Origin of the sequence: Tenacibaculum ovolyticum DSM 18103 (genome assembly GCF_000430545.1) — a bacterium.
In the GTDB taxonomy this organism is placed as follows: domain Bacteria; phylum Bacteroidota; class Bacteroidia; order Flavobacteriales; family Flavobacteriaceae; genus Polaribacter; species Polaribacter ovolyticus.
On record NZ_KE387163.1, the window covers coordinates 57,672 to 115,342 of the forward strand.

A 57,671-nucleotide genomic window follows, 5' to 3' on the forward strand; every position below is an offset into this window, starting at 1 on the left:
AGGTTCATTAAAGAAATGTTGTATCGCTGTATTATATAAAAACTTGTTTTTTATTTCTTCTGAAGAGATATTTGAATTTATATTATTTAATAAGTTAATCGTAAAATTATCCTTATTATCTTTTTTAAGATATACGTCATTATATAACTTATTAACTATGTAATTATAATATGGTCCGAAGAAAATTAAAGAATCTTTAGTGGAGTTAATATCTTTTCGATAATCGAAATAAGTATCAATTAATATTTCAGGTTTTTTACTTGAAAAATTTTTAATCGCGTATTTTTCTGAGTTTGTATATATTGGATATAATAAAGCTACTTTTAGGATATTTATATATTCTTTAGAAATATTGTTTGTACTATTTTTATAATCACTAATAATCGTTTCTTTTACTCTTTTAATAGAATCAATCTTTTTTGAAAAATCACGTTGGTTAAGATTATGAAATTTCGAAAAATTCTTTTCATCTAGTTCATTTTGTAAAAAAGCTTCTATTAATAAGTTATTTACTTCAGCTTTTTTACCACTAAAAACTAAAGACTCATCAAAATTCCATGTATTTAATCTAAAAAGTAAGCTGTCATTAGGTTCTAAATATACATATTGATGTTCAGGACCGTGTTTAAATATATATAATCCTTTTTTAAACTCTTTATATGATCCTAAAAAGCTGTTGTCTTTTTTTAAATAAATTGTATCGTTAAAATCATAGTTATTTGATAAGGTAACATAACTACATTTTGGGTTTATAATTTTACCTCCAAAAGAAGTTTTTTTGGAAGTTTCGTTTTCATTACAACCAATGAATAGAATTAATATAATGAAGGGTACTATATATTTAGTCATGATTATACCTGTTATTTAATATCAAAGATATTGCCCTCAAAAGTAAACATCTTTATAGAATTTAGCTGTTAATTCGTTGTTAAAACAAATTAGAAAAACGCCAAAAGTAAGATGTTAAAAATTTCCTTGCAAATTCTTTTTAACCCAGTATATTTTATATTTTTGCACTCGAATTAAAAAAAGCCTATAAATGTTATCAGTTTCTAATTTATCAGTTCAGTTTGGTAAGCGTATTTTGTTTGATGAAGTAAATACTAAGTTTACACAAGGAAATTGCTACGGTATTATCGGAGCAAATGGAGCTGGGAAATCTACTTTTTTAAAGATTATTTCAGGAATACAAGAGGCAACATCTGGTCATGTTCATTTAGAACCAGGTAAAAGAATGTCTGTTTTAACGCAAGATCACTATGCTTTTGATGAGTATACGACTTTAGAAGCCGTTTTAATGGGGAATAAAGAGTTGCATAAAATTAAAACGGAAATAGATGCTTTATATGCAGATTATACCGATGAAAATGCTGAAAAAATAGGAGAGCTTCAAGTTAGGTTTGAAGAAATGGATGGTTGGAATGCCGATTCTGCTGCAGCAACGCTATTATCTAATTTAGGTATTAAAGAAGAGGATCATTACACATTATTAGCAGATTTAGATTCTAAGAAAAAGGTACGTATATTATTAGCACAAGCATTATTTGGTAATCCTGATGTGTTAATTATGGATGAGCCTACCAATGATTTAGATTTTGAAACAATTGCTTGGCTAGAAAACTTTTTAGCTAATTTTGATAATACGGTAATTGTTGTATCGCATGACCGTCACTTTTTAGATGCTGTTTGTACACATATTTCTGATATTGATTTTGCTAAAATTAACCACTTTTCTGGAAACTATACATTCTGGTATGAGTCTAGTCAATTAGCAGCAAAACAAAGAGCGCAACAGAATAAAAAAGCAGAAGATAAAAAGAAGGAATTAGAAGAGTTTATCCGTCGTTTTTCTGCAAACATGGCAAAGTCTAAACAAGCTACTTCTCGTAAGAAGATGATCGACAAGTTAAATGTTGATGAAATTAAACCTTCTAGTCGTCGTTATCCTGCAATTATTTTTGATAGAGATAGAGAAGCTGGAGACCAGATTTTAAATATAGAAGGCTTATCAAAAAACTTTGAAGGAAAGCCATTATTTGCTAATGTTGATATTAATTTAAATAAAGGAGATAAAGTAGCTATTATTTCGAAAAGTTCTAAAGCTGTATCTACTTTTTACCAAATCATTTCTGGAAATGAAGAAGCTGATTCTGGAAAATATAATTGGGGAGTAACAACAACGCAATCGTATTTACCTTCTGATAATTCATCATTTTTTCAGAATGGGGAATTAGATTTAGTAGATTGGTTACGCCAATATGCACAAACAGAAGAAGAAAGAGAAGAGGTGTTCTTAAGAGGTTTCTTAGGTAAGATGATTTTTTCTGGTGAAGAAGCTTTAAAAAAGAGTAATGTATTATCTGGGGGAGAAAAAGTACGTTGTATGTTATCTCGTATGATGATGACTAGAGCTAATATTGTAATGTTAGACGAGCCAACCAATCACTTAGATTTAGAATCTATTCAAGCATTAAATAACTCTTTAATTAATTTTAAAGGAACTGTATTATTTTCTACTCATGATCATGAGTTTGCACAAACAGTAGCAAATAGAGTTATTGAGATAACACCTAAAGGAGTTATTGATAAGTATGCGACTTTTGATGAGTATTTAGCAGACCCTAAAGTAAAAGAATTAAGAAAAAAGATGTATTCTTAATAAACAATAAAAGCATAAAAAAAAGGCAGTTACTTAGTAACTGCCTTTTTTTTATGCTTTTATAAAACTAAAGTTTTTAACCTTTAATCTTATTTTTAAATTTATCAAATTTAGTTGTTGTCTTTTTAGGCCAGCTATTATTTGAAGTATCTACATCAGCAGTTTCTAAATCTGGATCGATAGCTATGCTCTGTATTTCTTTATCAGATGAAAAAACTTTACTAATTTCTTTATCATTAAGTCTCCAAATTTGAGCTGGATATGTTTTTCTTTCTTTAGTTCCGTCTTTATAAGTAAACTGAACAATTATAGGCATTACTAAACCACCTGGTTTGTTATAGGTAATTTCATAATGATACTTATTATGTTTCTTAGCATATCCTAAGCCATTGGCAGTATCTTCATTAAAATTAACTGAACCATCAGTATTCTTATTAGCATAAAATTTCTTAACACCTTTTATACCAATATCAGTTACATCTGTAGTATAAAACCAACCTCTCCAAAACCAATCTAAATCCATTGCAGATGCATCTTCCATAGATCTAAAGAAATCAGCAGGGGTAGGGTGTTTAAATTTCCATCGTTTAGCATATGTTTTAAAAGCATGATCAAATAACTCTTTACCCATAATGGTTTCTCTTAAAATCCATAAAGCAGTAGCTGGTTTACCGTAAGCATTGTTACCAAAGCTATATACATTATCACCTTTAGACATAATAGGAGCAATTTTAGATTGATCACCACTCATATATTTTACAATATTTTTAGGCAATCCTCTACTTAATGGATATCCTTCTTCGTATTCCATCATAGCTAACATTTGTAAGTACGAATTTAAACCTTCATCCATCCAAGTCCATTGTCTCTCATCAGAATTTACAATCATAGGAAAAAAGTTATGACCTACTTCATGAATAGTAACTCCAATTGTTCTATATTTTTGTCTATCTGAATATTTACCATCTGCAAGATCAGGTCTTCCTGGATTGAAACAAATTTGTGGGTATTCCATTCCCATTTGTCCATCTACAGAAATTGCTTTATGATAAGGATAATCAAATGTGTATTCTGAGTATGTTTTTAATGTTTGTACTACTGATTTTGTAGAATGATCTCCGTATAGAGGGTTTGCTTCTTTAGAATAGAAAGAATACGCCATAACAGTTCTACCATTTATGTCTACAGCCATACCATCCCAAATAAATTTTCTAGAAGTAGCAAAAGCATAATCTCTTACGTTTGTAGCTTTAAATTTCCAGGTATTGGTGTTTTTAGCACGCTTTTTTTCTACCTTTTCTGCATCTTCTTGCGGGTGAATTAAAACAATTCTATCAAAAGATTTTTTTGCTTTAGCTAACTTTTTCAGTTGTTTTTTAGTTAAAACTTCTTTTTCATTTAATAAAACCCCTGTTGCGCCTAACATATGATCTGTAGGAACTGTAATATTTACATTAAAATCACCAAATTCTAATGCAAATTCACTTCTTCCCCAAAACTGATCATTTTGCCAACCTTCTACATTATCATATACACATAACCTTGGGTAAAATTGTGCAATTACATAGTTTTTATTTCCATCAGGAAATAGTTCGTAACCAGATCTACCACCTTGTGTTCTGTGGTTATTTATATTATACCACCAAGCTATATTAAATTTAAAAGTTTTACCAGAAGCTAAAGGTTCTGATAAATTAATACGCATCATTGTTTGATTAATAGTGTGTGATAATTTGCTGCCATCACTGTTGGTAACACTCGTTATTTTAAAACCACCATCAAATGATTTTTCAGGAAAAACTCTATCATACCATCTCTTACTTAATTTCTTAGGAATTTTACTAGTACTTACATCTGGTGTTTTAGAATCAGATGCACGAACGTTCTGGTCTAATTGTACCCATAAATAAGTTAATTCATCATCAGAATTATTGTGGTATGTTATTGTTTCTTTACCTGTAATTTTTGCGTTATCATCATCTAAAATGATATCCATCGAGTAATCAACTTTTTGTTGAGAGTACCCTTTACCAGGAGCACCTGAAGCTGTATGTTGATTATTTGGTGTTGCTAAGACGTCTTTTAACTGTCTAAATTTGTTTTGGTTTACATGCCCTTTCTTTGTTATTTGTTGAGTACTCTGAGAAAAACCAGTCGTAGCAGCAAATAAAAGAGAAAAAACGAATAGAATGTTTTTTTTCATTTATAAAGTTGTTGTTAGTAATTTTTAAAAGTAAGAATAAGTAGGAAGGATAATAATATAATGTTAAAATTTTAACAAACCTTTATCATTTTTTTTATCTAAGAATAAACTCTTTCGCTGATCTTTTAGAGATACCTTAACTAGATTTTGTTGTTCTGGGAAATGTTCTATAAGTACATCATTTTCAATTTCAATAGACTTTGGATTAAGCACATTTTCAATTTCTAAATAAAAATAGACAATATCACCATCGTATTCTTTACCTATAAAACGATAGTTTACTTCCTTAGAATTAATTTTAACTTTAAAGTGTTTATTTAAATAATTTAAGAAAAGACTATCTGTTTTTTTTAACTCGTCTTTAGTTGTGAGTTGTAGGTTTACTTTATAATCTTTATTAATAGCTGTTTCTATATCATCCATAAAAACATTCATAATCATTTGAACTGATTTTGTTTTTTCTTTATAAGCGATTTCTGTTAACGAAATATAGTATTTGTGAATACCGAAAGATAATAACGGAAGGATAAAAAATAATATTAAAGCTTTTTTCATATTTTGATAATACCAATTATCCGACCAAATTACTCTTTTGCTATCATTTTAAGATAATTTAAATGTTCTTTTCTTAAAATTTTAACAATTTTAAGTGCGTTTTTTTGATAATATTTTTCACTTTATAAAAGGGTACAATATTTTATAAAGTGGTAATGTTTTATCTGATTCGGTAAAAAAATGTAGGTAAGTAATTCTTTATAATGTCAATTATTTGGTGACTTCTGTACCTTTTTAGAGTCTTTAAAAGGGATAAGTATTGTAGTTCCTACTCCCTCAAATGCTGTTGTAGGATCTGCGCTTACAATATTGGGTTTTACCTTTGTATTGATATAATCATTTGTGAATTTTTTTTTAAGATCTATTTCAGTAAAATCAGTAGCTTTAGCTATTGGTTCTTGTTTTAAATTGGTTTTTACTTTCTTTAAGTCTTTGGCAAGTTCACCAGAAAGTTCGTTGTTTTTTATTAAAACTTCATCTAATTTATAATCTTGTTTTTCTAGGGTTACTAGTTTTATATAAGTATTAAAATCTTGTTTTGTAAGTGTTTCAGAAATTGTTTTATAACCTATTGAAGTAAATTTTATAGAGTCGTTAGGTTTAGCAAAAATTCGATACTCACCTTTTTTATTTGAAAAAGTGGCTTGATGTGTATAGGAATTAACAATATGTGCGTTTTCTAGTACGCCGTTAGGGCCATAAATAATTCCGAATATAGTTTTTCGTTCTTGTTGCGAAAAAACAACCTGTGATAATAAAACAAGTATTAGTAAAAAGTTTTTCATGACTGTATTTTATTTAGAATGATGCTCTACTAATTTATGCATTTTTCTAGATAAATACTAGTTATCAGTTAATTATAATTTTCAGGATTTAGTTTTTTAAAGGTTTCGGCTTTGTTTTTTAAAAAACGAATCATATTTATATCACTTGAGTTGTAGGCCTTAATAAAATTTTTATCAGACTCACAATAATAAATAAAACGATAAATATCTGTTTCATTTATATCTAATTCTTTTATAATCTGTAAATGATAAGTGTTTTTGATTTGATTAATTTTAAGTTCTAAATCTTCAATAATTTTGAGTTTTTTTAATCTCTTTGTTCTTCCAGAAATCCAATTTAATAAAGGATGAATTCCAAAACCACCAGATGCTGTACGTAACCTTCTTTCAGCAGGAGTCATTATCCTAGAGCCTGCATACGGTAATTTTAATGTTTGTGCATTTATTTTCTTTTCAGTTTTAATATTTTTACTATCAGCAGATAAATAACCTAACAGATTATTCTGCTTTATAGTAACTTCATCTAATTCGTAGTTAGTTTTAAGTAATTCAAAAATTGTTTTTTGTATTCCAAAATGTTTAATCTCTATATTAAAAATACTTGTTTCATAACCCACAAACGATATTTGTAAACGATCGTTACTTTTTGCTAAAATTCTAAATTCTCCATTTTCATTAGTAAAAGTACCTTGTTTTGTGTTTTTATTTAAAATATGTGCATTAATTACAGGGCCAATTTTATCTTTTACAGTGGCATATAAAAAAGATCTATTTTCTTGCGATTGGGTTTTAAAAAAAGAAACAAGGAAAATAAAAAAGAATAGATATTTGTTCATTCTTGTAAATTTATAATTTTTAGATAGCTTTTACTTTCTTGTTGCAATATTTTTATGACTTGTAATACTTTACCATTTTTATATAATTTTTCTATTTGTAAAGGATTACAATATTCTAAAAAGTGAAGATACTTTTCTTCAGGAATTTTTAAATCTTTAAAAAAGAAACTTTTACCAAATTCTGAAATCAACATTTTTGGGAATTTTTCTTTGAATTTAATTTCTCTTCTAAGTCTTCTTTTTTCTTCGGCATATCCATCAATTCCAGCACCAAAACTACCACCTACACCTGCAAATTTAGCTGTAGGGTCAGTTTCTTTTCGCATGTTTGGAGCTTTTGATCTATCAATTGCATCAGTTTTTGAAATAACTTTTTTTTCAAAATCAATCATAGAAAAATCGAAAGCACTTTTTGATTTAACAATAGCAACATCATCTGGAGTTTGCTTCATATCTCTTGATAAAAAACCAAATAAATTATGTTTTTTTAAAACAACTTCATCTAATTCATAGGTTTCCTTTTCTAAAATAAAGGTGTTTTTTAACATTCCAAAATGGTTGTTTTTTATAATAATGATGGCTGTTTTATAACCAATAAATGATATTCGTAATGAATCATTATTTTTTGCTAAAATTCTAAATTCTCCAAACTCATTGGTAAAAGTCCCTTGTTTTGTATTTAGGTTAATTATGTGTGCATTGCAAACCTTATCTATTTTATCGTGAACTTTAGCATATAAAAACTGCCTTTTTTGCTGCGCTTTTATAGTGATAGGAATGATAAAAAGAAATATTAGTGAGATTTTATTCATTTTTAATAGCTTTTAAAAACTTTGGACTTTCCTCTTTAAATATGGTGATTATTGTAATTATTTTTTTTTGATAAAATAAATGTTCTAAATTTCTATTATTACAATAATCTATAAACTCATGAATTTTATCTTCAGGAATTTTAAATTCGTTAGTAAATGTTTGTTTACCTAATAGACTAATAATTTCTAAAGGTAATTGAGTTCTTTTTTCTAGGTTATCTGTTTTTTTAGGGGGAATGTTTTTTTTGCTTTTGTTTAACCAATTTGAATTAAATAACGTAACTCCTTGGTAAAAATTTGGTGGTTTTATATTTATTACTGGAGCTTTCATTCTGTCAATATCATCAATATCTGTATTAACTTTCGACATATTAATATCCTTTATTCCATCTAAAATTTTATCCGTCATATAAGAAACCTTATCATCAGGAGTTTGCTTAATATCAAGTGCTATGTTCCCTAATAAATTATGCTTTTTTAAAACAACTTCATCTAATTCATAGGTTTCTTTTTTTAAGATAAAACTGTTTTGTACCATTCCAAAATGATTGTCTTTTACCATGAAAGATGTTGTTTTATAACCTATAAAAGATATATGTAATGAATCATTTTTTTTGACTAAAATCCTGAATTCTCCAAGCTCATTGGTAAACGTTCCTTTATTTGTATTTAGGTTTATTATGTGTGCATTGGTAACAACCCCAATTTTATCTTTTACAACTCCGTATAAGAATTTTTGATGTTTTTGGGACACAGATTTTAAGATACTTCCAAAAAGTATAAGAAGAAAAAGTAATTTTTGTCTCATACAATTATTTTTGAGTTACTCTTGTGTTATCTCTATTAATAAGGTAAGGGGAGTTTTTACTATTATCTAGTAAAACAGTAGTAAGTTCTAGTAATTTATTTTTATGGTATAAATTAATAATTCCTTTAGAAATACAATGCTCTAAAAATGAATTAATATTTTCTTTTTTTATTTTTAATTGATAAACAAAAAAACCATCAGTAAAGTGTTTTCTAATCTGTAATAGGTTTTTATCTTCTATTTTAATTTTTCGAAGTATTTTTTTCTGTTTTGTTTTTCCATTTAAAGCATTAATTAATCCTGATATACTTACAGAAACTCCTGATTCAAGTTTTAAGGTTCCTTCTTTTTTCGGTTTTTTGCTATTAGCATATGGTAAGTTTAATGTTTTAGCATTCACAGTAGGAGCATTGTATAATAATATATCCTTATCAACATCAAAAATGCCTCTCTTTTTTTTAAGAACTATTTCATCTAGCATATAATTTTTGCTATTTAAATGAATGTTAACATTTGTTGATTTTAAATCATCATTTGTAATTATATGCTCTTTATATTCAAAATTTAAATGTGAAATAATTAAAATATCTCCTTTTGAAGCTAGTATTTCAAAAGATCCATCTTTATTAGAAACTGCTCCAATATCTAGTTTTTTATTAATAATATGAACATCTTCTATAGCTAAGCTATCTAAAAATATATGTCCCGTAACAATTTTAGTGTTGTTTTGAGATATAGCAATTAAAGTTGTTAAATAAAGGAATAAAAGTAATAGTTTCTTCATATTACAAAGAAACTACCTAATGGTCTTAAAAATGTTTTAAGGGTTTTGTAAAATTTTGTTAAATGATATCATTTGTAACTTCCAAACAATAATTAGGTATAAAAAAGCTTCACAAATAGTGAAGCTTTCATATAGTAATATTCTAATTACTATCTTTCTAATGTTATAATGAGCTCACGAGATGTTTTAATAGTTGTATTTGAGAATTTTTGAGTTTCATCAAACTTAACTCTTAACTTTAATGTAGCACCAGTAAAACCGATTACTTGTACAGGTATAGATTTATTATCTCTACTGAGTAATGATATATTACCTCCATTTAAGCTCCAGTTAATAGAATCGAAACCATCAATTGTATTTAAATGAGTCTCTTGAGTGATACCAGATTGATCTTGTGTTGTATTTGATTGACCAAATGTAGTATTTGTTTCTCCTAGGGTATTAAATGATTGACTAGGGATAACATTTGTTGATACGAGCGTATATACTCCTTGAGTTGTTGACGTGTTTGGATTTTCTATAAAAGTAATTGTAAAGTTAAAATCTTTACCTAAGCCGTTTATATATGAGGTTGTAGATACACTTTGTTTAACAATGGTTTGTTTAGTTTTTGATGTTTGAGCTACAAGTTTCCATTTACCTACTAAATCAGATTTTTGTATGTTTACAGTATCATAATCATCTGAATCTGAACAAGAAATAAACGCAATAGATAAAACAAATAATAAGATTAATTTTTTCATGTTTTTATTGATAAAATTTCATGCAAATCTATCTTTTTAATATGTTTGTTCAATATAAAATTTTGTTAAATGAAAAAACTAATAATAGCGAGTACATCAACAGTTCACAGAAGTGATTATCTAGAATATATATTACCAACATTGTCTACTTTTTTCAATAAAGTGAACACTATTTTATTTATTCCGTTTGCAAGACCTGGTGGAATTAGTTATGACGAATACACAGCCATAGCACGAAACTCTTTTATAAAAATAGATAAAAAAGTAAAGGGAATTCATGAATTTGAAAACCCTATAAAAGCATTAGAAGAAGCTGAAGCTATTTTTACAGGTGGTGGAAATACTTTTGAGTTAGTTAACCAATTATATAAAAATAATATAATTGAGACTTTAAAAGAAGTTGTTGAAAACGGAACACCATATTTTGGTACAAGTGCAGGGAGTAATATTTGCGGTGTTACTATGATGAATACGAATGATATGCCAATAGTATATCCACCAAGTTTTAAAACATTGGAGTTTATTACTTTTAACATTAATGCTCATTATTTAGATCCGATTGAAGGTTCTACTCACATGGGAGAAACACGTGAAACGAGAATAAAGGAGTATCACGTATTTAATACAACTTCGGTTTTAGGTTTGAGAGAAGGAAGTTGGTTAGCGGTTAATGGAACTTCAATAACTTTAAAAGGAAACTTAACTGCTAGATTATTTCAAAAAGATAAAATAGCTGTTGAATTGGAAACAGAAACTGAGATAAATTCTTTCTTTTAATCTTTTAGAAGGTAAGCTAAGATTATATCTCTGAATTATTAGTATTGTAGTATATAGGTTGTTTTAAGTGAAAGCATATCTAGTAGGTAAAAAGTATTTTTTACAATGCTGTTAAAGTTCATTTTAAAAAGATGAGTTCTATTTATAAATAATGAACATATTTAAATTTTGTTTAATATGGTAAAGAAAATATTTTATGTTTTTCTAGTATTTATAGTTTTTTTGCTTTTAATAAAATATTTTGATTATAGTCTTACCTATAAAAAAATAAATAAAGAGTCAGTTGAAATTAAAAAGAATGTTTTTGATTTTTTTTATTACACAGCAGAAGAAGACTTGACAAAAAAGACTCATTTAGAAAGATTAAATTCATATTTTAAAGAAAATATGAAAGAAGAAGTATTTGGAAATGGATATAGAGTTGTTAAATCAAAAGACAATACTAAATATATTTTTTACACTTTTGGAAAAGATAAAAAAGATAATCATTTAAAATATTTACCTTATAATTCAATAGATGAATCGGGTTCATATATATTTAATAAACAGTCTTTTTTTGATTACCTTATCGGAAGTTTTAAACAATATGATTTAGTATTATTTGAATATAAAAATACAAATAATAATTTTTTGTATAATGGAAGTTATTTTAGAAGGAAAAAATTATTCTTAAATTTAGATGGTAAAAAAATTAAGAAACCATTTGAAAACAAAATACTTAATTGTGTTAAGGATGTTGAATCTAATTATATAAATAAAGATAGAAAAAAAATAGTTTTTCACGAGTTGGGTTTGGACAAAGAATATAGGCAAATCTTTTTTAAAATAGATAATCAAAAAATTAAAAATTTAAACTTTCGTAATTTATCTAAAGAAAAAATAAAGAAATTAGAGCTTAATTTGACGAAAAGTATTTTTAAATTAAAAGGAATTGAAAATGTTAGCTATGGTTATTTCTCTATGTTAGTCGATCCAAATAAATTTCCCTGATGTCTACAACTCCTGGTATTTAAGCGTCTGGTCATTTACCAGAAAATCATATCCTCTTTGTCCTTATGCCTTGGGATTATTTAAAATAAAATTTAAATGATAAGAAACGTATTAAATAAATATAGAGAATTTTCTGATTCATTACTTGTAAATATATTATATAATTATAATATCGATAACTCAAAGTCATATATTGAATTAACATTATCATGTATTAATGTGGAGAATAATTTCTCCTATGAAAAAGTTAAATTAATTATGAAAGAAATTGAGGAGTTTATTTTGATAGAGCCTTATAATGCAGACAATAAAATGGTGATTAAAGATGCTCTACTAAAAGAAGAAAATGGATTAATTATATTTGATTTTGATCCAATTGATCATTTTGATTACCTCGAAGAAAATCCAAATTCTACTTTTAAAATAAAGAGTAAGCAAATAAAAATACCCGTCCACACACTTTGACATTTGAGCGTTAGCGTTAATGACAAGTATTTAAGTAAAACTAGTAAGAAACGAAAAATATAAAAGCGACTTGTAATGGTAAATGAGAATTTAATAGAATTAATTTATAAGATAATTTTAACTGGTAATAATAATTTAAAGTTAAGGAAGGGGGGAGTTGCTATTGCAAATTATTACCTGCATGGTGTATAAACAAAGGAATGGTTCCAGACCTATGAGAAAAAGGTTGGGAAAGTCCATTTTAAAAAGAACAAATGAAGAGTTTTATAGAAAAAGAAAAAGGGAGTATTTTTTTAGTTATAATTGTTATGGTTTTTATAACTTCTTTAAGTTATAGTTTTTATAAAACTTCAATACTTTCTAGTAAAGGAAAGTTAAAACAAGGAAAAATTATTCGTATTGAAAGTAAACCAAGGTCACGTAATTCTTTATATTATGTATTTTATGTTAAAGGAAAAAAGTATACAGGTAATAAAACTGTAACTCTTTCTGAAGAAGGTAAGAAAAGGTATGGGAAAAAAAATAACACAATTAGTATTCTTTATTTACCTTCTAATCCTAACATTAATGAATTAGGTGCAATCAATAATTGATGCTGTTATTTTATCTCTTTTGGTAAAATTAGTAAAGGTCATTGATAATAAATTATCTTATTATAAAGTAATCGATAGTATCTAATTTGTAACTAGTACCGTTTTCGAGTAATTGCTAACATAGTTAAATGAAGAGTATATAAACTACCTTAATGTAAAAATTAAGATAGTTTTTTTTTATGATTATTATGACGAATTATTGGGTGTTGGTGCTGATAAATAATCATCTTAATGGTGTTGCTTTTGGTGTTAATTTATTTTTTTTTGATTTTATTGATGTTTTTAGTGGAAATTTAAGGAATATGATGTTGAATTACTAATTGGTTTGGTGCGAAATAGTTGTTGAAAGGAGTTTTTCTGCCCGTTTATTTCATGAAAATAGCAAATTTAAAAGAGGAGGTTTTCTATATTACATAGTTTTTTAAGTGGAAATTGTATTTAATGAATTGATTACAAGTGTTTATGGTTTTTATTGTAATTTATAATGATTATAGATAGTTTATTAGTGATGAAAGTGTAAATTGCTACAACAAGTAATTTAACCTTAAATATGATATACTAGTCATTTATAATTATGGTTTTTATTACTAGAAAATAAGAGATAGCATATCCCCTGAGTGCAATCGAACTGCATAATGAATCATATAATTTTGTAATATGTCATTTAGCTGTTTAAACACCCTATATTATTTATATTTCGTTACTAAGAGATATGATAAAAAGGTGTGATTTTCTTTGGTGTAATACTGTTTAAAACAATCGGTTAACCTGACTTGTTCCTTATTTTTATTTCAAATAAATTTTAATTAACGCATATAAATATATTTTCAATATGAAGAGATATACAGGTTTTAAAATACTTGCATTATGTTTAACAATGCTAGTATCGTGTAATGAAGAAGAGGCTTTTGATAATAAAAGTTTAAAAGCATCTAAAAGTCAATTTTTAAATGAGGATATTCCTGACGGAATTAGTAATCTAATAATTAAAGAGATTACCCAACAAAATGGAAGTCTAAGGTCTGAGGTTGAAACAAACTGTGTAGAGAAAGAGGTAAGCTTTGATAAAACGGACTCAGATTTTTTTCTGATTAATCCAAACGGAAGCTTATTATGGCCAGGTAATGTAGTAGGAGCAAGGTCTATTCAAGATGGAGCACCAACGTCTGTTCCGTTTTATGGTGAAGATAGAAACTCAATAGAGATAGGTTTAGATGTTATATCAGGTACATCTGCATCAACATCTACAGTTGTTCCAAATCCAACACCAGGCTCTGTAAGAAACGAGTTGAATAGAATTTTAGGAAACTACTATGATTCAGGAGCACGTTTTCCGGCAGCATTTGAAGTTTCTATAGAAAGAGTTCATAACTCAAGTGATTTACAATTTGCTTTAAAAGCTGGTTATTCAGGATCAGGAGTTGATGTTGCTGGTCAATTAGGAATTAATTTTAGTGATAAAAAAACACGTTATGTAGTTTCGTTAAAACAACGTTTTTTTACTGCTACAGTAACACCTAAGGCTGAATTAATAGGAGATAGAGGTTGGTTTAATACTAGTGTAACTCCAGAGGATCTTACTAATTATGTAACAGACTATAAGGATAATGTTTCAAATGTAAATATGAATCCAGCTTCTTATATCGAGTCTATAACGTATGGTAGATTATTTTCTTTAATTTATGAATCATCAGAAAGTGCTAGAGATGTGTCAGCGGCATTAAATTTTGCATACAAAGGAGCTATAGGTTCTGTTAATGCTGATGTTTCTACAAAGTATAATCAAACATTACAAAACACTACAGTAAAAGTAAAACAAATAGGTGGTGATGCACAACCTGGAATAACTGCAGGCTTAAGTGCAATGGCAGGTGATTTAAAAGCTATTAATACTTTCTTAAAAGAAGGAGCGAATGTATCTAGAACAAACCCAGGATACCCTATTTCTTATAAAGTAAATTATGTATCTAATAACTCTCCTTTTAAGGTTGTAAGTAATGTTAAGTATATACAAAGAGATTGTGAACTTGTTAGTAGAAAAAAAGTACGATTTAATCCACTAACAGTTTCTACTAATTATTGGGGGTACGATCATGGTACTTCTGGTTTAGAATTATTTGGAACATTAAGTGTACAAAAGTTTAATAAAGCTACAAATAGTTGGTACAGTATAGGTTCTTCTATTAATTGGGGCTTTAGTAATGAGCATTGGGTAAGAGATTTTTATAAATTTAATACCACAAAAAATATTTGGAATCGTAGTAAGTCTATCGATTTTGATGTAGATCAGGTAAATGGTGAACGCTTTAGAGTTGTATCAGTTGCTGGTGAAGCAGATGATAGTTATGTAGTTCAAAAAGATGGTGGTACTGCTGCTATTATATATGAATATAATGCAGAAAAGAAAGAGTGGACAGGTTATGATAGTCGTAATAAGTTAATTTCTGTACCAAAAAATAACGATGGTAGTTCATTTGAATTTTTAAATGCTATTGATGGGTATTATGGTGGAGAGTATGATAGAATATCTTTGAAATATAATATCTATTTCTTAGATTAAGAATACAATAGTTAAATGTAATAAAAAAAGGAGGTCTAGTAAATAGACCTCCTTTTTATTTATATAATACTCTTATAATTGAGTGTTTTTTATGAATCGTTTCTTTTACAAGCGAGTAATGTATTTTGTAATAACATTGCTATTGTCATTGGTCCTACACCACCAGGAACTGGAGTAATAAAGGCTGATTTTTCAGAAACCTCTTTAAAAGCAACATCACCAACTAAGCGGAAACCTCTCTTTTTAGAAGCATCAGCAACGCGAGTAATTCCTACATCAATAACAGTAACGTCATCTTTAACCATATCAGCTTTTAAAAATTCAGGAATCCCGATTGCAGCAATAATTATGTCTGCTTGTAAAGTAATTTCTTTTAAATTTTTAGTTCTACTATGTGTTAATGTTACAGTAGCATTACCAACTTTTCTTTTTTGGGCTAGTAAAATACTCATAGGACTACCAACAATATGACTACGACCAATAACAACTACGTGTTTACCACTAGTTTCAACATTATAACGATCTAACAGTTCTAAGATACCAAACGGTGTTGCAGAAATAAATGTAGGTAAGTTTAAAGCCATTTTACCAACATTAGTAGGGTGAAACCCATCAACATCTTTATCAGGATTTATAGCCATTAAAATTTTTTGCTCATTTATATGGTCGGGTAGTGGTAATTGTACTATAAAACCATCGATATCATTATCAATATTTAAAATAGCAATTTCATTTAACAATTCCTCTTCAGTTGTTTCTTCAGGAAGTCTTATTAGAGAAGATTCAAAACCTACACGATCACATGCTTTTACCTTTGCATTAACGTAAGTTAAACTAGCACCATCACTACCAACAATTACAGCAGCTAAATGTGGTGTTTTTTTATCTTGAGCTTTTAATTCTGATACAGCCTGAGCAATTTCTTCTTTAATGTCAGCTGATGTTTTTTTACCGTCTAGTAAAATCATTTGTTGTTATGTTGTTGGTTCTTGTTTATAGTTGTGTATATCTAAAAAGAGAAGCTTTCGCTTCTCTTTTATATTATTTCATTCCTTGCATCATTTGCATCATTTTTTTTCCGCCACCACCTTGCATCATCTTCATCATTTTGCTCATTTGGTTAAATTGCTTCATTAATTGATTTATTTCTTGTACCGATGTACCAGAACCTTTAGCAATTCTTTTTTTACGACTTGCGTTAATTGTAGTAGGAGTACTTCTTTCTAATGGAGTCATAGATTGTATAATTGCTTCAATACCTATAAAGGCATTATCGTCAATATCAACATCTTTTAAAGCTTTACCAGCTCCAGGAATCATTCCAACTAAATCTTTCATGCTACCCATCTTTTTGATTTGTTGAATTTGACTTAAAAAGTCATCAAAACCAAATTGATCTTTCGCTATTTTCTTTTGTAATTTTCTTGCTTCATCTTCATCGTATTGTTCTTGGGCACGTTCTACTAAAGAGATAACGTCTCCCATACCTAAAATACGATCAGCCATACGATCTGGGTGAAATACATCAATAGCATCCATCTTCTCACCAGTACCAATAAACTTAATAGGTTTATTAACTACAGATTTAATAGATAATGCAGCTCCACCACGAGTATCACCATCTAATTTGGTAAGTACTACACCGTCAAAATTTAAGATATCATTAAAAGCCTTTGCTGTATTTACAGCATCTTGCCCTGTCATAGAATCTACAACAAATAATGTTTCTTGTGGATTTACAGCTTTGTGAATGTTAGAAATTTCGGTCATCATTTCTTCATCAACAGCTAAACGACCTGCAGTATCAATAATAACTACATTTTTACCATTTGCTTTTGCATGCTTAATAGCATTTAAAGAAATTTCAACTGGATTTTTATTTTCTACTTCAGCATAAACTTCAACACCAATTTGTTCTCCAACAACTTGTAATTGATTAATAGCGGCAGGACGATAAACATCACAACCAACTAATAATACTTCTTTAGATTTTTTAGCTTTTAAGTAGCTAGCCAGTTTACCAGAAAAAGTAGTTTTACCAGATCCTTGTAAACCAGACATTAAAATTACACTAAGTGAACCACCTAAATTAATACCAACAGTGTCACCACCCATTAATTCAGTTAATTCATCTTTAACTAATTTTACCATCAATTGGCCAGGGTTTAACGTAGTTAAAACGTCTTGTCCTATGGCTTTTTGTTGTACTGTTTTAGTAAAGTTTTTAGCAATTTTAAAGTTAACATCGGCATCTAATAAGGCTCTACGAACTTCTTTTAGAGTTTCTGCAACATTAACTTCAGTAATTTTTCCGTGTCCTTTAAGCGTATGTAACGCTTTATCTAACTTTTCACTTAAATTATTAAACATGTATCGGCTTCATTTTTAGAGTGACAAATATAATAATTTTGTTGTTAGATGCAGTATTTTTTTAGGTACAGTTTATTTGAATTCTTATTTTAAAAGTAGAAAATTTAAATTAATGATTCTCTTTTAAAATATTTGTGTGATGTTCGGTGTGGTAAGCTGTCCACATAATAATTTCTCGAATGGGCATTTTTCCCATTAATGGATGTGGAAGAATTAATGTATCTAAATCTTTATTCTTAAAGTGTTGCGTTTTATATTGTAGTTTTTTGTTTTGTATTTTAAGTGTTGATATTAATTGAAAAAGATTCTTTTCTGAAGGCATTTTAACATTAATATTAAACATTTTAGCTTTCTCTTTATTTTTTAAAAGTTTGTCTTGATATCGTTTAACAATTTCGTTGTAAGAGCGAACTTCACGATTTGCTTTACCAAATTTATATCGTAATAAAAACTTAGGATAGTTTAATGCGCTATTTACTTTTTTTATAGAATCTACTAAATGAACTATGTGTTGTCCTGCGGTCCATTTATTATCAGGGCCATTAGTAAAAAAAACTTCCGGTTGATCTTTTATCCAATTAAACAATTGTTGATGTTTTTCTTCTAATACAGAAATTATAGCCTCTTTATCCATTCGTAAATCTTTTAATTATTATAAATCTTCCGTAAAATGTTTACGTGACTTTTCTATACTAAATTTTTTAGCATTGTATTCTTTAGAAGTTCCTTTAGCTACAGAAAGTGTTTGCCAATTCTTAGTTAACAATAACTTAGCTAAGAATACTATTTGACCAATATGATATGAATAATGGCACAATTGCCTATTTATAGCTTCGGTAATCGTATGTCCTTGGTTTCTGATATAAACAACTGTCTCAAAATTAGTGTTATTTATACTATTTAAGGCTTCAAATAAACATTTCCATCCGATCTCCCAATAGCCAATAACTTCTTCTTTGGTTGTAAATGAATTTACAAATTCATCATCTCTATTACGCCACTCTTTTTCACCATCTTCAGTTAAGAAATTTGTCCAACGAGAAAGCATATTACCTGAAATATGTTTTATGATAATTGCTATAGAATTACCTTCATTATTTAAAAGTCTAAAAAAATGATCATTATCTAGTTGATTAAAAGTTTTATTACCTAAAAGTTTATAGTATTCAAATTGTTTTTTTACACTTGATAAGTATGAAGTATCCATAAAAAAAAGCTGATTTTAGTCAGCTCTAAGTTACGTTATTTTAAATAAATTATTTTTTAGGTATAAACTTTAATGCAGCTCCATTAATACAATGACGTTTACCAGTAGTAGCTCTTGGACCATCATTAAAAGAATGCCCTAAATGACCACCACAAGTATTACACTTTAATTCGGTACGAGCATAGCCAATTTTATAATCTACATCTAATTCAACATTCTTTTTTATAGCCCTATCAAAAGCCGGCCAACCAGAACCTGAATTATATTTATGTTTAGATTCGTACAGAGGAGTCTTACAGGCTGCACAAACATAAATTCCTTTGCTATAATTTTTATTTAATGGACTTGAGTTTTGGTGTTCGGTACCAGCTTCTCTAAGAACATAGTATTGTTTTTTTGTTAAAAGAGTTTTCCATTCTTTATTTGTTTTTGAAACTTTGTACTTTTTTTTGCTTTGTGCGTTTCCTAAATGATTAGCAAGTATCGTTAAAACAACTACAAATAAAATTTTTTTCATGTTTATTGAGTAATAAAGGTTACAATTTCTGAGGTAACTTTTTTATTACGAAGTATTTTAGTGTGTCCTAAACCCTTTGTGATTATAAGTTTGCCCTCTTGTAAGTTTTGACGAATATTTATAGCACAACTTACAGGAACATCACCATCATTAGAATCATGAACAATTAAAGTAGGTATTTTTATTTTTTTAGCAACAATACTTGATGAATGAGAATCAATATCTTGTTGCCACCTTTTATCGAATCTTTTTTTAATTTTTTTCGCAACAATTGGTTTTGTTTTTAAATTCTTTGTAAAATTTAAAATAACATCAGAAATTTTATCAGCAGCACCAACAGTAACTAATTTTTTAATATTAAAATTAGTAGCAACACTATTATATAAGGTCATTCCGCCAAAAGAATGTCCTACAGCAGCTTCAAAAGGACCAAATTGTTTATCAATTTCACTAATTGTATCTATAAATTCGGGCATTGCAGTTGTTTTTCCTGAAGATTCTCCATGCGCAGGGCCATCAAAAGAAATAACCATATACCCTTTTTCTAATAGTTTGTCTGCAATCATGTATAATTGAGTACTTCTACCAGCCCAACCATGAACTAGTAAAACTTTCTTTTTTGAATAACCATAAGATAAAACTTTAATTTCTTTTGAAATAGAAGGTATATTAATTATCTTTTTTTGAGCACTCTCTAACATAACACTTTCTCTTTTAGGAGTTGAGAATTTAATAGGAGTTATGAAAATTTTCGCACCAAATTTTGCAGTTAAGCGTGTAGAGAAAAATTGTGTGAATTTAGCCAACGCTATAATCGGTTTTGGTATAACTATGCTTGGAGGAAATATGTTTGAATTATTAAAATTCATGAAAATTGATTTTTAGATAAAGATATAATTTGTAAATTTAAACTTAATAATGTTAATTAATATGTGACATTTTATTTTATTTGTGTCATAATTACATAACCCTATTTTAATAAAAACATTAAATAATGAAAAGAATCATAGCCTTAGTATTTTTAGCTGTATTTTTAGTAGAATGTAGTACAGTACCTATTACTGGTAGAAAACGACTTAATTTTGTAAATGATGCTCAAGTATTACCAGCTAGTTTTGCACAGTATAAAGGTTTTTTAGAAAAGAATAAATTATCTAAAAGCGTTACTAAATCAAATCAAATTAAAAGAGTTGGTAAGAAAATTTCTGAAGCAGTTGATCGTTTTATGAGAGCAAACGGAATGGTTTCTGAAGCTAATTCTTATAAATGGGAATTTAACTTAGTTGATGATAAAACAGTTAATGCTTGGTGTTTACCAGGAGGGAAAGTAGTTTTTTATACAGGTATATTACCAATTTGTGCAAATGAAGATGGGGTAGCTGCTGTAATGGGACATGAGGTTGCACATGCTTTTGCTAAACATGGGCAAGAACGTATGTCTACAGGACAATTACAACAACTTGGTGGGGCCGCAGTAGCTCTAGGAACAAGAAACAGTAAGAATGCAAAAGTTTTTAACATGGCTTATGGTTTAGGATCTCAAGTAGGAGTAATGTTACCTTTTAGTAGAAGTCATGAAACAGAAGCTGATAAGTTAGGATTAGTATTTATGCTTATGGCAGGTTATAACGGTGTTGAAGCTGCTGAAGTATGGGTAAGAATGAGTGAACGTACAAAAGGAAAAAAAGCACCAGCAGAATTTATGAGTACACACCCATCTAATCAAACTCGTATACAAACACTTAGAGCTTATTTGCCAGAAGCAAGACAACTAGCTGCTAAATACAATGTGCCTGGAAAAAAATAAAGAGATAAATATTTATATTATATTGCAAACCGTTCAATTTTTTGAGCGGTTTTTTTAATTAAGATATATGTATAAGAGAGGAGATAAGAAGTTAATTAATGCTTGGGCATTTTATGATTGGGCAAACTCGGTATATTCATTGGTAATTAGTACTGCAGTATTTCCGCTATATTATAGTGCTATAACAGATAATAAAACTGTTTCATTTTTAGGTATAAATTGGGAGCACCCAGATAGCTTATATACCTATGCAATTGCCTTTTCATTATTAATTGTAGCAATTATTTCTCCAATTTTATCAGGTATTGCTGATTATACCGGAAGTAAGAAGAAGTTTATGAAGTTTTTCTGTTGGATGGGAGGTTTATCAGTAGCAGCATTGTATTTTTTTGAAGGAGTAGATACCGTATGGGTAGGTATTTTGTTTACTATTTTAGCGAGCATAGGTTTTTGGGCAAGTTGGGTTTTTTACAATGCTTATTTACCCGAAATAGCATTTCCTGAACAACAAGATAGAGCGAGTGCAAAAGGTTTTATTCATGGATATGTAGGTTCTATAATTTTATTGTTAATAAATTTAGGGATGATTATGTTTCCTGAAGTATTCGGTTTTGATATAAGCATAAGTGAATATATAAAAGCAAATGGAACTGAATTAGAAATTGGAAAAGCAATAGATGAAGCAAAGGGAATAGCTTCCTCAAATGCGTCAAGGTTTTCTTTTGTAATGGTAGGAATTTGGTGGATTGGATTTGCACAAGTAACTTTTCGTAAATTACCAGATGATATTTATAACAAACAACCTGATAACGATTATATATGGAAAGGGTACAGGGAGTTACAAATTGTTTTTAAAGAAGTTTTAAATTATCCTGTATTAAAACGCTTTTTAGTAGCTTTTTTCTTTTTAAGTATTGGCGTGCAAACGATTATTTTAATGGCTGCTATTTTTGGATCTTCCGAATTAGGATTAGAATCTACAAATATGATAGCTACTATTTTATTAGTACAAATAGTTGCTATTTTTGGAGCATTTTTCTTTTCTAGATTTTCTGATAAATATGGTAATTTTACGGCCTTAAAAGTTACAATTGCTATATGGATGTTGGTTTGTTTTGTAGCATTTATGTTAGATGAAAAACAAGAAAATGTAACGCTTTATTTTTACGGATTAGGAGGTATATTAGGTTTAGTACAAGGAGCTATTCAATCATTAACCCGATCTACATATTCTAAACTATTGCCAGAAACTGAAGACCACGCTACCTATTTTAGTTTTTATGATGTTACTGAAAAGATAGCGATTGTTATTGGTATGTTTTTATTTGGATTATTAAATTCAATTACTAATTCAATGCAATGGAGTGTACTTTGTTTAGCTGTTTTCTTTTTAATATCATTTATTATTTTAAGTACTTTAAAGAAAACAAAATATGTAGCATAATTTTATAGCTTCATATCTTCAAATACATTTTCGGAATGCTCGTATCGTTTGGTGCTTTTTTGCCAATGATAACTAGCTGAAATAATAACATTTAAAGCATCAATGTATTTTAAAACAATAGATTGATGCAATGGAGCTAATAAAATACATTCTTGAGATGTTTGTTGTAAAGTAGTTTCAAATTCAGTATGAATAGTATTTACTTTAGTAATTGATTTATCTACTGCATCGTAGTAATTTTCAGCTTCATTAGAAATAAGATATGCGTTAATTAAATTGTAATTGCTATGCTTTTCTTTAGCGTAAGAAAAAAGATCGTTTGATAGCGCCCCAATTAAAGCACATTGTTCTCGTAATTTTATTATTGAAGGAACTTTGTTTATTATTTCTGGTGATATATAAATTGAGTGTATGTATTCAATTAAATCGATTACAGGAAACATTCCTCCAGTATATAGTCTTATAGCAATATATTCATCAACAGTTGTGTAGGGAATAGCTTTTAAAGAATAAGACAAATGCTCGGCTATTGATTGTGTATATTTATTAAAAAAATAAGACGGACTATCTTTTTTTATGATATCACTTATATAAGATATTGATTTGTAAAGTCTATCAATTTTAGAGTTAGAACTACACTTATATTGTGTTTTTCCTGTCCATATATCGAATATCATTTTAAAATCAGCTTGTACTTCATTACTAGTATCTTCACCAAAAAAATCATCAATAAAATATAAAACATCATAGGTAACAACAGCATTAATCATTTTATCTATAGGAGCATTAATATATAGATAATTAGTCATTGTTGTGTGATGTTTGTATAGATCATCATCAATAATGCCCATTTTTTTTGATATAGATTTTGCTTCTTTTAATATAGTTGTAGCTTCCTTATGTTTTTTAAGTTCTGTGTTTGATATCGTTAAGCAGGTAGATGTAAATTTCATAGTTTTTCTTATTCAAAATATATTTATTTCAATCTTTTAAAAATATATTAAAATGATTGGATGAGTAGAAATACTTTCCGAACTGTGCATTATACTTTCTAAACGTTAAGAAAGTATAACTTTATGTAGCTATTATAAAAAAGAATAAAAGCTAAAAAAGGAATAATTTCAGTTAAAAATTAACAGGTTCTGTAAATTCAATCCATTTTTTAGAAACAGGGTGGTTAAAACCTATTTTTTCGGCATGTAAATGTAACCTATCAGATGAGGCACCATATAAATCATCTCCAATAATTGCTGTATTTAAACCTAAGTTGTGTGCAGCATGAACACGTAATTGATGTGTACGACCAGTAATGGGGTAAAAATATACTTTTGTTTTGTTGTTGTTAACTTCAATTACTTCCCATTTTGTACGAGCAGGTTTTCCATGATCATTGCAAACTAATTGTTTTGGTCTATCATTTAAATCTACTCTTAAAGGCAAGTTAATTTCACCTTTTTTATTTGGTAGTATACCATCTAATAATGCAACGTATCGTTTTTTTATTATTCTATTTACAAATTGAACTTGTAAAGCTTTATATGTTTCTATATTTTTTGCAATTAGTAATATACCAGACGTAGCCATATCTAGGCGATGCACAACTAACGGACCAGTAGCATTAGGAAACATTTTTTTTATACGAAGGTATACAGAATCTTGAATTTCTTTTCCAGGTACAGATAATAATCCACAAGGTTTATTAATTACCATTAAAGAATCATCTTCAAATATAATTTTTAGCTCTTTTTTTTCTTGAAGCTGTACTAATAAAGGATTTTCATTAACATTTAAACCTTTAAGCATATGATTTAATATAGGTTTGCATTTGGTAGTACATGCGGTGTAATAGTATTTGTGTTTTCGAACCGCAGTAGCTAGTGGTTTTCCCCACCAAAATTGCGCCATACAAATAGGAGTGAAGTTATGTAAAAAAGCATATTGTAATAACTTAGGAATGCAACAATCACCTGAATTACTAGGAATATTTTGTGCAGAATCGTTAAATATATCTAATAAGTTTTTAGTTTCATTTTTGGCATTTAAAAACAGGTATTGTTTAAGTATTTGTTGTTTTCCAGATGCTGATACTGCTATTAATTCTTCTTCTAGTTGAATTATTTGCTGGTTATATTCTGTGTATTTTTTTTTTAAAGAAGCTACTTTATTATTTAAATAAACTTCATATTCACGAATATAAAATTCCTCATTTATATTAAGTTGATTGTTCTGTTTCCCTTGATTTTTTCTTTCTTTTCTTCGTTCTTTAATTTTCGTTTGTTCATCAATTATTAAAGACTCATGTTGTAATTTCTTTTTAAGATACTGTTTTTTAGTAGTTAAATAAGGCGCACTATTTTTTAAATTATCAAGTATTTGATTAATCTGTTTATGTTTTTCTTTTACTTCTAATAAAATATTTTGTTTATTTAAAGCATCATAAACTGGCGGAACAAAATGATTATGTGTTGTACTCTCTGAAATTTTACCAGAAAAAGCTGCTAAATAACCCAAAACACCTTTACTATTTTTAACAACTAATACACCAAACATTTTGCCTGAAGCATTTTTGTTATCAGTAGTATCTAAACCGAAATCATGCGAGAAGTCAGTTTGTATTTTTAAGTATTCTTGTAGCTCCTTTGCGGCTATTTTAGCTATTAAATTAGGAGTATAATTATATGGATAATCAAAGTTATTTGGTAAAGTAAGTGAGTTTACCTCATTTGTAAAAGAAATGAACTTATTCATAATTTAAAAAGAAAAAAGTGTTGCTTTCACAACACTTTATAATATTAACAGTTATAAATTTTATCGTATAAATCTTTATAAATTTCTTTAATAATTTTACGCTTCATTTTCATGGTAGGAGTAAGGTGGCCTCCATCAATAGACCATTCCTCGGGTGTTAATTCAAAACGTTTAATTTGTTCCCATTTCCCAAATTTTGAATTACAAAGAGAAACCTCTTCTTGAATACGTTCAATTACTTTTGGATTGTTTATTAAATCATCGTTAGTCTTAAAATCAAGATCATGTCTTTTTGCCCATTCTCTTACAAAACTGAAATTTGGCTGAATTAATGCTGCTGGCATTTTTTCACCTTCACCAATAACCATAATTTGTTCAATAAAACGTGATTGTACTAATTCTCCTTCTAATAAAGGCGGAACTACATATTTACCTCCAGAAGTTTTAAACATTTCTTTCGTACGACCAGTAATTTTTAAGAAACCATCTTTAGATACTTCTCCTTTATCACCTGTATAAAAGTAGCCATCTTTAATAACTTGCGCTGTTTTTTCAGGATCTTTATAATAACCTAGCATTACATTAGCTCCTTTTACTAAAATCTCACCTGTATCTGCAAATTTTAAATCTATTCCGTCAATTACTTTACCAACCGTTCCTGGTCTAAAACCATTATTACGAACATCATTTACACTAATAACAGGAGATGTTTCAGTAAGACCATAGCCTTCCATAACAGGCATACCTGCAGCAGCGAACATTCTTGTTAAACGTGGTTGTAATGCGGCAGAACCTGAAACCATTAATTTTAATTCTCCTCCCAAAGCAGCTTGCCATTTAGAGAAAATTAATTTACGAGCAATACTTAATTGTTTTTCATACCACCAACCGTTAGCACCGTATGGTTCGTATTTAAGACCTAAATCGATAGCCCAAAAGAATAACATCTTTTTGATACCTTTTAAATCAGTTCCTTTAGTATATATTTTATCATAAATCTTTTCATACAACCTAGGTACAGCGGTCATTACGTGAGGCTTGACTTCTTGAGCATTCTCACTCAATTTATCAATTGCTTCTGCAAAATATATAGAAACACCACAATATTGATATAAATATAATATCATGCGTTCAAAAATATGACAAATAGGTAAAAAACTTAAACCTCGCTCTTGTCCATATAACAACGGCACTCTTTTTTCACTAGATAATACGTTCGAAACAATGTTTCCATGAGACAACATTACGCCTTTAGGTTTTCCGGTTGTACCAGAAGTATAAATTAAAGTAGCTAAACTATCTGAAGTAACCGCTTTTTTACGCTCTTCAACTTCATTTTGATTACTTTTATCTTCACCAAGTGCTAGAACTTCGTTCCAACTTTTTTCATTAACGATATCATTAAAAGTAAATACTTCTTTAAGTTTAGTATTTCCTTTTATTTTATTCAATTTTTCTAAAATAGCTTCATCAGAAACAAAACAATAAGTAGCCTCAGAATGATTTAAAACATATTCGTAATCTTCTTTAGAAATTGTAGGATAAATAGGTACATTTTGTGCACCAGTTTGTAAAATACCAATATCACAAATATTCCATTCAGTACGGTTATTTGTTGAAATTACAGCAATCTTATCGTTAGGCTGCACACCTAAACGTAATAAACCTCTACTAATAGTATTTGCTTTATCAATATATTCGTTAGTAGATATTGATTTCCACTCACCATCGTATTTGGTTGTAAATGCTTTTTTTAAGTTATAAGTTTCTTGTTGATAATAGGGAAAGTCAAAAAGACGGGTAATTTCAATCGACATATGTTCATTTATTTTGCGTCTTGCAAATTAGGGAAAATAGCTTGATTTCACAAGTTTAACCTTAGTTGTTGATTTATTGCGGGTTATATATTTTTTTGCATAAATCGGTGTATTTTTCTAATATGATCTTACGTCTCATTTTTAATGTAGGAGTTAAATGTCCTGCAATAGTTGTCCATTCATCAGGTGTAATTTCGAAACGTTTTATTTGCTCCCATTTTCCGAATTTCTTATTATAATAGTCTATTTCTTTTTGAATTCTATTGATTAGTATCTCATCTGTTGAAAAATTATTAATTATATGACTATGTTTTTTTGCCCATTCGTTAACAAAATTGAACGAAATTTGAATAATAGCTGCTGGCATTTTTTGACTTTCACCAATAACCATAACTTGCTCAATAAAACGAGATTTTTTTAATTCACTTTCTAAAACAGCAGGAGCTATATATTTTCCTCCAGAAGTTTTAAATATTTCTTTTTTTCGATCAGTAATTTTTAGAAAACCCTCTTCATCTATTTTTCCGATGTCGCCAGTATGTAAATAACCATTTATAATAGTCTCGTTTGTTTTCTTGCTATCTTTATAGTAGCCCATCATAACGTTAGGGCCTTTTACTAAAATTTCTCCATCATCTGCAATTTTAACAGAAACATCGTCAATAACTTTACCTACACTACCAATTTTAAAGCCTTTATTACGCATATCTGTAACTGATATGGCTGGTGATGTCTCCGTCATTCCATACCCTTCAAAAATAGGGATTCCTGCAGCTGTAAAAACTTTAATTAATCGAGGTTGCATAGGGGCACTTCCAGCAACCATAAAATCTAAATTACCACCTAAAGCTTGCTTCCATTTAGAAAAAATAAGTTTTCTTGCTATTTTTAATTGTATTTCATATAGCCAACCATTCGCTTTATAAGGTTTGTATTGTTCACCTAATTTTAAAGCCCAAAAAAACAATTGTTTTTTTAAGCCAGATAAACCACTTCCTTTATCAACAATTTTATCAAATACTTTTTCTAATAACCGAGGTACTACAGCCATAAAATTAGGCTGTATTTCACGAAGATTATCACCAATTTTATCAATACTTTCTGCAAAATGAATTTCAAAGCCCATATACTGGCAATAATAAGATGCTGCTCTTTCGAAAATATGAGAAATAGGCAAATAACTCATGGCAATATTCTTATTGTCATGTAAATTTATATGTTTACCAACAGCAAAAACATTACTCACAATATTTTGATGAGAAAGCATTACGCCTTTTGGTATTCCCGTAGTACCAGATGTATAAATAATAGTGGCTAAATCAGATGGTTTTACATTGTCTTTTAATCTAGAAACTTCCTTTTGTAACATACTATCGCTACCTAGAGATAAAAAAGAATTCCAGCTATAATTAGTCGGAATTTCTTCAAAAGTAAAAACCTTTTTAAGTTGCGTCTTCTCTTTTATAGCCATTACTTTCATATATAAATCGTTGTCTGAAACAAAACAATAAATACTGTCAGAATGATTTAAAACATAGGCATAATCTTTTTCAGAATAAGTAGGGTATAAAGGAACATTTATTGCACCTATTTGCATAACTCCAATATCTAAAAGATGCCATTTAGGTTGGTTTGTACTGGTAATAACTGCAATTTTATCTCCTGGTTTTATACCTAGCGCTAACAAAGCAAGACTTATTGTATTCGCTTTATTTATATACTCTTTAGTGGCTATATTTATCCATTTTCCGTCTTTTTTTGATACAAAGCACTTTTCTTGTGGATAGTGTTTTAATTGGTGGTATGGAAAATCAAAAAGGCGTGAAACTTTAGTAGATATATGCATTTGGGGGTGTTTTGCATAAATCTATAAAAAAAATATGATATCTAATTATTAAAATTCTTTAAAGTGTTGTAACGGGGTGTTTTAGTTTGTTTTTTAAGAATGTGTGTTATTAATTAAGAGATAGAGTTTATGTATTTAATCGTTTTTTCATTAAATACAGTTGCTTTTTCAACATTAACAACATGCCCACACTTTTGTAAAACAACCAAAGTAGCATTTACATGTTTTTCTACAATATTTTTTATAGATGGTAAAAACAAATGGTCTTCATCGCCCATAATGTATAACGTAGGTATTTTAAGGTCTTTCATTCTAAATAATCGCAATAAAGGATTAATTTCTGCTGTTAACTTAAACCAACGTATAAATTCTTTTTGATATAGTTTCTTTGCCTCATTAACAAATAATGAGCGTGAATCTTTGTGATTTTTATTAGGCATAATTATAAAAGCAAAGAGCTTGTATAATAGCATATAGGGTACTACCGATTTAAATAGATTACCTACAAAAATTAAAAAACGAGAGCGCAAGTTAAACTTAATAATTGCACCACCCATAATCATACTTTTTACTAAGTTTGGTTTTTTCTCTGCAAGGTTTCTAATTAAAATAGTACCTAAAGAAATACCTACAAAATGCGAACTTTTAATTTTTAAATGATCTATAACCTCTACAATATCTTCTGTAATAGCATCAAAAGTGTACTTTTTATCAAAAGGAGATTTTATAATAGATTTACTATCTCCATGCCCACGTAGATCTAAAATTAAAACATTAAAATGTTTCTTAAAATCTCTAAGTTGCTTATACCATATACTACTGCTTCCGCCAGCACCATGCACAAATGTTACCCATTGGTTAGATACAGCGTGCTCATAAGAATAGTAGTTTAACAAATTATAAAATATTTAAAATTCAAGCAAAAGTAAATTAATTATACAACTTTACTTATTTTTTTATTATTAAAAAATAAACTAGCGGGCTCTCGTTCCTAAAATTAATACGCTTAAGGGTTTTTCTTGCTTAAGAATTAGATATAATCTTAATATAGCTATTGTAAATATTTAATTAGCTGCCAATTGTTAGTTAATTAAGTAAAAGAATAACTAACCTAAAACTAATTAAGATGAATTTAATTTCAATTATTTTACCTGTAATAGATCAAATGAAAGATTCGCATCTAAAAACGCAATTAACTACTTATTTTCCTTTGCAAGAAGAAAAGTTTTCGATGATAGAAGCGTCTTTTAAATCTTTAACTATTCAAAAACAACCTAAAGAAACACTTAATTCGTTTTTTAAAAGTTGGAGTCAGACAAATAATAGTGCCATGACAGTTGCGGGTTTAAGTAATAGAATGACAATGCTTATTCATAAAAATAAAGAAGTTAAAAGTGAACACGATTTATTTAAATCGGTGGCGAGTCTTAATAGAATTGTTGATGAAGATTTAGCCGTAGTTGGTCGAGTTTTACATTCAAAATTATTTTACACGATGGCTACTAATATTGCAGGAGATGATTCTTGGCTTTCAAATAAGTATTTAAGTACTGAAGCAATTGCTTTTAAAGCCTGGAAGGATAAAAATTCTCTTAGAAATAAAGATATTATGATTGGATTATTAACAACTCTTGTGCATGAAATATATACGCATGGTGAGGTTGAGTTTATTATTCCTTTATTCGAAAATTGGTTAGCAAAAGAAAGTGACTTATCAGCAGAAGAAATTGATGTTTCGTTAGCTTGGATAAGAGTTCATTGTGGCCCAACAGAAAAAGACCACTTTTTTCATGCTGTAGATGCTGTAAATTCATACGCAAAGGCTTTTGAAATAAATATTAAGCATTATGATTTAAAACAAATAATTGAAGATTATTTAGAGTTAAAATCATCGGTAATGAATGTGCTAAATAAAGAGGTTTTAGTAGCCGCTACTTTTTAACTAAATAAAAATTGTATGATAAGAAGTTCGTTTAAAAAGAAAAAAACCGAAGACTATTCCATCTTAAATAAAGAAGTAAATCAAGAAGATTTTACTTTTTTATTAAAAGAACAAATAGGTACTATTTCACATGATTTAGAAAAGTTTTTGGTTAGCCCAATAATGATAACCACTATTGAAAGAAACAAGTATTCTCGCTTAAGTAGTTTACTTAATGAAGTGTTTGAAAAGGTAGTATTAAATTACTTTAAAGATAAAGATATTCGAGAAACATATCGTTTAGATGCTGGGTTAGAATCTATTTTAAAACTAACAGAAGGTGCTCCTTATAAAGTTGGTATGTATCGTCCTGATTTTATTTTTGATAAAAGAGGCGTGCCAAAAATATGTGAGATAGGTTGTAGGTATCCTATTAATGGTTGGATGATTAGTTATCATGTAAATGAAGTTTTAAGTAAGTTAGAAATATTTACTAAGCATAGTAATGTAATACCAGAGCAATTAGACTTTATACCAACTATTTTAAAAGATTTAGATATAAATAAGACCTTGTTTTACGTACATGATAAAGAAAAAGGGACAGAAGCACATTCTTTCTTTAAGAAATTATCAGAAAAAGGTTTTTCTATAGCTGATATATCATTTAACGATTTAAAACTTGTAAATGGTGAATTAGAGGTAAATAATGAAAAAGCAGTACAGTTTATTCTAGAAATGGATAGGGAAGAGCTAAAAAATAAGAATCCTGAAATTTTAAAAGCTTTAATAAAAGCTGATACCTGTATAAATGACCTACGCTCTATTATTTTGATACATGATAAACGTATTCTTTCTGTTTTATACAATGAGGCGATTATGACAAGGTATATTAGTGAAGAAGATTATGTTTTTTTAAAGCAATTTTTAATTCCATCATTTACCTTAAACTCAAAAAAAATAAGAGACCAATTAATTAACGCTGATCAGAACAATTGGATTTTAAAAAGAAGTAGTGGTGGTAGAGGTATAGGAATGTATGAGAAAAATAATTGTTCAGAAAGTCTTTGGAAAAAGGTGGTTACTGAGCAATGGGCAGATTATATGGTTCAGGAATACATAAGTCAAAAAGAATTGAATATAAGCTATAAAGGAGATAAACAAACAATAAATGTTGTAGGTATGTTATTGGCTTATAATGAGCAATCATTTGGATTAGGAATCTATAGAGGTTCAACAGAAAGTATTATAAATGTACATAGTGGAGCTTATGTTTTCCCTAGTGTAATTGCTGTTTAAAAGAATGAAATTTTCAATTGTAATACCCTTATATAATAAGGCTTCGTATATTAAAGAAACCTTACAATCATTAGTCGAACAAACAAAGTTGCCTTATGAAATTATTATTGTAGATGATAAAAGCACAGACAATAGTTTACATATTGTAAAAACGTTTTTTAAAAATCTTCCTTTACATTTAAATAAGATAAAAGTTAAAATTATTGAGTTAGATAAAAATAACGGAATAGGCTATACGAGAAATAGCGGTTTTTTAGCCGCAACAGGTGATGTTGTTAGTTTTTTAGATGCAGATGATTTGTATACTGATGATTTAATAAAAACAGCAAATGTTTTGATGTCATCTTATAGTATTGATCTTTTAATACTAGGAATTCAATTTTTTCCAAGTAATGAAATCTATCCAAAAATTAATAAAATAAAAGATGAGCTTACACAAATCTCTTCAGTTATCTCTGTTACTTCAAATGCATATTGTATTAACGAGCCATTAAAGTTAATTACTTCTGCTAATTTTTATATGGGAGTAGGAAGTAATGTTATGTTAAAAAGAACACAAGGAAGAGCTATAAGTTTTATAGAAGAGCCTATTATTTATGAAGGAATAGATTATTGGTACAGAGTATTGCGAAGCGTACTTACAAAAGGAAACAGTAAAGTAGGTTTACTAATGGGAGCGCATTTAAAAGTAAGAGAAGTGTTTGGAAGTGCCTCTAGAAAGCGATATAATAATTGGCGTGAAATAGATTATCCGCCAGTACTTACTAGATTTAAAAGTAGTACAGATTATTATGATAAAAGATTAAAGAGCGTGGTGGCTACACGTTGGATAAACCATGCTTTGTTAAGTATTAACTCTTTAAGTGAAAAAATAATATTCATTTTAAAATATAGAGGGTTGTTTTTTAAGACACTGCCATATTTTTTAATGCATAAATTAAAAAAATAAGGAAAGTTATGATAACCGAAAAACTTACTTCACATTTTGCTATTGTAAAAAAATCTGAGCTGTTTAAAGAGTATTATAAAAACGTAAATAAAATATCAGAAATTGTTCCTTTAGAAAAAAATGAATTACGAGAGGTCTTAAAAAAACATTTTAATCTTCAAAAAGAAACCAAAGGAGTTTATTTAGTGCGTTCTGGCGGTTCCTCTACAAAACCACTTATTTTTCCTGTAGATATACAAGAAAACTTATATCAGCGTAAACTATTAGCCATCGAATTAGTAAAATATGGTATGTTTTCTTCAAAAACGATTGCTATTAATTTATTTAGTTACAAAGGTATGTATCGTACAGCTGCTATTGTAGATGATATTTTAGAAAAATGTGATGCAACAACAATATCTTTAGGAGCTGCTTCTTCATTTGAATTGGTGTTTAATTCAGCCACACAATTTAAAGCAAATATGCTTATGGGAACGCCCTCTAAACTTACGTTGCTTGCTAAGTATATAATTGATAATAAACTGAATTTAGCAATAGAAAATATAATGTATGCTGGGGAGTTTTTATTAGAATCACAAGCTAAATTATTAAAAAAGGCATTTAAAAATAAAAAGATTTATTCTTTATATGGATCTGCTGAAACGGGTATTTGGGGATGGTCAACTTATTCTGAAAAAGAAACCTCTTTTGAGGTATTAGATGCTGTTATTATAGAAATTGATAAAAAAAATGAACAAAGCAGTGGGGAAGTAGTTGTAACCAATTTACTAAGAAAGCGTTTTCCTGTTTTTAGGTATTTAATGGGCGATGTTGGGCAATTAAACTATACAAACAATAAACGTACTTTACTATTAGAAGCTAGAGCAGCTACTTCTTTTTCGGTAGATACAGAAGCTTATTTTTTAGATGATTTTAATTGGCTTCTTGAGTTTGTAGATCGTTATCAAATTCAAATAGCTGCAAAATCAATAGTAAAAACGGAGATTACTTTTTTATTGATAGCAGAAGATCAATCATTAAAAGCTGAAATAAGAAATAAATTAAATCAGATTTTTGATGTAAACGCTGAGATTATTACGCTTTCTTTAAATTTTGTAGAAGAATCTGCTTTATATATAAACAACACCACCTCAAAAACACCAACATTTGTTGATTTTAGAAATTAAAATCTTTAGTATAAAAGATAAGAAAAAGGTGTCAGTTCGAGTGAAATTCTGGAAGGATTTAGTATCGAGAACAACATTTTTCGTTTATAAATTATAGAGGTCAGTAGTTAATTACGTATTGTATAATATGCCTAATGTGTTAATATATAGTGTGTAATAAGTAAATTACTTGTCTGTTCGAGCGCAGTCGAGAACTTTTAGATTATTGTAAATAGGTCTCGACTGCGCTCGACCTGACATTGTTAATCTAAAATTTACTTTAGAAATACGTATCTATCTACTGAGCTCTAATAAATTATATTTCTCGATACAATTTTCTATCAAAAATCACTCAAAATGACAATTTAAAAGTCAAATTTTCTCTATAAAAATCACGTTAAAGTAAGTATCTTTAAATAGTAACCAAACCAACTAACATTTTATGAAACTAAAAGGAATATTAATACTGTTACTAGTAATAACGCTAGTTAATTGTAACGGTAAGAAAAAAACAAAAGTTGCTACTAAAAAAAGTAAAGTAGTTATACAACAACAACAAGATTCGGTAGTATTTAGCTTTACTTTTTTAGGCTGTAACAGGGTAGATAGAAAACAAGAAGGTGATAGTACTGCAACCAATGCTTCTACAGCAAATTTAACTGCAATGAAACGAATTTGGACAGAAATTGCTGCTTTAAAACGCAAACCAGATTTATTTTTCTTTTTAGGGGATATGGTTTTGGCAGAATCGACCACCACTAAATTAGAAAACCAGTTAATAGCATGGAAAAAATTATATTACAATACCTATTTTAGCCCTATTAGTACTTCTAATATAGAAATGGTTGCTATACCAGGAAATCATGAAATGTTGTATTGGCATGATTACAACGTACCAAATCATGATGAATGGCCTTTAAAAGGAGCTACAGAAATTTGGATGGAGCACATGGCTGAATATATGCCTAAAGATAGAGCCATTGTAAAAGGAAAAGATAGTATTAATAATCAAATGACTTTTGCATTTATTCGTAAAAATATAGGGTTTGTATTAATGAATACGGATACTTACAATGCGCCGACTAAAGAAAACCCTTATGGTTTAGAAGGGCAGATTCCTACAGATTGGATTGTTAAAAAAGTGGAAGAATATAAGAGGAACCCTAAAATTGATCATGTTTTTGTATTAGGGCATAAACCATATTATGTAAGCGGTAAACCTGAAACTGGACACGCTGGTTTTCCTGAAGGGCCTGTTTTGTGGCCAAAATTGGTTGAAAATAGGGTAGTAGCAATGTTATCGGCACATTTACACGATTATCAACGAATGCAGCCAGGTAATGAAGGTACGTATCAGGTAATTGCAGGGAATAGTGGAAGTCCTGGTTCTGCTACATTTTTCGGCTATTCTAAAATTGATGTTATGAGTAATGGCGAAATTAAGTTGAATTCTGTAGGTTATGATAAAGGGGATCCTTATTATAAAAATATGCCAGACAGTCCATCTACAATTAGAGATCAAACAGTATTAACATGGAAACAAAATACAAATCCATATAAAAATAATTAAAGGCTGATTATAAGGTTATATTTATCTATTTTTAAAAAAATATAAGCTCAAAAAATATTGAATGATATTCTTTGAGCTTAGTTTTTATTGTGTGGAATTAATGAATAATTTGTTTGTTTTCACCTCAGTTCTTTGTTAGCTGTAGTATTTTTATATTGTTTCCATAATTTCATATGTTTCAGAGATTAATGCGGATTGAGAATTGTCATTTTCAATTAATAATGATTTTTCTTCTGTTCCATTTCCTATACAAATCATATGAGCATTGTCTTTGAAAATTTCATTCTTATATTGTTCTATGTGTGAATCAATATTTTTATCATCTGCTATTGATAAAATTGTTTGTGTATCTGTAGGGAAATTAGAGTTAATAAAATTCAATATTTTTTCTTTATTACCACCTTCAATATCTTCTTTGAATATACTGTCCAAAATAAAAGGAAGTCTATGTATTCCTTTAGTTTTAGTTAATAGTTCATTAAAAGCAAAGTGATAACTTAATAGAGCTAAATGTAATTGAACACCTTGAAAAGGAAAACTTGAAATTTCATATAACTTATTAAATCTTTCTTCTTCTAAATTTGGTACTCCTAAACTGATATTATTTTTAATGTATGCAGATTTAAAAATTAGATTCTTTTTTTCTCTTGCAAAATAAATTTCTTCTTCAGTTTTGTATTCTTTTAATTTGAATTTTAACTTGTCAATTTCTAATTTTAATGTTCCAATTTGTTTAATCAAATTATCATAAAGTTGGATGTTTGCTTTGTTTTCAATCCAATTTTCTAAAGTTATTTTGTTCTCTGAATATTTATTAAATGTGCTATACTCTTTATTTATTTCTATTTGAGCTTTCTCTATTTTCTTATTTATAGAATTTACTTTAGATTGAGAGTTCTTGATTTTTTCTTTAAGTTCACTTTGTAATGAAATAGTATCATTTTCTTCTTGGAAAAACTCATAAATTTCTTCAATGTTTTGAGGTAGAATTTGCGTACACGTAGGACAAGAATCTTCTCCTGGGAATTGGTTTTTATGGTTTCTTTTTACTTTAGAAACTACTGAAAGTCTTTGATTGTAAAAAGTTAATTTATTAGATTCATTAACATAATCTTTTTCTAAAGTAATCAAGTCACTTTTGTTATTTGATAAAGAAATTATTAATTCATTCGCCTTACCAGCAAGAGAATCATTTATTATTTGAGAAACTTCTAATTCTTGATTTTCTTTTTCTACGTCAGAAAAGAATTTCATTTGTTGTTGTAAGTTTCTTAATTCATTCTCGATTTTTCTTTTTTCTTCTCTGTCAATTACATTTTCGATACCTAAATAATAATCTAAAAAATCTTCTTTAAAATTTTTGTAAAAAGTCAAATTACTAAATGATTTTCTCAAATAAACCCAACCTACATCTTGTGAAACGTAGTAAGGTAAAAACAATGTTTCCATTGGAGCTTCTGAAATACCACTATTAGATTCTAAAAGTAGATTAAAGTCAAATAAGCTATTAAAATATTTTTTTAATTTTAGATGTTCAAAAGAATTGTCGCTACCAATTCCATTAAAGCGAATTACCTTAGAGTTTGTATCTTTAATTATTAAAGTTTCATCTTGACGAATGAAAGTAAATTTTAATTTTTCACTATTTTTTGTAATTATACAATCTAATCTAACAAAAATTTCCTCCGTTAATATTTCAGAAAGTTTGATTTTATTATCATTTATACCAAATGCATAAAGAATGAGTTGAATTAGAGTGCTTTTTCCAGCCGTGTTTTTTCCATATATAACATTTAGTTTATTTTCAAATGTTGTAAAGAAATATTTATCATTCAATTCACTGTATACTAAAATATCCTCTATCTCTAATTTTACGCTCATATTGTGCTTTTAATTTCTATAAAACCAGCAGATACAATTGCTTTCAATTGTAAGTCTCTTAAAGTTGTAGTTTTTGTTTTATTAAATTCAGTATAAAACTCTAAAATACAATCTCCTTCATCATAATGTTTGCCAAAAATTGATTTGTTCTTTTCGATAAAATCAAAGATTTTTTTATGTTCGCTTTCGTTTAGGTCTTTAAATTTATCAAAACTGTTTAGGTAATGTAATTCAAATTGAGTTCTATCAAGGAAAGTTATTTTCAAAGCTTTACAAATTTCTTTTTCTTTCTCTCTCCAAAAATCATAAGCAAGCTTTCTTTTAGTAAGAACATTAAATACTTTATGAATATCTTTAGATTCTATTCTCTTTGTTTTATCGCTTAAAAGAGCAAGACCTCCTTGATTAAATTTAGATTCAATACTTTTTAGATAAAAAAGTAAAGTATCAATAGCGGCTTTATGGTCTTCTATATCATTTCCGAAGATAACTTTTGACTTACCATATAATTGCTCTATTTGATTTTTAGGGGTTCTTGTAATATCTACGAATTTTAAAGAAAGTGTTTCTAAATTAATTTCGTCAATTTTTGAAAAAGTAACATCTTTATTACCTTTTAATATTTTATTTTTAATATTAACATCTATGTCTGAATACTTAACATTAGCGTTTGTTTCATTAATAGTTTCTGTATATGTTACATCTTTTATTTTATCACTTTTTAATTCAATAGTATTGTTTGTGGCAAAATAATTTGTTTGTGAAAATGAAGTGGATTTTGGAATTGGGTCATTGGTTATTGTTTGACTTACTTCCGTTATTTTTTTTAATATTTCAAGTAATTTGTTTAAAGACCATTTATTTGTGGCTTTTTTTGCTTGAAATGTCTCAACTTCTTCAAGTAAATTATTATCATCAATGTACCCAAATACAATATCTTCTAAATGCTCTAATATTATAAAATATTTTTTATCTTTTATTGTTTGATAATTATCTAAAAGTAAATATAAAGTACAGTGTTTTTGGAATTCCATTCCTACATTGGTCTGAACACCTGAATTAACTGAATTATTTGTGTTTTTTGTCATTTAGTTCGAATGTTGCTTCATATTACAGCTAACGTTCCGTGTATGGTGACGTAGCATCCCAAAGGGTGCTATGCACTATGCACTTTGTTGTGTTTTCGTTATTTAATCGAGACTTTTAATAAGCTCACTTATTATTTTTGACATAGTTCCGTCTTTTACAAAACGAATAACATCCTCCTTATATATTGGATTTATAAAGAACTTTGTTCCTTCTTTCTCTGATGCCGATTCTAAAAGTTCATTTCGCTTCATTATTCTGATTACTTTCTTATATCCATAGTTTTTCTTGTCAATTCCTTTAAATCTTGGCTTAATTACTTTATCCTCCCATTGTCGTCCAAGTCTTCCATTACTGTAGAATAGATGTAAGAATGAATTAATAAATGTTTTCGCATTATCAATCTTAGATTGTTCTGAATTTACATGGTGGGTTAAAGCCTCCTCAAGGTTTTGATCATAAATACAATCAATGAAAAGCTTTTTAGGGATAGAATGTTTGGATTTATGTCTTTCAATGTTCAATAAATGACACTTATTGAAAATAGTATCATCGCTAAATCTACAATCATAAAAATATCCATAATTATCTATATAGGCTTCATGAATTGTTAAACCAGAAAAATCAAATTTGATGGTTTTATCATGATTCAAATTAATTAAACACAAATTCAATATGGAATTCGATTTTTCAAAAATTGACATCATTAAATAAGTATTGGTTTCAATATTATTTTGACCAAACTTGTGCTGGATTGATAATGAAATGTTGAAAATATTGGCGATAACCCCTCTTTTAACTTGGGTTTCAATAACATCATTTTTAGATACTTGATCTATGATGTCGGAAACAAAAAGTATGTCATCATCAGACCATGAGTTAATTCGATTAACAATTTCAACATTCAAACCGGAGCCATACCAACAGTTTTCACTTATTATATTTAAAAAATTAGTATTAACCTTTTCAGTGTTACTTTCAAACTTGAAATAATTAGCGATGAAAATGCTTTTGAATAATTCTGCGAAAAAATCATATTTGAAGTTAGTTGTATTCCCAACGTTTTGAATAAAGGGATGGGATTTGAAAGCTTCAACATTTACATTATCGACTTTTCTTTGTAAAGCAATTTCTAACTCATTTTTAAAGTTTAGTGTTTGAATGTTACCTCTTCTTTCATTGGCTAGGTAAATGAAGAATTTAACTTGTTCATCTACACTTATTTGACCAATTCTTTTACGCTCTCTATCACATACACGGTAAATTATATAGTCATTTTTAACTTGTGTGCTTAAAATGCTTGAGCTGAATTTTGTTAGATCAAATTCGATATCTTCTTTTTCGTTGTTTACTATCGAGCGTATAATGTCTAGAACATAAGGATGGTAAATATGCGTATCCTCTTGGCTTGAAAACTTAAAGGAATCAGCAATAGCAACTGCCTTACTTTGCTTTCTCTTAGAATCAAAACTTTTATTAAAAAACTCTTCAGTCTGTTGTTTATCAAATGGTTTCAATTCAATTACATCAAAATGACCTGGGTTAGTTTGAGCTTGCTTCCAAAAATGTGTACGACATGTAATAATGGCCTTACCCCGACCTAATTGGTTAGTAGATTCAGTAATTGAAGAAAGGAATAAGTCAACGTCAAAGTTTGGGATTTTTGATATTACTTCGTCCAATCCGTCAATAACCATTAGTATATTTCCTGCATCAATGTTTAATCTGAATTCTTCTTGGGTTAATTTCGTTTCATGAGATTTGTCTTGCGAGAATAACGCATCATAAAAACTATATAGACCTATATTGTTTTGATGCTTACTTTTTCTAATTAGGTTGTTTTTTATCTGAACGGAATCAATAAAAATGATTTTTGTTTTATCGTTTCTTCCTAAAAAAGAATCTGCAATGAATTGAGCAAATGTTGTTTTACCAATACCACCAGTTCCTTTAATAACAAGTATAGGAGCTTCTTCTTTACTTATCCAATTATTTACAAATTCATCAACTTCTTGAGGATTAGTTTCTGTTGTAAATGATGGATGAATGAAGTTTGATATGGACAGGTAATTTGATGAACTGTCATCAATTTCTAAATTTGGTGTACAGGCATCTCTAATGAAATCATCTATATAAAAAATATTATTCGGCTTGAATTTCGTTTTTATGTTATTGATTCTCCTGCTTATAAATTGCTGATTGTCTTCTTTTGAAGTGTAAATGATTAGGTTTTTATTCTTAAAAATTTCTGGATGTTCTTTTTGGAGATGTTTTAGAGTTTGAGTTTGGTTAATTTCATTGTATAGATATAAGTAATAGGTCAATCGCTTTATTACCGAATCTAATTCTTTAAATAATTGATAACCGATTTTTTTAGTCCGATCTTCATAGGTTGAGACTTCATTGAAACTAGCATTCCTTTTATATAGTTTCAATACATTGTAGAAGCTTGGATAACCTTTTATTCCTTTTGTTGTTGCTGTTTCTATTGGAGTTAATACAAGTTCGCCTCCTTTGTGTCCTTGAACTTGCAAAGGTGAGCCCTGAGGGGTTTGCATTATGTTTGAATTAAATTCATTTTTTACAAACTCTATTAATTCTGAAATTCTAAATTCATCTTGAGCTGATTCAAGAAAGTTAATAATAGACTCAGCAAAAAGACTATTTGAATTAGGATCTTTTGGAGAGTATGACTCATCAAAAGCTGAAGTAAGTGCCCATCTAGAAGGCCGATTATTATATGTTCCATTAGATTTTGAAACACTTTGATTTAAAAGGGAACTTGAAAAACAACTATCTGAAATAAGAAAAAGGTGTTTACATTTTAGATTGTTGATAAAAGCAATTATCGTCTCATTAGGAATCCATGTGGTATACTCTTTTGTTCCATCAAAAGGAATCCAAAATCCTCTTTCTTCCTGTTCGCTATACTCTCCATGTCCCGAGAAAAATATAATTAAATTGTCTTCTTCGGTCAAGCTGCGAGAATATCCTCTTAAAGCATCTTGGATTTTCTTATTAGTTGCATCACTATCTAGAAGCTCATAAATGCTGTTTTCAGCAAAATCATATGACTCTAAAAGGGTATTTTTTAAATCTAGAACATCCTTTGAACAGGTAGATAATTTTCCGTGATTAGTATAATTGTCTATACCAATTATAAAAAGTTTGTTTGGCATTTTGTATTTGTTCTTATTTAATGAAACACAACAACAATATATAGTTACTAAGGTAACTATATACCCGTCTTATATAGTTGTAGTTTTTTAATGTATTATAATTTGTTATATGCGTAATATTATTCTTTTTATTAGGTTTTTTTAGACAGGATAAAAAGAACTTTTGCATTTTTATTTTTTCGTTACCAAAAATAACTTCTGAAAAACAAAAAAGCGACTAAAAAGACGTAAAATAAGTACGGTTTTACCGTAAATTATATTACAAATTTGGTGTAAAAATAAAGAGCTATGAGAGAAAAAGCATTAGCGTTTATTATTTTGATATAAGTAATGGGTATATGAGTATAAGTGTTGTTTTTTATTAAGTAAGAATTAGAAGGTTTCAGTTTCAATATATTCTAAAGGTCTTATATTTACTACCTACATTTCTTGTATCTTCCTTTTATTTCTATAATTCCATTTAAACCTAAGATTCCATAATGTTTTATTGCTTTTTCACCTTTGTGTATTTTTAGTTTCTTAACCTTAAATTTTTTCTTCTCTAAAATATTCTTTAAGGTTATAGTGTCTTTTTCAGATTTTAAAATTTCTCCATTTACAGCCGTCGCTAGTGCGAGTATCTTGCTCGTGACGGCATGAGTAAGTAAAAAGTGCTAGGATATTAGAGATTTCTTTATTGGCAGTAATTTGTTATTTTACTAATTTGAATTTATGCCTATTATAAATAAAATTGTTATAGTCTTTAGAGAAAAAAGTGTGTCTTGACTTAGGTTTCTTTTAATTTCCCTTTTGAAGCTTTTATCTACATCTATTTTATTTAATAATGAGTCTATTAAAACACTTTGAATAGTTTCCTCAGATGTTATGAAGATGTTATCTGAAACTTGTTCTAAATAGCCTTTATAAGAATATGATTTATCTTTATTTAAACTATAGTGCATATATAAGAATCTATTATTTTTTTTTAAGAATAAAAACCTGTCTTTTCCATTTACTTGCGTGTATATTGATTTATTGATTTTTCTTATTGAACTGCATGAGTATCCTAAAAAGATGATAGAAATTAAAAATAAATGAATAAAGCTCTTACTTGGCATGGATTTATATCTAAACTTTTAGTTGAATTATTTACTACCTACATTTTTTGTATTTTCCTTTTATTTCTATAACTCCATTTAACCCTAAGATTCCATAACGTTTTATTGCTTTTTCACCTTTGCGTATTTTTAGTTTCTTAACCTTGAATTTTTTCTTATCTAAAATCTTCTTTAAGATTATAGCGTCTTTTTCCGATTTTAAAATTTCGTCATTTACAGCGTATATAATTTGATTTCCTAAAATACTATCTACAGCAGTTTTATTAAAGTAAACTCTTTCCGTTTCTATTTGAACTATAGCATATTTTGATTTTCTGTAAAAACGAGTATTCGCAAATTTAGATACCAATTTATCATTTACTAACTTAATTCCTTTTCCTTGTTCAATATCACTTTTTTCTTCAAAAATATAAATGGTATCATTTTTTATTTCACTAATAAAACTGATATTTTTTTCAGGAAACAAACCTTTTGAAGGTAGTTTTAATGACACTTTCTGATGTTCAATAAATAAAGAATGTTTAGGAAGTGTTTCACTTGAATACGTGGTATATGTATTATTGATAAAACTTTTTTGAGCAAAAGACAAAAAAGAATAGAACAACAAACAAATAAGTATTCCTTTTTTAATATTTAACATAGATAAAGGGATTATTTTCAATAAATACTTTTATAAAATCAATATATGGTTCATTCTTATCTCTTTTGTCAATTCCTAAGCCTGTAATAAAATTACTTCTGTGCTTATTACCTTTCCTAATATTTCCAAGAGAAGAATGAATATCTAAACTCCTTTTTGATATTGCACTATATAGAGAACCACTACCTAAAGAATCTTCTACTTTCACTATAACATCTGCAGTAATTTTTTTCATTTTCTTAATTTCTAATGTACCTAATCCTAACCCATTTTTAATCTTACCACTTTTAAATTGATTTAGCACTTCTTCATCTGTCATTACTACTCGGAGTTTTAAAACTCCGTCATAAGCATATTGACGTTTGTATGTTTCTACTTCATCTCCTAAATCATATAATAAACCAGGCAAGTTTTCAGGCTCTCCACTTACTTTTATGAAATCTATTTTACCAGTTTCAAATTGAAATACATGTTTTAATTCATTCAGTAAGCTACCTAAAGTTCCGTCATAAAAAACAAGACCTTTATCACTTATATTTTCATATGAAAACTTAGGTTTGTTACCAATCCTAAACTCATATGTGGATTGAGAATGCTCAATAACTTTAATTTCCTCTAAAGCCTCTTCTAGTTCCTTTATTCTAATTTTTAAATCTTTCTTTTCAGTTCCTTTTGATTTTTCTATTTGTGTAATGAGGGTGTTAATTTTTTGCTTAACTCTCTTTTTTAGTTCTTCTAATTTAGCTTTACTATTAGGATCTATTTTATCAATAATATTACTACTTTCGCAACTATCTAATTTGTTTTGTAATAGTAGTAATTGACTCTCTAAACTATTAGTCGCTCCCAAAAACAAAGCAGAACAAATATTGTTTTTAAATTCTTGAATTACACTCATTTTAGTTTATTTATGCTGCTGGTAACTATTTATATAAAAGATAATGTTTTGTTTGTTAATTCTAACAAATAAATAAAAGCAACCTTATAGCAATTTGTCTTTCTATTTTTTTTGTTAAAAGTAAATTATAAAAAACAAAAAAGCCACTATAAAACCGTAAAATAAGTAAGGGAAAACCTTATTTATATTACAGTTTTAATGTGAAAATAAAGAGCTATGAGAGAAAAAGTATTAACGTTTGTTATTTTGATTTAATAAGTATTGTTTTTTATTAAGTAAGAGTTAAAAGGTTTCAGTTTCTCTATATTCTAATGGTTCATATTTCTCACCTACATTTCTTGTATCTTCCTTTTATTTCTATAACTCCATTTAAGGCTAAGATTCCATAACGTTTTATAGCTTTTTTACCTTTGCGTATTTTTAGTTTTTTAACCTTGAATTTTTTCTTGTCTAAAATATTATTTAAAGTTATAGCGTCTTTATCAGATTTTAAAATTTCGTCATTTACAGTCGTCGCTAGCGCCGAGCATCTTGCTCATGACGGCATGAGTAAGTAAAAAGTGCTAGGATATTAGAAATCAAACAGTATTAACATGAAAACAAAATGCAAATTCGTATAAAAATAATTAAGGGCAGATTGTAAAGTTTTATATATTTATAAAAAATATAAGCTCAAAGAATATTGAATGATATTCTTTGAGCTTAGTTTGTATTGTGTGGAATTAATGAAGGATTTGCTTGGTTTTTACCTCAGTTCTTTGTTATACTTAGTGTTTTGTTTTTGCCCTATAGTGTTACCTGCTGCTTTTTATTTAGTCGGTTTCTACAACTCACGAATTATTCCAGAAAGAGGTATTATTTCTTTATCTATTTTTAAAAAGGAGTTTATAGTATTTTCTTTTAAATTAATTACTTGGCTAACACCTAATCCACCTTGTTCAATCCAAGAAACGAAGAGAGTATAGTTATTCAGTCGTTGTGTAGAATAGGTTTCATCTGCTTCTTCTCCTTTTTCATCTCCTTTTACACATTTCCAATGTAGTTTGTTTTCCGATTTAAAATTTAATTCATAAACAGAATTGCCATAATTATATTCAAGTGTTTTTCCAGATAAGGATATGATTTTTTCTGAAATACTTTTTTCCTCTTGAGTTATTTCAGCATTTTCACAAGATATGTTTATTATTAAAATCATAATTGCGAAGATTGCGTTTTTCATAATTTGTTTTTTTAATGTTAGTTATTCGTTTTTATTTGTTTTTTTTAGAAGGAATAAAAGGAACTTTTAAATTTTTATTTTTCTTTGCCAAAAGTAACTTATGAAAAATAAAAAAGTAAATTTAAAACCGTAATATAAGTATGGTTTTACCTTAAATTAGATTACAATTTTGATGTAAAAATAAAAAGCGACGAGAGAAAAATAATTAGTATCTGTTATTTCAATATAAGTAAAGGATGCATGAGTATAATGTAGATAAAAGGAGCATAGTTAAATGCTCCTTACCCCTAAATGAAAATAAAAGTTCCCCAAACTATTAAATTCTAATTTTTAGACGTGGTTTTATTTTAAGCTTACATTAATATTAAAAGAAAATAAACAGTAGGTTTTAAAATAAAAAAAGCTCCTAAGAAAGGAGCTATAAAAACAAATTGGGGATTAATTTTTCTATTGGACGAGTAATCTTTCCAGAGCTTACAAATAAATAGAACTAAAAAAATAACAATAGGCATTCGATTATATAAAATGATGAGAATTATTTGATGTAATTACCGTAAATATATCTAAGTAAGTGTTGTAGCTTTTTAATTTGTATTCATCTAGTTAGAAAATGAGTAATACCAAGAGTAACAACTATTAAAACTTAAAGTGTTTCATGGTTTTAAATTAATTAAAAAAATCCTTTAGATTTGTTGGGTAATAAACTAAATAGAACACTTTATAAGCTCCATTTATTAAATAATCTGTCTTCGTTATTGCTTCGAAAATGATTTAATAAACGATGTTTTAACTGAGTTTACTACGATTTTACCAACAAAAAACAAACTATTGTGAAACAAAACTTTAAAGAATACATTGAATCTTATGTTGGATTATTCCCTGATTTAAATTTGGAAGAAGTAACCTTTTTAAAGTCGTGCCTTAAACCAGCAGTAGAACAAATATTGCTTTTAAATTCTTGAATTACACTCATTTTAGCTTACTTACATCATTGATAACTAAGTGTATAAAAGATAATGTTTTATGTGTTATTTTTAACATACAAATAAAATAAACCTTGCAGTAATTTGTCTTTCTGTTTTATTTGCTAAAAATAAATTATAAAAATTCGACAATCAAAACCGTAATATCTCTTAATCTATTAATATTTTAGTTGAAAACTTTATTTCTTCAAGAACTATTTGACTTTCAATGTCACCGATATTATGGATAGATGCAACTTCGTTAACTAAGAAATTTCTGAAAGATTTAATATCTGAAAATCTAACTTTCACCAAAAAATCGAAACTTCCAGATGTGTGATAAAATTCTATAACAGCTTTTAGCTTCTCCATTTCCCGAACAAATTCATTCCGCTTTTCTGAGTGATGATCTTTTATAGTAATGTTCATAAAAACTAAAATACTTTTTCCCAGAATGTCGGCATCAAGTAAAGCAACATACTGTTTGATAATTCCTGTCTTCTGTAGTTTTTTTATACGTTCATAAATGGGAGTTGTAGTCAGAGAGAGTTTATGAGCCATTTCTTTGGCTGTTGCCATCGCGTTTTCTTGGAGAATTTCAAGGATTTGTATATCAGTATTATCAATGTTTAGTGAATTATACTTCATTTTTTTTATTTTGTAGGGTAATTTACTTAAATTAAAACACTGTACAACTATATTCCCTTTTTTAATTGAATTTTGCTTTGAAAAATACTAACATCAAATGAAAATCTGTTTTATAATGTACCCTTGGGAAAAAGTAAATCCTAAGCAAGATTCTACTCTTAGAATGATTCATGAACTTACTGTTCGTGGGCACGAAGTTGCTATAACATATCCATCTAATTTAACAATTCGAGATAGTGTTACTTTGAGTTTGTGTAAAACAATTATTAGTCAAGATAAAGTATCGAATAGTATACCATCATTTTACAAGTCGGTTAAATTTCATAAAGAAATGAAGCCTTTGCAACATTTTGATGTAATATTTATGAGAGACAATCCACCTATGGATCCATTAGTGCTCAATTTTCTTGATTCTATAAAAGACGACGTATTTATATTAAACGCTGTAGATGGTTTGCGAGAAACCAATAATAAAATTTATACAGCTGCATATTATGATCCGAAACGAGAATTGATTCCTGCTACTCATGTTTCAAAAAACATCGACTACTTATTAAGAATTATCGAAGAATCAGAAAATGATAAAATGATTTTAAAGCCATTAGATGGCTATGGTGGTAGTGGTGTAATTGTAATCGAAAAATCGGCAATGCATAATATTAAATCTTTACTTGACTTTTATATTAATGGGAAAGAAGGTAAATCTAGCTATGTAATTCTACAAGAGTATGTAGAGGGAGCTGAAAATGGTGATGTACGTGTATTAATGTTAAATGGAGAGCCTATTGGTGCTTTGCGTAGAAGACCTGCGAAAGGAGATGCACGTTCAAATATTTCTGCAGGAGGTACTGTAGAAAAATACAAGTTAACCAAAACGGACAAAATTTTATGTAGAAAAGTAGGTGAGAAGTTAGTTCGTGACGGAATTTATTATGCAGGACTTGATTTGATAGGTGGAAAATTAATTGAGGTAAATGTAATGAGTCCTGGAACGATTACGGACATTAATAAATTGAATAATACAAAGATTCAAAAGAAGATAGTTGACTATTTAGAGCGTGTTGTTGAAGAAATAAGAGATAGAAAAAATAAGTCTGAACTTATAAAGTTAGTATCCGATGAGGAGGTTAGAGATTAATGAAATTATAGCGTTAATAAATGCTGAAAAACATTTTGAAGCTATTGTTTCTGACGGCTCTTTTTCTATAAAAATAAATAAATATCTACCATATTGTTGTACGGCTATTCATGACGGTAGTAATTTGCGTTCTGAGTTAAAAGAAAAGATAAATCATGACGAGTATAATCGTTGGTATGAAGAAGATCCTTTTACCGGAGATTTTATATCTTCAATGCCTATTACTTTAATTAGTAATGATTCTCGTTTTGAATATGATTTAAACAGAAATTCAGATAACTGTATTTTTGATATTGCGTGGGAGAAAAAAGTCTGGAAAAAGAAACTAACACCTAAAGAGAGACAGAAAAGTATTGAAAAGCATAATAACTATTATAAAGTTACTCATGCATTAATTCAAAAACTAGAAGCACTTTTTGGAGGATGTGTAGTTTATGATATTCACTCTTATAACTTTCAGCGTTGGGACAGAAAAGTACCATTGTTTAATATCGGTACTGAGAATATTGACATGAACCGATTTGGAAATGTTGTAGAGCATTGGAGGCAAGAGCTTGGGAAGATTGAATTACAAGATATTGAAAACGACAGTGTTATTAACGATGTTTTTTATGGAAGGGGTTATAATCTTGAATATATCACTAAAAACTTTAAAAACACTTTAGTTTTAGCAACAGAGGTTAAAAAGGTTTACTGTAATGAAATGACAGGAGATGATTATCCTAATATAATTAAGACATTACAAAAGGGGTTTAAAAAGGCAATATTAAATAATGCTAATTTTTTTAATCAAAAACATTCCGATTGGGAATATCAAGTAAAGGCTAAATTATTAGATAAAACAATGGACTCCTCAATTCTTAAAGTTGACAAAGAATTGTTTAGATTATTAAAAGGTTTTGAACTATTAGCTTCAGTCAATCCAATTAATAACATTAAAGAAAAAAAACGTTTTTTTAAAAACAAATGCACAGAAATACCTCATTTTAAGTATAACCCTATTAAAATTAATCCATTTGAGTTAAAACAGCAATTAAGTAATCTTAAAGTACAGGATATTTCGGATGTATCAATTCGTCATTTATATGAATCTGTTATCAATAGTTATTTTGATAAAATAGACATGTTATCTGAATTAGATACTCGAAAATTCTTATATAATTCATTGCGTTATTTTGGAAGACCTTCTAAAAAGGATATCGAAAATGCACATTACTTTTTGCATTTGCCTGATGTAGCGGGTGAACCTAGAAGATCACCCAGTTTAGGTGTTGAAGAAGCTATGGTTTCATTTAAAGAAGGCCTTGAAAGTTATGGTTTTAAAAGTAGAATAGAAAAAAGTAACCGTGTTGTCTCACAAGTAATGGTTTTAAACGCTAAAAAAACTATTTTATTTAGACCAGATGCAAAATTTACTAGAAATCAAATAAACGCACTTGTAGAGCATGAAATAGGAGTACATATGGTAACAACGATGAATTCTAATGCTCAAAAATTGAATTTATTCAATCTAGGGCTTCCTGTAAATACGATGACACAAGAAGGACTAGCTATTTTATCTGAATACCTTAGTGGTAATATTTCAATGAAAAGGCTTAAAAAGTTGGCCTACCGTGTTATTATAGTAGATATGATGTGTAATGGAGCAGATTTTGTTGAGTGTTATAGTTTTCTTGTAAATAATCATGGTTTAGATAAAGACGATGCTTTTAGTGTCGTTACAAGAATATTTAGAGGTGGCGGCTTTACAAAAGATTACTTATACTTAAGTGGTTTTGTGAAAATTTTACGTTTCTGGGAAAACGATAATGACTTAAGTCCTTTATTAATAGGTAAAACTTCTCTTGATTTTTATCATACAATTAACGAAATGATGCAGAGAGAAATGATTCAGAAACCAATTTATAAAACACACAGCTTTAATGACCCAAAGCTTGGTAGAAATAACAATATATATGAATATATATTAAGTGGTCTTAAGTAGTTAATTTGCTGCGTTACATAACGTTTAGTTTAAAGAATGTAGGGTAGAGCAAAACATAGCATTTCGAATTCTTACTAAGTCTAAAATTTCAGGTACTTTTTGTTGAAATTTTCGATTCCTAAAATTTATGATTTTATAGCATTTAAGTAGCTATTTAACAGTAGTTGTTTTGTACAGGTACTTTTATGATTTTTCAGTAAAAGACTAGGAGTGAGGCATAAAAAAACACTTATAAGTATATTTATAAGTGTTTGAAAATAAGTATTTTAATTTGTGTACACATAGCGGGAGTCGAACCCGCACGTTCTTACGAACACAAGCCCCTCAAGCCTGCACGTCTACCAATTCCGCCATATGTGCTTAAATCAAAAAAGTTAAGCAAATGAATGCTTAACTTTTTTTGTGACCGGGCTGGGGCTCGAACCCAGGACCCTCTCCTTAAAAGGGAGATGCTCTACCAACTGAGCTACCAGGTCATTCAGTGCTTCTGAAAGCGGTTGCAAATATACAACTATTCTTTAATTCAAAAAAACTTTTTTGTAATATTTTTTACTCATATTTGTAACCTCTTAATTATTAGATTATGAAAATTGTTTTAATAGGATATATGGCTAGTGGAAAATCTACAATTGGTAGATTATTATCGCAAAAAATGAACTTTTCTTTTATTGATTTAGACGATTACATTGAAGAAAAAGAAAAAATGACAGTATCTGAGATCTTCGAAAAGAAAGGAGAGATCTATTTTAGAAAAGTAGAGCACTTATATTTAAAAGAATTAATGCTCTTAGATAGGGATATTGTTTTATCATTAGGAGGAGGAACTCCTTGCTATGCTGGCAATATGGATATAATTACTGAATCGAAGAACACGAATGCTATATATTTAAAGACACGAATTGCTACGGTTGTTGAAAGATTGACCAATGAAAAAAATCAAAGACCTTTAGTAGCTAGATTAAAAGAAGATGAATTAGCCGAGTTTGTGGCTAAACATTTATTTGAACGAAGCTACTTTTATAACAAGTCGAAATATAAATTAGCTGTAGATACTAAAAATACAGCGGAAATTGTTGATGAAGTCTACAAATTATTAAGTTAGATAAACAAGGGTTTCGTTATTTTTAAATTCTACCACTACATGTTCTTTTGTTGATGTAGATAAAGAAATTCCTTTAAAATCAGCTTTAACAGGGTATTTCTTATGATTCCTATTAACTAATACAGCTGTTTTAAATCTTTTTAAAGGCACATCAAGAAAATGCTTTACAGCGTATATTAATGTTGTACCCGAATTTAAAACATCATCAACTAATACTAAAGATTTGTTTTGGTATTGATTACTATCGATAGAAGTTGTAATTGGTGTAATAGGATTTTTTTTATCTATTACAACCTTACATAATTCAATTTTTAGTGGTGAAATTTCAGCTAATACAGCCTGAATCTTCTCAGCAAATAAATAACCATTATTAGCAATACCAGCAATTATAATTTCTGTTTCATTGCTATTGCTTTCATATATTTGAAAAGCTATTCTTCTAATTTTTTGCGCTACCTGGCTATCCGTTAAAATAATATTGTCAGCTATAATCATATTTGTTTATTTATTATTGAATAAAAGATATTACAAATTAATATCTTTTTCTTCAGAATCATCGTAATAATCGTCAATATCTCGTCTATCTTTTTTCGTAGGCCTTCCTGTACCTTTTTTTCGATAGTAATCTTTTGAATATTTTAATAATGCTGTTTTTTCAAATTCTTCCTTTGGTGTTATATCTTTTCGATATAAATCGACCAATTTAGCTCCAATTCGGCTATCTGGTATGTCTATTATTTTTATTTTATAGTTAATTTGATTCTTTCGAATAGTTATTTCTTCATTACCGAATACATCTTTAGAAGGTTTTAAACTTAGTCCATCAATTTTAACATGCCCTTTTTTACACGCCTCAGTAGCAATACTACGTGTTTTAAATAAGCGGATACACCATAAATATTTGTCAATTCTCATATAAAAAGTTAAAATTTATCTTTTAGTTTTTTACAAAGGTATAAAAATGGTAAATTGCGCGTTAAAATTTCAATATTAAATGATAAAATTTAAACATCTTTTTTGCACTGTGTTTTTAAGTGCTTTGTTATATTCTTGTGGAAGTGATAGTAATACTATTGTTAAATTTGATCATCAAGCGCAAGCTTTAAAAGACAAAGACTCTATAGCTAAATTTTTAGACAACTATTATTTTGATGATACTATAGATTCTATAAAACCTTTAGTTTCAGGGAAAACACCTTTATCAGGAGATGTTAGGTTGATTAAAAAGACTCATATTGAAAATGAAATATCATATGATTTGTATCATATTATTACTGAAGAGGGGCAATCTATAAAAGAAGGAGCATCTAGTAGTAAAATTACTACAACTATAGGAAGTCCTACACCTTTAGATTCTGTTTTTACTAAATATCAAGTTTGGTATACATCGAAAACAAGTGAATTTGTATTAAATCAGACAGGAAGTACACCGATATGGTGGAATTTAGCTGTAAGCAACAGTCCTTTTGCAGCTCCAACTCCTATTAGAGGATGGTCTTTAGGAATACCAAATTTTAAAGCAGGATTGAATAACACAGGTAATGGTCCTATAACTTATGAGAAATTTGGAAAAGGAATACTTATTATTCCTTCAGGTTTAGCTTATGCAGAGTCAATTAAAGGGAATATACCAGCTAACTCACAACTAGTATTTTATATAGATTTATTAGATTTTGTTGAAAATACAGATCATGATCAAGATGGTATTTTTTCAATTTTTGAAGATGTAGATGAAGATGGTGATTCAAGAAATGACGATACTGATAAAAATAGAATAGCAAATTATCTTGATACAGACGATGACGGAGATGGTATACTAACAAAAAATGAAGATGCAAATGGTGATGGTGATCCTAGAAATGATTTTAGTGATCCAAATAAACCTACTATTCCTGATTACTTGAATAGAGATATTAGAAAATAAGAAAATATTTAGCATAAAAAATCCGAAGTCAAAACTTCGGATTTTTTTTATGCCTTATTTTTAGTAAGATTAAAATCTATATGATAAACCAATAATGATTTGGTTTACTCTAGTGTCAAAAGTTGTTTTGTTTGATACACCAACAAGATCTCTTGTAAAGCTAGATTCTGTATCAGAGAAAGCTCTTTCCCAACGAGCATCTATCCCTAATTTACCTATATCAACACCAAACCCTAATTGCATTCCTAGAGTAAAGCCATCAGATTTTACATCTTTAAGATCACTAAGACCGAAATCTCCATCTATAACATATTGAAAAGTTGGCCCAGCAAATACACGACCAATACTAAATACTTTTTTACCTAGCAGTACTGGTATGTCAAACTTTCTAAATTCGTAACTAGTACCAATGTTTTGTGTACCAACAACTCCACCAACTACCTTTTTATAAGTAATGTCATTACTTAATTGAGTATACACTAGTTCTGGTTGAATAAACAAACCAATAACAGGTATTTTTATTCTAGTCCATACACCTGCATGAAAACCTGTTTTGCTTTTTGCTCCACTAAGAATGTCGCTACTTACGTTTGTAATAGATTTCGAATTATAATTTACTCCTCCTTTAATACCAAATTGTACTTGACTTTGACTTAATTGGGTTCCTCCTATAAAAAGGAGTGCTAATAAAAATATTTTTTTCATCGTTTATTATTTTAGTATACTATTAAAACTTATTTTATATTAATTTATTGAGTGTTGAAAAAAAAAGCATCATTTTTAATTTAAAAATGATGCTTTTTTTAGTATTAAGTAAAATTATTTTCTTGAGATTACCTTTTCTACAGCTTTAACTATAGCTTCATCATTTAATCCATATTTTTCCATTAATTGAGCTGGAGTTGCAGATTCTCCAAAACTATCATTAACAGCTACGAATTCTTGTGGAGTAGGAGTGTTGGTTGCTAAACAACGAGCAACGCTTTCACCTAATCCTCCAAATTTATTATGTTCTTCAGCAGTAACAATACAACCTGTTTTTGCAATAGACTCTAATATAATATCTTCATCTAAAGGTTTAATAGTATGTATATTTATTACTTCTGCAGAAATTCCTTTTTCTTCTAATTGTTCAGCAGCTTGTAAAGCTTCCCAAACTAAGTGTCCTGTTGCTACAATTGTAACGTCATTTCCTTCTGTAAGTTTTATTCCTTTACCAATTTCAAAAGGCTCCTCTGTCATAAAAACAGGTACTTTTGGTCTACCAAAACGTAAGTATACAGGTCCGTCATGCTCAGCAATAGCAATAGTAGCAGCTTTAGTTTGACTATAATCACAAGTGTTAATAACTGTCATACCTGGCAACATTTTCATTAACCCGATATCTTCTAATATTTGGTGTGTAGCACCATCTTCACCAAGTGTTAAACCAGCGTGTGAAGCACATATTTTTACGTTTTTATCTGAATAAGCAACAGATTGACGTATTTGATCGTATACACGACCTGTAGAGAAGTTTGCAAAAGTTCCAGTGAATGGAATTTTTCCTCCAATAGTTAAACCAGCAGCAATACCAATCATATTTGCTTCAGCAATTCCTATTTGAAAGAAACGTTCTGGATGGTTGTTTTTAAAGTCTCCCATTTTTAGAGAACCTGTTAAATCAGCACATAATGCTACTACATTAGGATTTGTTTTTCCTAATTCAGTTAAACCATCTCCAAATCCAGATCTGGTATCTTTTTTTTCGGTGTAAGTATATTTTTTCATTAGTTGTGTTGTGTAAATACGTGTCAAAAATAATCTTTTATAAAAATGTAGAACTACAAATTTATTAATTCTTTATAAAGTTTATGAACAGGAAACCCCATAACATTAAAATAACTACCTTTTATTTCAGTTATACCTATCTTTCCAATCCATTCTTGAATACCATAAGCGCCTGCTTTATCATAAGGTTTATAGTTTTTTATATAATATTCAATTTCAAGATCGGTAAGCTTTTTAAAAGTAACGGTAGTAGTATCATTAATTATATGCTTAAAGTTTTTATTTAAAATACAGATTGAGGTAATCACCTGGTGTGTATTATTAGATAACTCCTTTAGCATTTTAAAAGCTTCGTTGTAATTTTTAGGCTTTCCTAGTGCTTTGTTATTAGACCAAACAATAGTATCTGAAGTAATTAAAATATCTTTTTCATTTAATTCATCACTAAAAGGTTTTGATTTTAAATCAGAGAGATAATCTGTTATTTCAGAAGCTACTAAATGTTCTGGGTAAATTTCTTCAACTTCTTTTGTTTTTACAGTAAAATCTATATCTAAGTCCTTTAAAAGTTGTTGCCTCCTTGGTGATTTAGAAGCAAGAATTACAGTATAATTTAATAATTTAGTTGATAACATATTTAATATGATAAGATATTATAGGGATACTTAAAATAGCTAAAAAGTAACCAATGTTTGATATTTTGTATAAAAAAATATAATCATTAGAACTAGAAGCTGTCATTAATTTATAGATGATGAATAATTGAGGAATTGTACCTAATAACATGATTGTGATAAACAAGTATGTGTTTTTTACGTATACGATGGCAATAGAAAAAACAATTAAACAGACTAAAATACTAATAGATAAAGCAACTTTAGTTGCTCTATTTCGACCTAACAAAATAGGTAGTGTTTTGTGTTCAAAATTATTATCAGAGTTTATATTATTAATATCAATTATTATTTCTCGAACAATATTGCTTAAAAAAGAAACAGCCACGTATATTAAAATTATAATCTGTAATTTAAAAAAAATATCCCATTGAGAGGAGGATAAATTTGTAGGCAAATCAAACCAGCAAACAATTAGAATGGTAAAAGATTTAATAAAAGATGAAAGTAAGTTAGTGAAAAATGTTTTTTTTCTAACTTTTTTAGCGTAAAAAAAAGTATAAACTACACCAAAAATAAAAATAAAACTGTAATTAGGTTTTTGAATCTTAAAAGCTAAAAAAAAACCTAATATTAAACTTAAAAGAGCAAAAATAAAAGCATATCTCTTTGCTTTTTTCACAGGGAATTTAACATTCTTTTTTTGTTTTCTATAAAAATAATTAAATAAATAACCTGATGCAATTATTAAAACACCAGAACTAACTAAAATACCTAAATCAAAAAAAGAAAGAGCTGTTTCGAATCCAAACCCATTTATAAGAGAATATTTTAATAAAAATAATATAAAAAAAAAGTATAAAAGTCTTTTCCAATGAATGATATGAAAAAAAATAGCAAGCATTTAATTAAAATCTTTTTTAATTCTAGCTAAATCTCTTTTATTATCTCTGTCTTTCATTGTTTGACGTTTATCATGCGTCTTTTTACCTTTAGCTAAAGCAATATCTAGTTTAGCCCAACCATTTTCATTAATAAACAGTTTAAGAGGTACAACAGTGTTTCCTTTGGCTTCAACTTCTCTTTCTAATTTTTTAAGCTCCTTTTTATTTAATAACAAACGACGTTCACTTGTTGTTTTGTGATTAAAATGGTTACCAAATGCATACTCTTCAATATACATGTTTATAATAAAAAGTTCTCCATGATCATTAAATTCACAAAAACTTTCTGTTATTCTAGCTTTACTTAATCTAATTGATTTTATTTCAGTACCAGTAAGTTGAATTCCGGCAGTATATTTATCCAAAATCTCGTATTCG

The 57,671-nt window shown here is 28.3% G+C and carries 52 protein-coding genes and 2 tRNA genes (2 of these 54 cut by a window edge); 17 read left to right on the forward strand and 37 right to left on the reverse strand.

What is annotated here, in order from left to right; all coding sequences use genetic code 11:
- Positions 1-849 carry the 5' portion of a hypothetical protein gene (locus tag H518_RS0110195; RefSeq protein WP_028888949.1) on the reverse strand. It extends 510 nt beyond the left edge of the window, so 849 of the gene's 1,359 nt are visible here — the first part of the coding sequence; the start codon lies at positions 847-849; its stop codon lies beyond the left edge, outside the window.
- Between the two features lie 190 nt (positions 850-1,039).
- On the opposite strand from H518_RS0110195, the gene H518_RS0110200 reads away from it, so the two are divergent.
- Entirely contained in the window at positions 1,040-2,659 is a 1,620-nt protein-coding gene (locus H518_RS0110200; RefSeq protein ID WP_028888950.1) for an ABC-F family ATP-binding cassette domain-containing protein, read from the forward strand.
- 76 nt (positions 2,660-2,735) lie between these two features.
- Here H518_RS0110200 and H518_RS0110205 read toward each other — a convergent pair whose 3' ends face one another.
- The 8 genes from H518_RS0110205 to H518_RS0110240 form a co-directional block, all read right to left on the reverse strand.
- Positions 2,736-4,862 carry a M1 family metallopeptidase gene (locus H518_RS0110205; protein WP_028888951.1) on the reverse strand — a complete coding sequence of 709 codons (2,127 nt, stop codon included), beginning with the start codon at positions 4,860-4,862 and terminating at the stop codon, positions 2,736-2,738.
- A gap of 63 nt (positions 4,863-4,925) precedes the next feature.
- Positions 4,926-5,417 carry a DUF6702 family protein gene (locus H518_RS0110210; RefSeq protein WP_028888952.1) on the reverse strand — a complete coding sequence of 164 codons (492 nt, stop codon included), beginning with the start codon at positions 5,415-5,417 and terminating at the stop codon, positions 4,926-4,928.
- 206 nt (positions 5,418-5,623) lie between these two features.
- Positions 5,624-6,202 carry a carboxypeptidase-like regulatory domain-containing protein gene (locus H518_RS0110215; RefSeq protein ID WP_028888953.1) on the reverse strand — a complete coding sequence of 193 codons (579 nt, stop codon included), beginning with the start codon at positions 6,200-6,202 and terminating at the stop codon, positions 5,624-5,626.
- Positions 6,203-6,270: 68 nt separating this feature from the next.
- Positions 6,271-7,038, reverse strand: a complete 768-nt coding sequence (locus H518_RS0110220) for a carboxypeptidase-like regulatory domain-containing protein (protein ID WP_028888954.1) — start codon at positions 7,036-7,038, stop codon at positions 6,271-6,273.
- The gene (locus H518_RS0110225) at positions 7,035-7,850 is read right to left on the reverse strand and encodes a carboxypeptidase-like regulatory domain-containing protein (RefSeq protein WP_028888955.1); all 816 of its coding nucleotides are present in this window, start codon (positions 7,848-7,850) and stop codon (positions 7,035-7,037) included. Before H518_RS0110225 ends, H518_RS0110220 begins: the two co-directional genes overlap by 4 nt.
- A complete protein-coding gene (locus H518_RS0110230; protein ID WP_028888956.1) occupies positions 7,843-8,658 on the reverse strand; it encodes a carboxypeptidase-like regulatory domain-containing protein in 816 nt (271 codons plus the stop codon). The genes H518_RS0110225 and H518_RS0110230 overlap by 8 nt, the downstream gene beginning before the upstream one ends.
- A 4-nt stretch (positions 8,659-8,662) precedes the next feature.
- On the reverse strand, positions 8,663-9,442 hold the full coding sequence (locus tag H518_RS19685) for a carboxypeptidase-like regulatory domain-containing protein (protein WP_043706854.1): 780 nt from the start codon (positions 9,440-9,442) through the stop codon (positions 8,663-8,665).
- 149 nt (positions 9,443-9,591) lie between these two features.
- On the reverse strand, positions 9,592-10,185 hold the full coding sequence (locus H518_RS0110240) for a hypothetical protein (RefSeq protein ID WP_028888957.1): 594 nt from the start codon (positions 10,183-10,185) through the stop codon (positions 9,592-9,594).
- Positions 10,186-10,254: 69 nt separating this feature from the next.
- Here H518_RS0110240 and pepE point away from each other — a divergent pair, with 69 nt between their 5' ends.
- From pepE to H518_RS0110265, 5 genes are all read left to right on the forward strand, one after another.
- Positions 10,255-10,962: a dipeptidase PepE gene (pepE, locus tag H518_RS0110245; protein ID WP_028888958.1), complete on the forward strand. Its 708-nt coding sequence runs from the start codon at positions 10,255-10,257 to the stop codon at positions 10,960-10,962.
- A gap of 177 nt (positions 10,963-11,139) precedes the next feature.
- Positions 11,140-11,952, forward strand: a complete 813-nt coding sequence (locus H518_RS0110250) for a hypothetical protein (RefSeq protein WP_028888959.1) — start codon at positions 11,140-11,142, stop codon at positions 11,950-11,952.
- A gap of 96 nt (positions 11,953-12,048) precedes the next feature.
- Positions 12,049-12,417 carry a hypothetical protein gene (locus H518_RS0110255; protein ID WP_028888960.1) on the forward strand — a complete coding sequence of 123 codons (369 nt, stop codon included), beginning with the start codon at positions 12,049-12,051 and terminating at the stop codon, positions 12,415-12,417.
- A gap of 254 nt (positions 12,418-12,671) precedes the next feature.
- Positions 12,672-13,010, forward strand: a complete 339-nt coding sequence (locus H518_RS0110260) for a hypothetical protein (RefSeq protein ID WP_028888961.1) — start codon at positions 12,672-12,674, stop codon at positions 13,008-13,010.
- Positions 13,011-13,842: 832 nt separating this feature from the next.
- Positions 13,843-15,570: a thiol-activated cytolysin family protein gene (locus H518_RS0110265; protein ID WP_028888962.1), complete on the forward strand. Its 1,728-nt coding sequence runs from the start codon at positions 13,843-13,845 to the stop codon at positions 15,568-15,570.
- 89 nt (positions 15,571-15,659) lie between these two features.
- Here H518_RS0110265 and folD read toward each other — a convergent pair whose 3' ends face one another.
- The 6 genes from folD to H518_RS0110295 form a co-directional block, all read right to left on the reverse strand.
- Complete coding sequence (folD, locus tag H518_RS0110270; RefSeq protein ID WP_028888963.1) at positions 15,660-16,538, reverse strand: bifunctional methylenetetrahydrofolate dehydrogenase/methenyltetrahydrofolate cyclohydrolase FolD; 879 nt, start codon at positions 16,536-16,538, stop codon at positions 15,660-15,662.
- 73 nt (positions 16,539-16,611) lie between these two features.
- Positions 16,612-17,940 carry a signal recognition particle protein gene (gene ffh, locus H518_RS0110275; protein WP_028888964.1) on the reverse strand — a complete coding sequence of 443 codons (1,329 nt, stop codon included), beginning with the start codon at positions 17,938-17,940 and terminating at the stop codon, positions 16,612-16,614.
- Positions 17,941-18,049: 109 nt separating this feature from the next.
- Positions 18,050-18,574, reverse strand: coding sequence for a DinB family protein (locus tag H518_RS0110280; protein WP_028888965.1), 525 nt, complete (start codon positions 18,572-18,574; stop codon positions 18,050-18,052).
- A gap of 18 nt (positions 18,575-18,592) precedes the next feature.
- On the reverse strand, positions 18,593-19,147 hold the full coding sequence (locus H518_RS0110285; RefSeq protein WP_028888966.1) for a DUF1572 family protein: 555 nt from the start codon (positions 19,145-19,147) through the stop codon (positions 18,593-18,595).
- Between the two features lie 49 nt (positions 19,148-19,196).
- Complete coding sequence (msrB, locus tag H518_RS0110290; RefSeq protein WP_028888967.1) at positions 19,197-19,664, reverse strand: peptide-methionine (R)-S-oxide reductase MsrB; 468 nt, start codon at positions 19,662-19,664, stop codon at positions 19,197-19,199.
- Between the two features lie 2 nt (positions 19,665-19,666).
- Positions 19,667-20,533 carry an alpha/beta fold hydrolase gene (locus H518_RS0110295; protein ID WP_028888968.1) on the reverse strand — a complete coding sequence of 289 codons (867 nt, stop codon included), beginning with the start codon at positions 20,531-20,533 and terminating at the stop codon, positions 19,667-19,669.
- 125 nt (positions 20,534-20,658) lie between these two features.
- Between H518_RS0110295 and H518_RS0110300 the strand changes: the two genes are divergently transcribed.
- Both H518_RS0110300 and H518_RS0110305 read left to right on the forward strand, forming a co-directional pair.
- Positions 20,659-21,471, forward strand: a complete 813-nt coding sequence (locus tag H518_RS0110300) for a M48 family metallopeptidase (protein ID WP_028888969.1) — start codon at positions 20,659-20,661, stop codon at positions 21,469-21,471.
- A 67-nt stretch (positions 21,472-21,538) separates the two neighbouring features.
- A complete protein-coding gene (locus H518_RS0110305) occupies positions 21,539-22,915 on the forward strand; it encodes an MFS transporter (RefSeq protein WP_028888970.1) in 1,377 nt (458 codons plus the stop codon).
- A 2-nt stretch (positions 22,916-22,917) separates the two neighbouring features.
- Here H518_RS0110305 and H518_RS0110310 read toward each other — a convergent pair whose 3' ends face one another.
- The 5 genes from H518_RS0110310 to H518_RS0110330 form a co-directional block, all read right to left on the reverse strand.
- Positions 22,918-23,868, reverse strand: a complete 951-nt coding sequence (locus H518_RS0110310) for a terpene synthase family protein (RefSeq protein ID WP_028888971.1) — start codon at positions 23,866-23,868, stop codon at positions 22,918-22,920.
- Positions 23,869-24,040: 172 nt separating this feature from the next.
- The gene (locus H518_RS0110315; protein ID WP_028888972.1) at positions 24,041-25,663 is read right to left on the reverse strand and encodes an RluA family pseudouridine synthase; all 1,623 of its coding nucleotides are present in this window, start codon (positions 25,661-25,663) and stop codon (positions 24,041-24,043) included.
- 44 nt (positions 25,664-25,707) lie between these two features.
- Positions 25,708-27,480, reverse strand: coding sequence for an AMP-dependent synthetase/ligase (locus H518_RS0110320; protein WP_028888973.1), 1,773 nt, complete (start codon positions 27,478-27,480; stop codon positions 25,708-25,710).
- Between the two features lie 73 nt (positions 27,481-27,553).
- Positions 27,554-29,326, reverse strand: coding sequence for an AMP-dependent synthetase/ligase (locus tag H518_RS0110325; RefSeq protein ID WP_043706857.1), 1,773 nt, complete (start codon positions 29,324-29,326; stop codon positions 27,554-27,556).
- Positions 29,327-29,439: 113 nt separating this feature from the next.
- Complete coding sequence (locus H518_RS0110330) at positions 29,440-30,222, reverse strand: alpha/beta fold hydrolase (RefSeq protein WP_028888975.1); 783 nt, start codon at positions 30,220-30,222, stop codon at positions 29,440-29,442.
- A 230-nt stretch (positions 30,223-30,452) separates the two neighbouring features.
- Between H518_RS0110330 and H518_RS19690 the strand changes: the two genes are divergently transcribed.
- From H518_RS19690 to H518_RS0110355, 5 genes are all read left to right on the forward strand, one after another.
- Entirely contained in the window at positions 30,453-31,268 is an 816-nt protein-coding gene (locus H518_RS19690; RefSeq protein WP_051263736.1) for a hypothetical protein, read from the forward strand.
- Positions 31,269-31,283: 15 nt separating this feature from the next.
- Complete coding sequence (locus H518_RS0110340) at positions 31,284-32,543, forward strand: hypothetical protein (protein WP_028888976.1); 1,260 nt, start codon at positions 31,284-31,286, stop codon at positions 32,541-32,543.
- Positions 32,544-32,547: 4 nt separating this feature from the next.
- The gene (locus tag H518_RS20520) at positions 32,548-33,492 is read left to right on the forward strand and encodes a glycosyltransferase family 2 protein (RefSeq protein ID WP_028888977.1); all 945 of its coding nucleotides are present in this window, start codon (positions 32,548-32,550) and stop codon (positions 33,490-33,492) included.
- 8 nt (positions 33,493-33,500) lie between these two features.
- Positions 33,501-34,658: a phenylacetate--CoA ligase family protein gene (locus H518_RS0110350; protein WP_028888978.1), complete on the forward strand. Its 1,158-nt coding sequence runs from the start codon at positions 33,501-33,503 to the stop codon at positions 34,656-34,658.
- A 421-nt stretch (positions 34,659-35,079) separates the two neighbouring features.
- A complete protein-coding gene (locus tag H518_RS0110355; protein ID WP_028888979.1) occupies positions 35,080-36,207 on the forward strand; it encodes a metallophosphoesterase family protein in 1,128 nt (375 codons plus the stop codon).
- A gap of 150 nt (positions 36,208-36,357) precedes the next feature.
- On the opposite strand, the gene H518_RS0110360 is transcribed toward H518_RS0110355, so the two are convergent.
- From H518_RS0110360 to H518_RS0110400, 8 genes are all read right to left on the reverse strand, one after another.
- On the reverse strand, positions 36,358-38,088 hold the full coding sequence (locus tag H518_RS0110360; RefSeq protein WP_028888980.1) for an AAA family ATPase: 1,731 nt from the start codon (positions 38,086-38,088) through the stop codon (positions 36,358-36,360).
- Positions 38,085-39,176: a hypothetical protein gene (locus tag H518_RS0110365; RefSeq protein ID WP_028888981.1), complete on the reverse strand. Its 1,092-nt coding sequence runs from the start codon at positions 39,174-39,176 to the stop codon at positions 38,085-38,087. The genes H518_RS0110360 and H518_RS0110365 overlap by 4 nt, the downstream gene beginning before the upstream one ends.
- Before the next feature lie 102 nt (positions 39,177-39,278).
- Positions 39,279-42,353: a caspase family protein gene (locus tag H518_RS0110370; protein WP_028888982.1), complete on the reverse strand. Its 3,075-nt coding sequence runs from the start codon at positions 42,351-42,353 to the stop codon at positions 39,279-39,281.
- A gap of 698 nt (positions 42,354-43,051) precedes the next feature.
- Positions 43,052-43,450 carry a hypothetical protein gene (locus H518_RS21080; RefSeq protein WP_155995203.1) on the reverse strand — a complete coding sequence of 133 codons (399 nt, stop codon included), beginning with the start codon at positions 43,448-43,450 and terminating at the stop codon, positions 43,052-43,054.
- Between the two features lie 34 nt (positions 43,451-43,484).
- On the reverse strand, positions 43,485-44,090 hold the full coding sequence (locus H518_RS0110380; RefSeq protein ID WP_028888984.1) for a hypothetical protein: 606 nt from the start codon (positions 44,088-44,090) through the stop codon (positions 43,485-43,487).
- Positions 44,077-44,988 (reverse strand): hypothetical protein, encoded by a 912-nt coding sequence (locus H518_RS0110385; RefSeq protein ID WP_028888985.1) that lies wholly within the window; start codon positions 44,986-44,988, stop codon positions 44,077-44,079. The genes H518_RS0110380 and H518_RS0110385 overlap by 14 nt, the downstream gene beginning before the upstream one ends.
- Before the next feature lie 823 nt (positions 44,989-45,811).
- A complete protein-coding gene (locus H518_RS0110390; protein WP_028888986.1) occupies positions 45,812-46,207 on the reverse strand; it encodes a MoaF-related domain-containing protein in 396 nt (131 codons plus the stop codon).
- Between the two features lie 1,133 nt (positions 46,208-47,340).
- Positions 47,341-47,817 carry an Lrp/AsnC family transcriptional regulator gene (locus tag H518_RS0110400; RefSeq protein WP_051263738.1) on the reverse strand — a complete coding sequence of 159 codons (477 nt, stop codon included), beginning with the start codon at positions 47,815-47,817 and terminating at the stop codon, positions 47,341-47,343.
- A gap of 97 nt (positions 47,818-47,914) precedes the next feature.
- Here H518_RS0110400 and gshB point away from each other — a divergent pair, with 97 nt between their 5' ends.
- Positions 47,915-48,955, forward strand: a complete 1,041-nt coding sequence (gene gshB, locus H518_RS0110405) for a glutathione synthase (RefSeq protein WP_028888988.1) — start codon at positions 47,915-47,917, stop codon at positions 48,953-48,955.
- On the forward strand, positions 48,936-50,939 hold the full coding sequence (locus H518_RS0110410; RefSeq protein ID WP_028888989.1) for a flavohemoglobin expression-modulating QEGLA motif protein: 2,004 nt from the start codon (positions 48,936-48,938) through the stop codon (positions 50,937-50,939). The genes gshB and H518_RS0110410 overlap by 20 nt, the downstream gene beginning before the upstream one ends.
- A gap of 276 nt (positions 50,940-51,215) precedes the next feature.
- On the opposite strand, the gene H518_RS0110415 is transcribed toward H518_RS0110410, so the two are convergent.
- Together H518_RS0110415 and H518_RS0110420 are read right to left on the reverse strand one after the other, a co-directional pair.
- A tRNA-Leu gene (locus H518_RS0110415) sits at positions 51,216-51,299 on the reverse strand.
- A gap of 43 nt (positions 51,300-51,342) precedes the next feature.
- A tRNA-Lys gene (locus H518_RS0110420) sits at positions 51,343-51,415 on the reverse strand.
- A 107-nt stretch (positions 51,416-51,522) separates the two neighbouring features.
- Between H518_RS0110420 and H518_RS0110425 the strand changes: the two genes are divergently transcribed.
- Positions 51,523-52,041 carry a shikimate kinase gene (locus H518_RS0110425; protein ID WP_028888990.1) on the forward strand — a complete coding sequence of 173 codons (519 nt, stop codon included), beginning with the start codon at positions 51,523-51,525 and terminating at the stop codon, positions 52,039-52,041.
- Here the strand turns inward: H518_RS0110425 and H518_RS0110430 are convergent.
- Positions 52,033-52,536 carry a phosphoribosyltransferase family protein gene (locus H518_RS0110430; protein ID WP_028888991.1) on the reverse strand — a complete coding sequence of 168 codons (504 nt, stop codon included), beginning with the start codon at positions 52,534-52,536 and terminating at the stop codon, positions 52,033-52,035. The genes H518_RS0110425 and H518_RS0110430 overlap by 9 nt on opposite strands.
- A gap of 30 nt (positions 52,537-52,566) precedes the next feature.
- On the reverse strand, positions 52,567-52,956 hold the full coding sequence (locus H518_RS0110435; RefSeq protein WP_028888992.1) for an RNA-binding S4 domain-containing protein: 390 nt from the start codon (positions 52,954-52,956) through the stop codon (positions 52,567-52,569).
- A 79-nt stretch (positions 52,957-53,035) separates the two neighbouring features.
- On the opposite strand from H518_RS0110435, the gene H518_RS0110440 reads away from it, so the two are divergent.
- A complete protein-coding gene (locus tag H518_RS0110440) occupies positions 53,036-53,965 on the forward strand; it encodes an FKBP-type peptidyl-prolyl cis-trans isomerase (protein WP_028888993.1) in 930 nt (309 codons plus the stop codon).
- Positions 53,966-54,034: 69 nt separating this feature from the next.
- Here the strand turns inward: H518_RS0110440 and H518_RS0110445 are convergent, their stop codons facing one another.
- The 5 genes from H518_RS0110445 to smpB all read right to left on the reverse strand — a co-directional run.
- Positions 54,035-54,670, reverse strand: a complete 636-nt coding sequence (locus H518_RS0110445) for an outer membrane beta-barrel protein (protein WP_028888994.1) — start codon at positions 54,668-54,670, stop codon at positions 54,035-54,037.
- Between the two features lie 114 nt (positions 54,671-54,784).
- Positions 54,785-55,735: a transketolase family protein gene (locus H518_RS0110450; protein WP_028888995.1), complete on the reverse strand. Its 951-nt coding sequence runs from the start codon at positions 55,733-55,735 to the stop codon at positions 54,785-54,787.
- 53 nt (positions 55,736-55,788) lie between these two features.
- The gene (locus H518_RS0110455; protein WP_028888996.1) at positions 55,789-56,370 is read right to left on the reverse strand and encodes a Maf family nucleotide pyrophosphatase; all 582 of its coding nucleotides are present in this window, start codon (positions 56,368-56,370) and stop codon (positions 55,789-55,791) included.
- Complete coding sequence (locus tag H518_RS0110460; RefSeq protein ID WP_028888997.1) at positions 56,357-57,253, reverse strand: UbiA prenyltransferase family protein; 897 nt, start codon at positions 57,251-57,253, stop codon at positions 56,357-56,359. The genes H518_RS0110455 and H518_RS0110460 overlap by 14 nt, the downstream gene beginning before the upstream one ends.
- Positions 57,254-57,671: the 3' portion of an SsrA-binding protein SmpB gene (gene smpB, locus H518_RS0110465; protein ID WP_028888998.1), read on the reverse strand. 41 nt of this gene lie beyond the right edge of the window; only the last 418 of its 459 coding nucleotides appear in the window; its start codon lies off the right edge, out of view — the gene reads right to left on this strand; the stop codon is at positions 57,254-57,256. It lies immediately after the preceding gene.

Coding starts and splice junctions, on each gene's coding strand:
- H518_RS0110215 (WP_028888953.1), bottom strand. CDS start 6,202: ATGAAAAACTTTTTACTAATACTTGTTTTATTATCACAGGTTGTTTTT.
- H518_RS0110255 (WP_028888960.1), top strand. CDS start 12,049: ATGATAAGAAACGTATTAAATAAATATAGAGAATTTTCTGATTCATTA.
- H518_RS0110325 (WP_043706857.1), bottom strand. CDS start 29,326: ATGCATATATCTACTAAAGTTTCACGCCTTTTTGATTTTCCATACCAC.
- H518_RS0110340 (WP_028888976.1), top strand. CDS start 31,284: ATGATAAGAAGTTCGTTTAAAAAGAAAAAAACCGAAGACTATTCCATC.
- H518_RS0110205 (WP_028888951.1), bottom strand. CDS start 4,862: ATGAAAAAAAACATTCTATTCGTTTTTTCTCTTTTATTTGCTGCTACG.
- H518_RS0110445 (WP_028888994.1), bottom strand. CDS start 54,670: ATGAAAAAAATATTTTTATTAGCACTCCTTTTTATAGGAGGAACCCAA.
- H518_RS0110250 (WP_028888959.1), top strand. CDS start 11,140: ATGGTAAAGAAAATATTTTATGTTTTTCTAGTATTTATAGTTTTTTTG.
- H518_RS0110350 (WP_028888978.1), top strand. CDS start 33,501: ATGATAACCGAAAAACTTACTTCACATTTTGCTATTGTAAAAAAATCT.
- H518_RS0110305 (WP_028888970.1), top strand. CDS start 21,539: ATGTATAAGAGAGGAGATAAGAAGTTAATTAATGCTTGGGCATTTTAT.
- folD (WP_028888963.1), bottom strand. CDS start 16,538: ATGATTTTACTAGACGGTAAAAAAACATCAGCTGACATTAAAGAAGAA.
- H518_RS0110400 (WP_051263738.1), bottom strand. CDS start 47,817: ATGAAGTATAATTCACTAAACATTGATAATACTGATATACAAATCCTT.
- H518_RS0110385 (WP_028888985.1), bottom strand. CDS start 44,988: ATGAGTGTAATTCAAGAATTTAAAAACAATATTTGTTCTGCTTTGTTT.
- H518_RS19690 (WP_051263736.1), top strand. CDS start 30,453: ATGAATTTAATTTCAATTATTTTACCTGTAATAGATCAAATGAAAGAT.
- H518_RS0110315 (WP_028888972.1), bottom strand. CDS start 25,663: ATGAATAAGTTCATTTCTTTTACAAATGAGGTAAACTCACTTACTTTA.
- H518_RS0110210 (WP_028888952.1), bottom strand. CDS start 5,417: ATGAAAAAAGCTTTAATATTATTTTTTATCCTTCCGTTATTATCTTTC.
- H518_RS0110390 (WP_028888986.1), bottom strand. CDS start 46,207: ATGAAAAACGCAATCTTCGCAATTATGATTTTAATAATAAACATATCT.
- H518_RS0110440 (WP_028888993.1), top strand. CDS start 53,036: ATGATAAAATTTAAACATCTTTTTTGCACTGTGTTTTTAAGTGCTTTG.
- H518_RS0110355 (WP_028888979.1), top strand. CDS start 35,080: ATGAAACTAAAAGGAATATTAATACTGTTACTAGTAATAACGCTAGTT.
- H518_RS0110295 (WP_028888968.1), bottom strand. CDS start 20,533: ATGAATTTTAATAATTCAAACATATTTCCTCCAAGCATAGTTATACCA.
- H518_RS0110380 (WP_028888984.1), bottom strand. CDS start 44,090: ATGTTAAATATTAAAAAAGGAATACTTATTTGTTTGTTGTTCTATTCT.
- H518_RS0110425 (WP_028888990.1), top strand. CDS start 51,523: ATGAAAATTGTTTTAATAGGATATATGGCTAGTGGAAAATCTACAATT.
- H518_RS0110280 (WP_028888965.1), bottom strand. CDS start 18,574: ATGGATAAAGAGGCTATAATTTCTGTATTAGAAGAAAAACATCAACAA.
- H518_RS0110320 (WP_028888973.1), bottom strand. CDS start 27,480: ATGTCGATTGAAATTACCCGTCTTTTTGACTTTCCCTATTATCAACAA.
- H518_RS0110455 (WP_028888996.1), bottom strand. CDS start 56,370: ATGTTATCAACTAAATTATTAAATTATACTGTAATTCTTGCTTCTAAA.
- H518_RS0110460 (WP_028888997.1), bottom strand. CDS start 57,253: ATGCTTGCTATTTTTTTTCATATCATTCATTGGAAAAGACTTTTATAC.
- H518_RS0110260 (WP_028888961.1), top strand. CDS start 12,672: ATGAAGAGTTTTATAGAAAAAGAAAAAGGGAGTATTTTTTTAGTTATA.
- H518_RS0110435 (WP_028888992.1), bottom strand. CDS start 52,956: ATGAGAATTGACAAATATTTATGGTGTATCCGCTTATTTAAAACACGT.
- H518_RS0110450 (WP_028888995.1), bottom strand. CDS start 55,735: ATGAAAAAATATACTTACACCGAAAAAAAAGATACCAGATCTGGATTT.
- H518_RS0110370 (WP_028888982.1), bottom strand. CDS start 42,353: ATGCCAAACAAACTTTTTATAATTGGTATAGACAATTATACTAATCAC.
- H518_RS0110365 (WP_028888981.1), bottom strand. CDS start 39,176: ATGACAAAAAACACAAATAATTCAGTTAATTCAGGTGTTCAGACCAAT.
- H518_RS21080 (WP_155995203.1), bottom strand. CDS start 43,450: ATGCCAAGTAAGAGCTTTATTCATTTATTTTTAATTTCTATCATCTTT.
- H518_RS0110230 (WP_028888956.1), bottom strand. CDS start 8,658: ATGAGACAAAAATTACTTTTTCTTCTTATACTTTTTGGAAGTATCTTA.
- H518_RS0110240 (WP_028888957.1), bottom strand. CDS start 10,185: ATGAAAAAATTAATCTTATTATTTGTTTTATCTATTGCGTTTATTTCT.
- H518_RS0110360 (WP_028888980.1), bottom strand. CDS start 38,088: ATGAGCGTAAAATTAGAGATAGAGGATATTTTAGTATACAGTGAATTG.
- ffh (WP_028888964.1), bottom strand. CDS start 17,940: ATGTTTAATAATTTAAGTGAAAAGTTAGATAAAGCGTTACATACGCTT.
- msrB (WP_028888967.1), bottom strand. CDS start 19,664: ATGAAAAAAATTTTATTTGTAGTTGTTTTAACGATACTTGCTAATCAT.
- H518_RS19685 (WP_043706854.1), bottom strand. CDS start 9,442: ATGAAGAAACTATTACTTTTATTCCTTTATTTAACAACTTTAATTGCT.
- H518_RS0110200 (WP_028888950.1), top strand. CDS start 1,040: ATGTTATCAGTTTCTAATTTATCAGTTCAGTTTGGTAAGCGTATTTTG.
- H518_RS0110220 (WP_028888954.1), bottom strand. CDS start 7,038: ATGAACAAATATCTATTCTTTTTTATTTTCCTTGTTTCTTTTTTTAAA.
- H518_RS0110430 (WP_028888991.1), bottom strand. CDS start 52,536: ATGATTATAGCTGACAATATTATTTTAACGGATAGCCAGGTAGCGCAA.
- H518_RS0110225 (WP_028888955.1), bottom strand. CDS start 7,850: ATGAATAAAATCTCACTAATATTTCTTTTTATCATTCCTATCACTATA.
- gshB (WP_028888988.1), top strand. CDS start 47,915: ATGAAAATCTGTTTTATAATGTACCCTTGGGAAAAAGTAAATCCTAAG.
- H518_RS0110265 (WP_028888962.1), top strand. CDS start 13,843: ATGAAGAGATATACAGGTTTTAAAATACTTGCATTATGTTTAACAATG.
- H518_RS0110310 (WP_028888971.1), bottom strand. CDS start 23,868: ATGAAATTTACATCTACCTGCTTAACGATATCAAACACAGAACTTAAA.
- H518_RS0110285 (WP_028888966.1), bottom strand. CDS start 19,147: ATGGATACTTCATACTTATCAAGTGTAAAAAAACAATTTGAATACTAT.
- H518_RS20520 (WP_028888977.1), top strand. CDS start 32,548: ATGAAATTTTCAATTGTAATACCCTTATATAATAAGGCTTCGTATATT.
- H518_RS0110410 (WP_028888989.1), top strand. CDS start 48,936: ATGAGGAGGTTAGAGATTAATGAAATTATAGCGTTAATAAATGCTGAA.
- H518_RS0110300 (WP_028888969.1), top strand. CDS start 20,659: ATGAAAAGAATCATAGCCTTAGTATTTTTAGCTGTATTTTTAGTAGAA.
- pepE (WP_028888958.1), top strand. CDS start 10,255: ATGAAAAAACTAATAATAGCGAGTACATCAACAGTTCACAGAAGTGAT.